The sequence below is a fragment of the Acrocarpospora pleiomorpha genome (genome assembly GCF_009687885.1).
Taxonomy (GTDB): domain Bacteria; phylum Actinomycetota; class Actinomycetes; order Streptosporangiales; family Streptosporangiaceae; genus Acrocarpospora; species Acrocarpospora pleiomorpha.
Map to the genome: position 1 here is coordinate 1 of NZ_BLAF01000082.1, position 44,301 is coordinate 44,301.

Here is a 44,301-nt window from a genome sequence, read left to right on the forward strand (position 1 = left end):
GGGCAGCCCCGCCACCAGACCTGGCAGCCCCGCCAACCCCCACAACCCGCACAATCCGGACAACCCGGACGCCCCTGGCAACCCCAGCAGTCCGGGCAGCCCGGGCAGTCCGGGCCGCAAACACCCACAGCCAGGACTCCAACCCCGGCCCCGCCCGGGGCATCGCATCCAACCCCGGCATGGCCCCCACCGCCATCGCACCCGACCCCGGCCCGCCCGGGGAGCCGCACCCAACCGGTCCCGCCCGGGGGGTCGCATCCGACTTCGGCATGGCCTCCACCAGCGCCGCATCCAACCCCGGCCCTGCCCGCAATGCCGCACCCGACTCCGGCTTCGCCCGGGGCGTCGCATCCGGCTCCGGCCGCGCACCCGACTCCACACCCGGCCCCGCCCCAGACCGACGAGGCACGTCTACAGGCAGCCGCCGGGCAACCCCGCCCCCACGAGCGCGGAAGCAGTGAGCCATAGAAGATCACAAGGATCCACAGAAGATCACGAGCCGATCGCCATCGAATCACCGCGAATTCGAGCACGGCTGCGAGTATGGCGTCCACGGTCCTGCGGACGCGTTCGCCGCGCAGGGGCTGGTAGCTCTCGCCGACCCCGGCGATGAGGACGCTCCCAGGGGGTGGGAGAACATCCGTGCCATGGCTTTCGTGCGGGTGTCACGGCGTTGGCGGGGGTGGGCGGAGCCCAAGGAGAAACAGAGGGATGGGTGGGTGGGAGAACCACCCAATTCTGTGCCGAGCGGAACTCGGAGAGCGGGCGAAGTCTGGCGTTGCCAAGGCTGGGGTCTGGGCGAGGTATGCCGGTGTGGCTAGGAACGATCGCGCTCGCGATTCCGAAGCTGCGGCAGGGCTCCTACTTTTGTGGCCGCGTGGATGGTGAAGGGGGGCGCACGATCTAAGCTTGGGTGGCGTGACTGAGATCGTGCTGGCTTCCGCGTCTCCGGCTCGGCTGGGTGTGCTTCGTGATGCGGGACTCGACCCCAAGGTGATCGTCAGTGGTGTGGATGAGGACGCGATCGTCGCGGCCACTCCTGGTGATCTCTGCCTGGCTCTCGCTCAGGCGAAAGCCCGTGTCGTAGCGGACGGTCTTACCGGCGACATTCTTGTCATCGGATGTGATTCGGTCCTGGAATTCGATGGTGTGGCATATGGAAAGCCTGATTCCGCAGAAGAAGCTGTGGCACGGTGGACCGCCGTGCGGGGTCGATCCGGCCACCTGCTGACCGGCCACTGCGTAATCCACACGACCTCCGGCCGTACCGCGTCGGCCGTCGGCTCAACCGAGATCCGCTTCGGCACGCCCACCGATGCCGAAATCGTCGCCTACGTCGCCAGCGGCGAACCCATGAAGGTCGCCGGCGCATTCACACTCGACGGCCTCGGCGGCTGGTTCATCGACGGGATCGTCGGCGACCACGGCAACGTGCTCGGCATATCTCTGCCTCTCCTGCGTCGCCTATTCACCGATCTGGGTTTCCCCATCACACCTTTCTGGCAACGCTCAGCCACCTGATCCTCTACACGCGCACAACGTGACCTCAGCGGAAGTCAGGGCACCCGCCTGGAACGCTTAACGGTTCCTTCCGGCGACGCCACAGGCGTGAAAATTGGGGCGGGCACCCGCTGGCGCCGGAGCTTCTGCCGCGCGCCTACCTGAGTCGTCATTTCCGGCCAGAATGCCGCCAACCATTGACCGCGCGTCGTTGGCTGAGCCGTTGGAACGAGCCGTCGCGGTGGGGGAGCGGACACGCTAGCCTGCCGGGCATGAGTGGCATAGGGCAACCGGTTCGGCGCAACGTAGGCGGGTTCGCAGACGGGGTGGGATTCTTTCTGAAAGGGCTGGGCTGGTGCGCCCGGCGTCCGGGCTGGTGGTTGTTCGGCCTGATTCCGGCTCTGATCGCGTTCGTGCTGTACGTGGTGGCGCTGATCTGGCTAGCCACGAATGCCGGCGACATCGCCGCGTGGGTTACCCCGTTCGCCGATGACTGGGGCTGGAAGGGCCTCTTCCGTACCCTGATCGGAATTCTCATCTTCGTGGTCGGCCTCGGACTGTCCATCATCACGTTCACCGCCGTCACGCTCGCCATCGGCGAACCCTTCTACGAGAAACTCTCGGAGAAGGTCGAAGAGGACTTCGGCGCGGTACCCGGCGACGACCTGCCATTCTGGCGCTCGCTGTTCCGCTCCATCCGCGACAGCCTCATGACGCTCGTCTACGTTCTGATGTTCACGATCCCCTTGTTCGTTCTCGGATTCGTCCCCGTGATCGGCCAGACGATCGTCCCCGTCCTCGGCGCCCTCGTCTCAGGCTTCTTCCTGACCGTCGAACTCACCGCCCTCGCCATGGAACGCCGCGGCCTCCACCGCAAGGACCGCTTCGCCATCCTCCGCAACAACAAGGGCTCCGCTCTCGGCTTCGGCGTCGCCATCTTCCTCACCTTCCTGATCCCCTTCGCCGCCGTCATCGCCATGCCCGGCGCCGTAGCGGGCGCCACCCTCATGGTCCGCGTACGCCTAACGCCGTCAACCCTGGTGCCCTAACACTCGAAGCATCCGACACCCTTGCTCCAACTTTCCCGCCCGCTGTCACCTCCGGCGCCGGGCGGGCTGAGTCCCGCTGCACGGGTTCGTTTGGGCTTCGTACCCACGGCTGTCATCCCACGTTGTGGCGTGCCAACGGCTGGACGGCCTGGTACAACCGCCGACCGAGGTGCTTAGCGTGCGAACGCTTGCCTCGGTGCGATAAGAACGCCGCAGCTCGGCATCCTGCCCTCTGCCTCCATGATCGTCTGACGGGTGTGAGCTGAGGGTCATGTCGCCGCCGCCCCAACACCGCCTCGACTGCTCGCCTCCCGCTCCCACACGGCACATCGCGTCCCTACACGGGCATCTCCCGCCTCCAAGCGGGCACACCTCCCGTCCCCGTGCGGGCGCGCTGCGCTGGTTCCCGGCCGCGACTCACTTCCGGTAGCGATGCCGGGGAGCCGCGGGCCTGGTGGCGGATGGGTTCACTCCGGCGACAAGGGCCACGAGCTCCATGCCGGTCAGGACGTCGGGCGGCCAGGGCCAGTGACGTTCTCTAGCAGGTCGGCGCGCTGCCAGCCGCCCAGCACGGATGTGATCCCCGCGTTTCTGCGACGGTGAGCGCGATCAGGTCTCACCCGTCAACGGTCATGAATTATGGCTGCCGTACTCGCAGGGCAATGCCGCGGCAGATTTCCAACGCCGCGCTCTCATGCGCGCGGCACGAAGAGATAGGCCGCCGCGCGCGGTGTGATGTCCTCGTCGTAGCCGCCGGTGATCAGCACTCGGCCATCTCGCAAAATGGTCGCCGTACCGACCAGGCGGGCCGCGTCCAGCGACCCAGCGACCGGGTGAAACCGCCCGTTGTAGATCTCCGGGATCCGCGCTCCGCCCGCGATCAGAATCCGGCCATCGGTCAGCGGCACAAGCGAGCCATCGATCTTGTAGCGTGGCTCGATCATCGGTGGCAGCTCACGGAACCTTCCGGTGGCTGGGCTGTACAACTCGGCCACGTTGAGCAGGTTGTCGCGATCGCCGTCGCCGGGAACCGAGCCACCCGCCACCAATACGGCCCCATCCTCCGTCACCGCCGCACCCAATTTCCGGCGGGCGGTCTCCATCCTCCCCGTGACGCGCCACCTGAACGCGTCAGGATCGAAGATCTCAGCCATCGTGCTAACGGGATCCCCACCGACCACGAAGATCCGACCGTCCCGCAGCGTCACCGCCGTGCCTCCGGTTCGCGGCGTCGCGGCTGGCGCGGGGGCGAACCGCCCGGTCCGCGGATCGTAAACCTCCGCGCTGCCGAGGATTCGCCCGCCGGGCCCCGTACCACCCGTGATCATCACACGCCCATCCGGCAGCGACGCTGCCACGTGCCCGCCCCGACCCTCTGCCATGGAGCCCGTCGGTCGGAATGCCCCCGATCCAGGATCGAAGATTTCGGCGCTGCTCAACGGATCCCTGCCCTCGCCGGGCCACCCGCCGATGATGAGCACATCGCCATCCGGCAGGCGGGTGGCGGTATGCCCGGTCCTCGGTGATCCCATCTCCGGCCCTGCCACGAAGATGCCACGCTCGGGCTCGAAGAACTCCGACCGCCGACCTCGCTCGCTGTCCTCGCAGCCGTGGGCGGTGCACCCTCCCGCCAGCAGCACCCGCCCATCTCGCAGCAGGGTTGCCGTATGCGCGGCCCGCGGGATCTCCGCGTCCCCCACTGATCTCAGCATCGTGCCTGCTGGGTTCGCGCTCGGCCGGGTTCCTTCTGTCTCCGGTGAGCTGGCCGTGGAACACCCGGCGAATACGAGCACAGCGCCGATCACGTACATCCATCTCATGCTCGGATATACACCGCTACATGCTCCCGGGTTTCCGCCGCTTGGTACGACGCTCCTAGCTTGTGATCCGGCCTCTTCCTCCACGATCGTCTGACGTGTGTGGCCGGCCGGTTCTGGTGGTGATACCAACGGCTCGGGCCTGGTGACGACTGGTCGTCCTCGAATCAGCGATCAGCGTGCGGACCGGCGCTGCGTGTTCATGCGTCTCGTTGGTCGTTGGTTTTGAGGAAGGTCTCTACCTGGCGCTGTAGTTCTTGCAGGTCATTGACGGCTCTGGCAAGTTGTTGAGACCAGGCTTCGGCTTGTTCTGGTGAGGCTTCTTTTTCGAAGCCTTCGGTGCTGGCGATTAGGGCGGGGAAATCGCCGAGTGTTGCCACGAGATTGTCCAGGTGCCGGGTGGGTCCGGGTGAGTCTTCGTAATCCTGGAGTCGGGGTGAGTGCGCCTCCGGTGCGAATGGTGGATGCGCCGCTGATGTGGTGATCGGTGGGTGGGGGACTGCGGGCGGATGGGATGGCGAGGCGGGATGGAAGGAAGGAAGGGGAGGTGGTGAAGGGCGGGATTCCGGGATGCGGAGGGTTTCTGAGTGGGGTGAGGTTGTGGGGGCGCGGAGGCCGCTGAGTTGGCCCAGGCGGTTGGATTCTTGAGGGCTTGTGGGGGTGGGGATGGTTGGTGGCGGGACGGTGGGGCGGTGATCGTGCTGGCGGGGGATGTGGGTGACGGCCAGGGTGCCCATGACATGGGCCGCGTCGATCTGGCGATTGACGTGGTTCTTGGTGAAGCCCCAGCGTTCGCGGCAGTAGTCCTCGAAGCGGGGGTGGGTGGCGCGGTGGAGACGCCCGGCGCGGATGCGGGAGAGAGCGTGGCCGACGTCGACGAATGTGGTGAGGCCGTGTTCGATCGCGTTCTCGGCTTCGGCGAGGGCGAGCTGTTCTTCGAGGCTCAGATCGTCCGGCTCCGGCTGTACGGGCGGCGGGGCCGGACCGTCCGCGAGAAGTCTGAGGATCTGGCCGTGGCAAGGGCCGTGAGTGCACCAGCAGGCCAGCGCCTTGCCGCGGAGTTCGCCGAGCCGCGCGAGCAAATCGGGGCGCGCATTGAGGTGGACCTCGAAACGGCGTAGCTGCTCGCCGCGCAGAGCGTCGTCTTTCTCGTGCGGGTTGCCCCACACGCTCCGGGAGTCGATCCGGACATACAGGGATTGGGACTTGGCCCAGGCGATCAGGCGCGGGTGGCCTCGCCGCTGGTTCATGCTGACGAGGACGGTCTCGCCGCCGAGCAGGGCGGTCAGCCTGGATCGCTCATGATCGGACCAATCCTCGACGGATGGGGGAGCCACGGATCGACTGTCGCGCATGCCCATAAACAGTGCTCTGCCCAGTAACCGGCCTCGCTTCAACGCGCGGGCCTCTTTACCGCATTATGATCTTCGCTCTCCGCGAACACATGGCTGCCGGCGAGACGAAATGACACAAATACCACCTGTATCACTGTGAAGTTGGTTCGTTATGTACCGAGCACATCCTTCCGGGCGGACCTGCATTTCATGCCCCGGTGCACCCAAATCGCAGTCGAGTGATATCAGACGGCCGAGTTTCCCGCTTGGTCCACGCGGTAAACGTGAAGATCATGCACAGGCGTTTTTTCCTGGGCATGCTGCGACCTGCGGGAATGTGAATCACAAGGGCACAATTGCAACAGGTTCAGGTTGGCTGTCCACAGAATTGAGTTCGGCTTCTGGGCATGAGCGCCGAGGCGGAATAGTTCGAGCATGAGTTCAGCGAACCCGAGACTCCGGTTGTCGTCGCCGACCGACATCCTGGCCGCCGTGCCGTTCCTGATCGGCTTCTATCCCGAGCGCAGCCTGGTCGTGATCGGATTGATCGGGTCGGCTGTGCGGGTGACCACGCGCTGGGATCTCCCCGCGGAACCCGGCGCACTCGACGGACTCGTGCCGCTGCTCAAGCGCGAGCAGGTCACCACGGTCATTCTCATCGGGTATGGTCCGGGATCTCTTGTGACCGCCGGGGTAGACGAGGCCACCCGCCTGTTGCGTACGGCAGGCATCAAGATCACCGAGTCCTTGCGTGCCGCCGACGGCCGCTATTGGTCGTATGTGTGCCAGCGCGTGGCCTGCTGCCCGCCCGAGGGGGTGGCGTATGACCCCAAGGCGAGTCCGATCGCGGCCGAGGCGGTAGTCCAGGGCCTGGTCGCCCTTCCGAACCGCCGCAGTCTGGAACGCTCGGTCGCGCCATACAGCGGCATGGCCCGCGTCTCGATGAACCGCGCGACCGACCATGCGATCACATCCATCCGGATCACCCTGGCCAGAGGAAAGCCCGCGGACATCGTGGCCGATGGAATAGCCCGGGTCCGAACCGCGATCGACGTATACGCGCGCGGCGACCGCCTCAACGACGACGAGGCCGCTCGCTTGGGCCTCGATCTGGCGGTAATCCGCGTGCGAGACGAAGCCTGGACATTGATCGACGACCGCGCCGCACACCTCACCCTCTGGCGTGACCTGACCCGCCGCCTGAACCCCCGTCACGCCGCCCCCGCGGCCTCCCTCCTGGCCGCCACCGCGTGGCGCAACGGTGACTGCGCCCTCGCCACTCTGGCCCTCGACCGAGCTCTCACCGCAGACCCCCGCTACACAATGGCAGTCCTTCTCTCCCGTGCCATCCGCAACCTGCTCCCCCCAAACGTCCTCCGAGAACGTATGCCCACCCCCGAAGACCTGGATCGAGAAATGGGCACCCCCACCATGAAGTGGCTCTCCCCCCTCCTAGCCCTCCTCGAAGAACCATCCGCCGTCGCGAGCTAACCGAACGGTGTTGGCCTGGGGAGCTGCTCGTTCTGTGGGGTTGCTAGGGCGGGGGATCGGAAGCGTCATCGGTTGCTGTGTTGGGTTGGGTGGTCGGGGGTGGGGATGTTGTCGCGGCTAGGCGGGCGGCGCGGGCGGTGAGGTAGTCGCGTTCGGGGATGTTTGTGGTGTGGTTTGCGGCTGTGCGGTAGTCCTCGATGGCGCCGGGGAGGTCGTCGGCCATTTCGCGGAGGTGGGCGCGGGCGGTGTGGAAGCGGTGGTGGTCGGTGAGGCGGCCGTCGGCGTCGAGTGTTTTGAGGATGTCGAGGCCGGTTGAGGGGCCGTGGACCATGGCGGCGGCGACGGCGCGGTTGAGTGTGACCATGGGGTTGTCGGACATGCGTTCCAGCAGGCCGTAGAGGGCCATGATCTGTGGCCAGTCGGTTTGGTCGGCGGTGGTGGCTTCGTCGTGGAGTGCGGCGATCGCGGCTTGGAGTTGGTAGGGGCCGACCGCGCCCTTGGCCAGGGTGGCGGTGATGAGCGTGACTCCTTCGGTGATCGCGTCGGAGTCCCATGTGCTGCGGTCTTGTTCGGTCAGGGGGATGGGGGTGCCATGAGGGCCGGTGCGGGCGGCGCGGCGGGCGTCGGTGAGGAGCATGAGGGCGAGCAGGCCGGCGATCTCGCATTCGTCGGGGAGCAGGGCGTGGATCATCCGGGTCAGCCGGATCGCCTCGCGGGCGAGTTCGACGCGGTGGAGGTCGGGGCCGGTGGTGCTGGCGTAGCCCTCGTTGAAAGTCAGGTAGAGGACATGGAGCACCGAGCTGAGTCTGCGTGCGCGTTCATGCGGGGCGGGCATTCCGAACGGGACGCCGGATGTCTTGATGCGCTGCTTGGCCCGGCTGATCCGCTGCGCCATCGTCGCCTCGGGCACCATGAACGCTTTGGCGATCTGGGCTGTGGTCAGTCCGCCTACCGAGCGCAGGGTGAGGGCGATCGCGGAGGCGGGTGTGAGCGCGGGATGACAGCAGAGGAACAGCATGCTCAGCGTGTCGTCCTGGTCCGAGGCGTACGCGTCGTCGGCGGCGGGCGCGGACCGCAGTTCCGGCGGGGTTCGCGCGGCGACCAGTTCCTCCCGGCGACGGCGGGCCTGCTCGTTGCGGACCTGCTCGGTCATCCGGCGGAACGCGACCTGAATGAGCCAGCCACGCGGATTGCCGGGCAGTCCTTCCTTCGGCCATTGGGCGGCGGCGTCGAGCAGGGCTTCCTGGACGGCGTCCTCGGCCGTGTCGAAGTCTCCCGTGCGCCGGGTGAGCACGCCGACGACCCGCGGCGCGAGTTCGCGCAACAGGTCATCGATGGCCCGATCATCCAGCGTTGACGACTCCTCGGACGGACACCACCAGGAGTGCCTCAAGGCGTTGACCGCTCGGAAGTACATCACTCGGCCTGCCACAAAGCGTTGACGGCCCTCGGACGGACATCACTTGGCGTATCTCAAAGTGTTGACGGCTTTCTCGGGCGGACATCACTTGGCGTGCCTCAGGGGGTTGACAGTTCCTCGGGTGGGGCTGACATCACCTGGCGAACCTCGATCGGCATGTTGAGCGGCTTGCCGCCCGGTCCAGGTGCGGCCGAGACGAACGCGGCGAGCTCGAACGCTCGCTCCTGGCTTTCGCAGTCCAAGATCCAGTAGCCGACCAGAAACTCCTTCGTCTCTGGATAGGGACCGTCGGTGACCACGGGGATCCCACCGTCGCCGGCTCGCACTGTCCTGGCCTGGTCGGGCATCGCCAGCCCCTGCGCGTCCACGAGTTCCCCCGAGGCAGTGAACTTCTCGGTCACGCCGTGCATGAACTCGATGTGCGCCATGACATCTTCCGGCGGCCACGTGCTGATCGGCGGAAACTCGGCCTGCTGCCCGAACTGCATGAGCATCATGTATTTCATCTCTCGGCTCCTTCGACGCCCGCGCCCTACTCGGCGCTCTCACGTGTAGGTAGAAGCAGGCCACCACGTTCTCTACATCCTCCCGAGCATCCAGGACAAATCTCAACAAGAGGCCGGAGAGCGGCCGGCCGAGGGAGCGAGGAGGTCCAGGCGATGGCGGTCGTGGGCGGTGGAGAGGCTGAGGTGACGGCTATGCGCGGTGGTGATGCTCGGGCGCGAGGAGGGTTCAGCCGGGAGGGCCACGCGAGGCTCACGTGACTCACGCAGCGGTGGTCACGGTGGCGTGGAGGGCGCCAGGAGGAGGGCCAGATGGAGGTCCGGGCGATGGCGGTTGCGGGCCGAGAGGCTCAGGTGATGGCCATGCGCGGACGGGATGCTCGGGCGCGGGGAGGGTTCAGCCGGAGGGCCACGCGATGGTGGTCACGGTGGTGAGAGGGCCAGCCAGGAAGAGGAGGGACAGGCTGCGGCGGTTGCGGGTGGCAAGCCGGGTTAGGCGATGGCGCTCACGGTCAGGCGCTTACGGTCAGGCGATGGCGGTCACGGCCGGGCGAGAGGGCCCTGATGAGAGGGCCCGGGCGGAGGCCAGAAAGTGACGGCGGGCAAGACGGCGGGCAAGGCGCTGGACAAAGTGGAAGGTCAGGTGAGGAGCCCAGGTGGTGGCGTGTGGTCTGGTGTTGGGAGGTGGAAGCCTGGGGCTGGGAGAAATTGGTGTTCGTTAATGCGGGGGGAATGTGGGCGTATTTGGTGTTGGGCGTCCGGAAAGTGTGGTGAAGGACGGTGGGTGGGTTGTTGGGAAAGTGCGTGTTGGTGTGAGGTGGGTTGGTTGGTGGGGGGTTAGTCGGCTTCGGCTTGGCGGCGGCGTTCGTTGTAGGCGCGCATGCGGGCGGGGTAGCCCGTGAGTTGCACGTCGTACACGGGGAGTGCGAGGTCGCGGGCGACCTTCTTGATGACTGCGGGGGAGCCGACTCGGCGGCGGGTCCATTCGCCGTCGTGCGCGATCGCGACGGCGGTGGTGTCGGTCGCGAAGGTTTCCGGCTCGACGTAGAACTCGACGCCCCTTCGTGACTTGGCGAACTCGATCAGGGCCTCGATGTCCTGATCGGTTGCCTCACGGTCGAATTTGGCGACCTTGGGGCCGCGATTGCGCCTAAGGCCGTAGCGGTCACGCCATCTCATACCCCTTATATACCGGTCCTGAGCGCAAGTCGGTGACAATGAGGGCGCTCCCGGGGTTCCGTGGGGGACATCCCGGATGGACCGCGGCCCTGTCTCGATCGAATATGAGTAGGCGAGAGGCCACGTCATCGCGGTGGCGAGGCAGACTCGAAGGGGAAGTGGTCGCGCGTACCCGCACGGCTGCTCGGATCGACGGAAGGTAAGGCTTTTGATGCCGGCGGCAGCGACACCACCGTGGCCGGGCGGCGCGCCCGCGCCGCACCCTCAGCTCCGGGTGACCAACGATGATCGAGACCAGGTGGTCGAGCACGTCAAGGCCGCGTACGCGGAGGGGCGTCTCGATAAGGACGAGATGGACGAACGCCTCCACCTCGCCATGACGGCCAGGACCCACGCCGACCTCATGCCGATCATGACCGACCTGTACGGCTCCCGCCCCCCGTACATCCCACCACCGCCTTCCCTGACCCCGGTGCACGCGACCCAGCTCCCGCGCCCCATGGCCCGGGACGCGGCCGACCGTGTGGTGGCCTCGGCCGCCCACCTGATCAGTCTGACCGGCCTGTTCGTCGTCGGCCCGCTGATCATGCTTCTCACGGCCGGCAAGTCGTCCCCCTACGTCCGCAGACACGCCGTCGAGGCCCTGAACTTCCATCTGACCGTTCTGGGGGCGACCTTCCTGCTTCCGATCACGGTCATCGGAATCGTCCTGATCCCGGTGATCTGGGTCCTCGGGTTCGCCCTGTCCGTTGTCGGCGGCGTCTCCGCCCTGGCCGAGGGCGACTTCCGCTACCCCTTCACGCTCCGGCTGATCAAGTAGCCACCACCGCGCACCCCCCAAGCGGTGGTGGCCACCACTCGATAAGGTCAGAACCCGATTTCGCTGCGGATCAGGATGACCGTCCCGCGATCAGGCAGCTCGCGCTCGAATATCAGGATCTTTCCCAGGAACGACGGCTGGCCGTACACCTTCTGGCACCGCGCCCACTCCCGGGGCAGCGAGCATGTCCGGATGCGGCGTAGCGCGGTGTCCAGGTCCGCGACCACCTTCTGCGCGCCGACCACCCAGATGGCCTGCCGCGCTCGCTCAAACGCCTGTCCGAGCCCGCGGACCGTGGGGGCAGTCCCCGGGATCAGCCGTCGAGGACCTCGTAGCGCACGCGCATGATGCCCGTGTGCAGGTCGCCGATGGCGTCGTAGGCGGCGCGCGAAAGGTCCAGGCACAGGCCGCCGTTGCCCCACGGCCCACGGTCGTTGATCCGGACCACGACGGACTTGCCGCTGGTGGGGTTGATCACCCTGACCTTGCTGTGCATCGGGATGGATCGATGGGCGGCGGTCAGCGCGTTGGGATTGAAGCGCTCGCCGCTGGCCGTGGTCTGCTCCTCCTGGTAGTAGGCCGCCTTGCAGCTGCCGGACGAGACCACCCGCGCGTTCGACTCCGAAGCTGTCGGGCTCGCCGACGGTTCCGCGCGAACCGGAGCCTCCTCGCTCGGCTCAGCGCTGGCACCTGCGGAAGCGCCGGTATCCGAGGGGTTCGGCTCCGTGCTCGGGCTGGGCGCGGTTGGTTTCGTGCTCGCCGCGGGGGAACTCGGTTCAGCGCCCGCGGACGTCGGTTCACCGGCCTTCGACTGAGCCGACCCGGCCCTCGACCCCGCGCCCGGCTTCTCCGGCGTACGCACCGGCGGATGACCCTTCGCCGTAGACGTCGCGGCAGGCGCGGACCGGGCCATCCTGGCAACGTCAAGCTCGGGCTCCCTGGTCACCGACCACGCCGTCACGGCAGCGGCGGTCACACTGCCGGTGACGACCACCGCCACCACAATCCGACGCGCGGGAGAACCCTTACTGGGGGAGGAATGCCGGCCCAACGAAACCACAGTCCTTGATCGGGAGGGAAACAGGACAACAACGACTACCCAATCCCATAACAGGTCATTGGACATCTTTACGGAACATATGCGACAAATCGCCCATATGCGTATTGATGTGACCCATCTCACAGCGCCCCAAAGCGGGAGCCTAGAGCGCCGACCCAGAACCGAACCGCCAAATATAACGAATTCGCATAGATCGCCAAGCCGCTGATCAGGGCAAAAGCGCCTGAACCATCCCGATCGTGTCGGCTTCCTCCGCACGCTTATCCGGCCGATACCGGAGCACCCGCGCGAACCTCAACGCCATCCCGCCGGGATACCGCGTCGACCGCTGCACGCCATCAAAGGCGATTTCCACCACCATCACCGGCTTGACGGTGACCGTCCACCCATCGGTGGGCCCATCCGCCAGCCGCAGGAACTGCTCGGTCTGCCACGCGAGCAGCTCATCGGTCAACCCCTTGAACGTCTTCCCGAGCATGACATATCCGCCGGTCTCCGGATCCAGCGCACCAAGATGGAGATTGGACAGCTTCCCCTCCCGCCGGCCATGCCCCCACTCGACCGCCAGCACCACCAGATCCAGCGTGTGCCGAGGCTTGACCTTGATCCACCCGGCCCCCCGCCGCCCCGCCGCATAGGCCGTCTGAGGCGCTTTCACGACCACACCCTCATGCCCCCGCCGCACCGCGTCCGCGAAGAACGCCTCCCCCTCATCCGCGTCCCCGGTCACCAGCCGCGGCGCGATCAACTCCGCCGGTACGGCTCCCGCCAGCGCCGCATGCCGCTCCGCGTCCGGCAGATCCAGCAGATCCACCCCATCCACCCGCAACGCGTCAAAGAAGAACACACTCAACGGCACCTCCCGCGGCCCGACCTTCGTCGCCACCCGCGCGGCCGTCACCTGGAACGGCTCCGGCCACCCGTCCGCCCGCAGCGCGATGACCTCCCCGTCCAGCACCAGATCCGTACGCTCCAGCCCCAGCATCGCCTCTACCAGCTCGGGCACCTGCGCCGTGATGTCATCCAGCGTCCGCGTGAACACCCCGACGTGATCGCCCGACCGGTGCGCCTGCACCCGCACCCCGTCCAGCTTCCACTCCACGGCCGCCGGCCCGCCGATCTTCTCCAGCGCGGCCGTGACGGTCGGCGCGCTCTGCGCCAGCATGGGCGCGACCGGACGCCCGACCTCCAGATGGAAGTCGCGCAGCGCGTCCACCCCACCGGCCAGCGCCGCCGCCCCCACGGCGGGCAGCCACCCGCGCAACATGAGCGCCCGCCGCACTTCAGCCGACGGCACGGCAGCCGCCTTGGCGATGGCCTCGATCATCACCCCGTCGAGCGCGCCCTGCCGCAGCTCCCCGGTCAGCAGCCGCCCCAGAAAGGTCTGCTCCGGCCGCGTGGCCGCCCCGAACAGCTCGGCGACCAGCTGCTTGCGCGCCGCCTGCGACCCCTGCCCCGACTGGGCCTTGATGCGTTCGAGCAGCGCGTCGATCTGGGTCAGCGTGGCCGTGGCGGCCAGCCGGGGCTCGGGCAGCTCCTGCAGGCTCCGCCAGCCCACGCCGATCTGCCGCTGCGGCAACTCCCCGGACAGGTACGCGATGGCGATCTCGGCCTCGTCAGGCCCGACTCTGCCCAGCAACTCGGCCAGATGCCTGATCTTGGCCAGGCGGGCCGACTCTGCGGCCACCGCGGCGGAGGTCCTGGCAAGATCGATCAGCAACACAGGGTAATCCTGCCCTAGTCCGCTGTAATGCCGCCAGTTCCCGGCATGACACAGCCCCCGGCGGCGGGCCGGGGGCTGGAATCGCCAGGGTCAGCCGACGTCGAGCAGGTCCACAACGAAGATCAAAGTCTCACCGGGCTTGATCGCGCGACCGGCGCCCCGGTTGCCGTAACCCAGGTGGGGCGGGATGGTGAGGCGGCGGCGCCCGCCGACCTTCATGCCGGCGACGCCCTGGTCCCAGCCCGCGATGACCTGGCCACCGCCGAGCGGGAACTGGAAGGCCTGGCCGCGGTTCCACGACGCGTCGAACTCTTCGCCGCTCGAGAACGCGACACCGACATAATGCACACTCACGGTATGCCCGGGCTTGGCCTCCGCGCCGTTGCCCTCGACCAGGTCGACGATCTCCAGGTCGGAGGGCGGGTTGCCCTCGGGGAAGTCGATCTCGGGCCTTTCGAGTGCCACGTGGGTCTCCTTGTTCCAGCGCGCCTCTCGGTTGCCAGGCGGCGAAGCCGCCCGCGTCCGGCAGAGGTGGCGCGCCCCCAGGCCGGCGGCCGATCGTGGTTCCGACCGACCAGCCGACTCTACCGGGCGCCACTGGATCACCGGCGGCTTCCCCATCACCAGCTCTGGTGCAGCGGCATGCCCTCGGTGTAACCAGAGGAGCTCTGTACGCCCACGACCGCCCGCTCATGGAATTCCGCCAGGCTGGCCGCCCCCGCGTACGTGCACGCGGACCGCAACCCGGCCACGATCTCGTCGATCTGATCTTCCACCGAGGGCCGAACCGGATCCAGATACATCCGCGAGGTCGAGATGCCCTCCTCGAACAGCGCCTTGCGCGCCCGTTCGAACGGCGTGTCCTCCGCCGTACGCAACCGAACGGCACGAGCCGACGCCATTCCATAATTTTCCTTGTATTTCCGCCCGTCGGCGGAGGTACGGGTATCCCCGGGCGACTCGTACGTCCCGGCGAACCACGAGCCGATCATGACATTGGACGCCCCGGCCGCCAGCGCGAGGGCGACGTCACGCGGATGCCGTACCCCGCCATCGGCCCAGATGTGGCGATTCAAGCGGCGGGCCTCGGCGGCGCACTCCAGCACGGCCGAGAACTGCGGACGCCCGACGCCCGTCATCATCCGGGTCGTGCACATCGCGCCGGGCCCGACCCCGACCTTGACGATGTCGGCCCCGGCCTCGACCAGATCCCGGACCCCGGCCGCGGTGACCACGTTGCCCGCCACGATCGGCACCCCGGGCGCCAGCGCCCGCACCGCGACGAGCGCGGCCAGCATCTTCTCCTGATGCCCGTGCGCCGTGTCGACGACGAGCGTGTCGGCTCCCGCGTCGAGCAGTTCCTTCGCCTTCGCGGCGACATCGCCGTTGATCCCGACGGCCGCCGCGACCCGCAGGCGCCCTGAGGGGTCCACCGCGGGCTGGTAGAGGGTGGCCCGCAGTGCCCCCGTACGGGTGAGAATGCCGACCAGCCGCCCCTCCCCGTCGACCACGGGAGCGAGCCGGTGCCGGCCCTCGTGCAGCGCGCCGAAGGCGGTCTGAGGGTCGACGCCCTGCGGCAGCGTCTGCGGGGATTCGGTCATGACCTGGGAGAGCTGGGTGAACATGTCCACGCCCTGGCAGTCCGCCTCGGTCACGACCCCGATCGGCCGGTTGTCCCAGTCGACCACGATGACCGCGCCGTGTGACCGTTTGGGCAGCAGGTTGAGCGCGTCTCCCACGGTGTCGTGCGGGGTGAGCGTGATCGGCGTGTCATGAATGAGATCGCGTCCTTTAACCCATTCGATGACGTTCGCCACCACATCTATGGGAATGTCCTGCGGAATCACGGTAAGTCCGCCGCGTCTGGCCACGGTCTCCGCCATCCGGCGGCCGGCGACCGCGGTCATGTTGGCGACGACCACGGGGATGGTGGTGCCCGTCCCGTCATGGGCGGATAGATCCACGGTAAGTCTCGACCCGATGTCCGACCTGGACGGGACCATGAACACGTCGCTGTAGGTCAGGTCATACGGCGGGGTTATGTCGTTGAGAAATCGCACGTTATGAACATTCCCTGCGTTCCAGCACGGTATGTAAAGATGACGCCGATCAGTTCAGTCGAATGGGGGACCGTCTGTGATCATTGTTGACCGGCCAGAGCTGCTCGTCGTCGGCCACGTCGTGCGGACCACGAACGCGGCCGAGGCCGACCCGGCGCGCGCGCAGCTGCCGGCGCTCTGGGCCCGCGCGGGCGCGCCGGGCGCGTTCGCGCACGTGCCGGGCAGGGCTGACGAGAACGTGTACGCGGTGCTCACCGATTACGAGAGCGATCACAACGGCGCGTACACCCAGATCGTCGGCGTCGCGGTGCACACCGCCGCCCGGCTGCCCGAGGGCATGGTCGCGGTCCGGGTGCCGGGCGTGCCCAGCATGCACCTGGAGGTACGCGGCCCGCTCCCGCAGACCCTGATCGAGGCCTGGCAGTACCTCTGGAAGCACACCGAGTCCGGCACGGCCCCCGCCCGGGCCTTCACCACCGACGTCGAGGTCCACCATCCGGCGGGCGCGGACCTCTACGTCGCCGTGCGGCCCTCCTACGCGGAGCCTCAGTCGTCGTAACTCCACAGCGGTTCGGGGATCTCGAAACCCACCGGCTCGCCCCACCTGTTGCGATAGCTCACCTCATGGACCGGTCGCCTGGGCGCGACACCCCAACGACCGGTCGGGTAGCCAAAGGTGACGGTGCACGCCAGCTGCCAGCCCTTACCCTCCGGCACACCGAGGATCCGCATCGCCTCTTCGCCGTGGAACAGCCCGAGCACGGTCGTCAGCGCGCTCCCGACGCCGAACGCCCGCGCCGCCAGCTGAGCACTCCACACAGATGGATAGATCGACCCCCCGGACGGGTCGTTGCGGGTGAACGCGAACAACATCAGCGGGTACGCCTCGAAATGGTCCGCGAGATGCTGCGCCGACTTGAGCACACTGAGCGCCTGCGGATCGCCCTTCTCGCGCATCGGCTTGTAGTGCGTCTCGAACAGCACCCCGAGCGCCTGCCGGTACAGCGGCCCGAGTTCGGCCTTCACCGCCGGATCGTCCAGCAGCAGGAACCGCCAGCCCTGCGTGTTGCCGCCGCTCGGGCCGCGCACGGCCGCGTCCAGGATGCGTTCCTGCACCTCGGCCGGGATCGCGTCCGGTTTGACCCGGCGCATCGCCCGGGTGGTGTAGAGGGCTTCGAAGACGTCCATCAGGCGAGGACTCCCAGGTCGCGGAGATTGTTGGCGGTTTCGTCGTCCAGGCCCCAGGAGGTGAGGTCCCGCAACCTCGTCGCGGGGGCCAGGTCGCTGTGGGGTGCGCCGAGCAGGCGGGGGGCGGGCGCGGGCTGAGTGACACCCGAGACCTCCACGAACGTTTCCCGGGCGCGGTTGTGCGGGTGCTCCGGAGCCTCGGCCAGCTCCAGTACGGGCGAGACGCACGCGTCCGACCCCGCGAACACCGCTTCCCAGTCCGCCCGGGTCCGGGTCGCGAACACGGCGGCCAGGTGGTCGCGGATCACCGGCCAGTTCGCCTGGTCATCCCGATCCGGCAGGTCGGTGAGGCCCAGTTTGCCGAGCAACTCGGCCCAGAACTGCGGCTCCAGGGATCCGACCGCGAGGTACTTTCCGTCCGCCGTCTCGTACGTGTCGTACATGGGCGCCCCGGTGTCCAGCAGGTTCGTGCCGCGCGCACCCCAGAAACCCGTCTGGGACGCCTGGTAGAACATCGCCAGCAGCAGTGCCGCGCCGTCCACCATGGCGGCGTCGATCACCCGGCCCCGGCCGGTGCGCCCGCGCTCGATGAGGGCGAGCAGCACGCCGTACGCGAGCATGAGGCCGCCGCCCGCGAAGTCGCCGAGGATGTTGATCGGCGGGGTGGGCCTGTCCCCGGCGCGGCCCAGCGCGGACAGCGCGCCGGAGATCGCGATGTAGTCGATGTCGTGGCCCGCCGTGGCGGCGAGCGGCCCGTCCTGGCCCCAGCCGGTCATCCGGCCGTAGATCAGGCGCTCGTTCACCGCGTGCAGGTCGGCGGGGCCGATGCCGAGGCGCTCGGCGACGCCGGGGCGGAACACCTCGATGACCACGTCCGCGCTCGCGGCCAGGCGTTTGAACGCGGCGACGCCGTCGGCGGACTTCAGATCCAGGCCGATGGATCGTTTGCCCCGATCCATCACGTTCGCATGCGGCGCGTCGGTGACCGCTTTGACCCGATCCACCCGGAGCACTTCCGCGCCGTGGTCGGCCAGCATCATGCCCGCGAACGGCCCGGGAGCCAGCCCGGCCAGTTCCAGCACGCGTACCCCGGCCAACGGTCCGCTCATCTCGGCTCCCTCGCTCGAATACCTAGAACAATATTCGGAACGGACCTTCGCGGCACCGCTTGGGGGTGACCAGTATGGGAGAATTACCGCCTCTTATTAACGAGAAACCCGTCCCATAGACAGCCGCAGGGCCGCCGACCAGACGACTCACCGCGGCGGCTGTCCAGATCACGACTTTCTCATTAATACTGTGCGGGCAAGGGGGCACGATGGAGGGGGAACGGCTGGTCGCGGGGCGCTACCAGCTCAAGCGGAAGCTCGGGCAAGGCGCGATGGGCGTGGTGTGGGAGGGGCACGACACGCTGCTGGATCGGCCGGTCGCGGTCAAGGAGGTCATGCTGCCGCTCGGCCTGCCGCCAGGCGAACTGGAACGCCAGCTTCTGCGGACCGGGCGCGAGGCCAGGACCGCCGCCCGGCTCAGCCACCGCAGCATCGTCGCGATCTACGACGTGGCGGAGGAGGACGGCCGCCCGTGGATCGTGATGGAACTCGTCCGCGCGCCCTCCCTGGAGCAGCTCGTCCGGGAGCAGGGCTCGCTGCCGGTGAAAGAGGTGGCCGCGATCGGGCGGCAGATCCTGTCCGCGCTGGCCACCGCGCACGCCGCCGGGGTGCTGCATCGGGACGTCAAACCGGCCAACATCCTGGTCACGCCGGAGGGGCGGGCGGTCCTCACCGACTTCGGCATCGCCACCACCGAGCACGAGGCGAACCTGCCGGTGGTCGGGATGATCACCGGGTCGCCCGCGTTCCTCGCGCCGGAACGCGCGGAGTCGCGCGAGTTCGGGCCACCCTCCGACCTGTGGTCGCTCGGCGCCACCCTGTACGCGGCCGTGCTCGGCAGGTCGCCGTTCGACCGGGGCACCATGATCGCCACCGTGGCGGCGGTGCTGACCGAGGAACCCGACTTCGGGCGGCTCCACCCAGCCCTGCATCCGGCGCTGTCGGCGCTGCTCAAGCGGGATCCCGCCGAGCGGGCCGACGCCGCCGAGGCCGAGCGCCTGCTGTCCCTGGTCGACGGCGGGCCTGCGCGCGAGCCGGGGAGCCGGCGGCGGAGCCGTACCTGGCTGATCGCGGTCGCGGCCGTCGCGGTGGTCGCGGTCAGCGGGACCGCCGCCTGGTCGATGATGTCCCTCGACCAACCAGTGGCTCCGGTCATCGTGTCTCCGTCTCCGTCTCCCTCTCCCTCTCCGTCACCGGAGCCGAGCGTCACTCCCACCCGCGTGTCCGCCTTCAAGCGGTACGTCTCCCCGGCCGGCTGGACGATCGGCTACCCGCGCACCTGGACCGGCTCCCGCGCGGAGGCGTTCACCGAATGGCTGAGCCGCGACGGCGGCAGCCACCTCGGCGTGGAGGAGATCGTCCCGCACGCCGCGCAGCGCGAGATGATCGCCGAGATCGAGGCCATCCGCTCCCGCGACGCCCGCGACTACCGCCGCCTGCGCCTCGATCGTGTCTCCTGGTCCTACGGCGGCGCCGTCGAATGGGAGTCCACCTTCACCCCGGTGGACACCGCGAGCAGCCCCTGGCTCACCGTCGGCGTCGGCTACCGCGAACTCACCCGCCTGCTGACCGTCGGCGACCGCGCGTTCCTGATCACCTGGACGTCGGAGGAGGCGCGCTGGGCGGCCCAGACGGAAGCGATGACCAAGGTTCTGGACAGCTTCCGGCCAAGGTGATCCAGAGCGGGAATAGGCCGGGAGAGTCGAGGGTTCTCCCATGTCGGAGTGGGAACAACTGTCAACGCACGCCCAACGAACCGACAGTTTTCTCGGGTTTAACGTGTCGAGTCTGGTCTGGGTTGTTTTAGGGGGATAGCGTTCCTCTAGAGACGATCTCTACTATCCTGGGGGTGGTGTCATGCCCGAGCGCACGACCAGTATGACCACCCATCGGAGAGCGGTCGAGCAGATCCGCGACTCCTACGCCGCGATCCCCGACGACGCGGCCCCGCGCCTGGCCAAGGCCACCACGAACCTGTTCCGGTTCCGCGAGCCCGCCAAGGTCGCCAAGCTCTCCGCCCGCGACCTCGACCAGGTCATTCACGTCGACCCGGATGCCCGCACCGCGGAAGTCCAGGGCATGACGACTTACGAGAATCTGGTCGACGCCACGCTGCCGCACGGGCTGATGCCGTTCGTGGTGCCGCAGCTGAAGACGATCACGCTGGGGGGCGCGGTCACCGGGCTCGGCATCGAGTCCAGTTCCTTCAGGGACGGTCTGCCGCACGAGTCGGTGGAGGAGCTGGAAATCCTCACCGGCGACGGCCGGATCGTGGTCGCCCGCGCCGACAACGAGTTCAGCGACCTGTTCCACGCCTTCCCCAACTCGTACGGCACGCTCGGCTACGCGCTCCGCATCAAGATCAAGCTGGCCCCCGTGCAGCCGTTCGTGCGGCTCACCCACGTGCGGTTCACCGACGCCGACAAGTGCATGCTGGCCATGCAGGAGATCTGCGAGACCCGGGAGCACGACGGCGACCCGATCGACTTCATCGACGGCACCTTCTTCGGCCCCGACGAGATGTACATCACGCTTGGGCGGTTCGCCGAGCGCGCACCGTACGCGTCGGATTACACGGGAATGCGGATCTACTACCAGTCGATGCGTAACCGTACCCGCGACTGGCTCACCATCCGCGACTACCTGTGGCGCTGGGACACCGACTGGTTCTGGTGCTCGCGCGCCTTCGGCGTGCAGCAGCCCCTGGTGCGGTCCATCACCCCGCGCCGCTGGCTGCGCTCCGACGTCTACCGCAAGCTGGTCGGCCTCGACCAGCGCTACGGCATCACCGCCAGGATCGACCGCTGGCGCGACAACCCGATGCACGAGTCGGTCATCCAGGACGTGGAGGTCCCGGTCGAGCGGGGCGCCGAGTTCCTGGAGTTCTTCCACAGCCAGGTGGGCATGACGCCGCTCTGGATGTGCCCCCTGAAAGCCACCAGAGACTGGAGCCTCTACCCGCTGGACTCCGGGCGGCTCTACGTGAACTTCGGTTTCTGGGGGATGGTGGCCCTGCCGAGAGGACGGCAGGACGGCTACTACAACCGTCTGATCGAACGCGCCGTGCACGAACTGGAGGGCCACAAGTCCCTCTATTCGACCTCCTTCTATGCTCGAGAGGAGTTCTGGCGCTTCTACAACGGAGACGCTTACTGGCCGGTCAAACGTGCGTACGACCCCGGTGGACGTTTGCTCGACCTGTATGAGAAATGTGTACGGGGAAGGTGATGACACATGAATCTCGCCGAGATCTTTGAAAGGGTTGTCGGATCTGGGGCCGGCATCGAGTTCTGCGCGTACGACGGCAGCAAGGCGGGCCCATCCGGCGCGGACATCCGCCTCGAGGTGAAGTCGCCGCTCGCGGTCGCCTACCTGGCCCAGGCCCCGGGTGAGCTCGGCATGGCCCGGGCCTACATCTCCGGCCATCTGGACGTGCAGGGCGACATGTACGAGCTGCTCGACCGGATGTGGTCGTTAACGATCAACGACATCTCGACGTCCGAGAAGATCGCCGCCGTCCGGGCGCTCGGCGTCAAGCCGTTGCTGACCCGGGTCCCGCTGCCCGCCCAGGAGGTCCGCCGCTCGGCGATGGCCCGCCTCGGCAGTCGGCACGCCAAGCAGCGCGACGCCGAGGCGATCCACCACCACTACGACGTCTCCAACCGCTTCTACGAGTGGGTGCTCGGCCCTTCGATGGCCTACACCTGCGCGACCTATCCCACCCCTGACGCCACGCTCGAACAGGCCCAGCACACCAAGTTCGACCTGGTCGCCAGGAAGCTCGACCTCAAGCCCGGCATGCGCCTGCTGGATGTGGGCTGCGGCTGGGGCAGCATGGTCCGCCACGCCGCCCGCGAGTACGGCGTGAAGGCGCTCGGCGTCACCCTCAGCCGCCAGCAGGCCGAATGGGCGCAGAAGGCCATCGCCGAGGAAGGCCTCGGCGAGCTCGCCGAAGTGCGCTTCCTGGACTACCGCGACGTCGCCGAGTCCAGCTTCGACGTGATCAGCTCCATCGGCCTCACCGAGCACATCGGCCGCGACCAGCTCGGCGCCTACTTCCGTTTCCTCCACGGCAAGCTCAAGCCCGGCGGCCGCCTGCTCAACCACTGCATCACCCGCCCGACCGGCAAGGAGCGGACGATCAACAAGGGCGGTTTCATCAACCGCTACGTCTTCCCCGACGGCGAGCTGGAGTCGGTCGGCACGCTCGTCCGGGAAATGGAAGACAACGGCTTCGAGATCCGCCACGAGGAGAACCTGCGCGAACACTACGCGCTGACCCTCCGCGACTGGTGCCGCAACCTGGACGACCACTGGGACGAGGCCGTCCGCGAGGTCGGCCAGGGCACCGCCCGCGTCTGGCGCCTCTACATGGCCGGCTGCATCGTCGGCTTCGAACGCAACAAAATCCAACTCCACCAGGTCCTAGGCGTCAACCTCGACGACGAGGGCGCCTCCCACGTCCCCCTCCGCCCGTCCCTCGACTGGCCCTGATATTTCTGAGTACGGCTCCCGCGCGATGTTCCACGCGGGGGCCGCCATCTCTGGTTGACGAACTCGGGCTCGAACCCCGCCGGGCGCTCGGTTCGCCAAGCCCTCCATCATGGCGCCACCGTCGGGTTATCGCGGCACAGTCCGACCAGATCGCACCTCGCACAGGTGTCACACCACTGCGACTTTCTCGGGAGCCGGTTCTCCCGGAGCGCGTCCCCGGCATCCAGGATCTTGTCGCGGATATCGAGCAGCAGCCTTTCGTTGATGACCTCGCGCTGGCTGGCGGCGCTGTCGTCCAGGCGTTTGATCAAGTCAATCCGGCCGTCCACTGTCACGCCGGGGGTGACATGGACCCGGATTGGCTGCTCTGAGTAGAGCGTGTTGAGCAGTCCGGCTCCGTTCTCCCGCAGGTAGCGGCGGATCGCGGCACGTGCGGAGTTCCGGAGCTGACGGGTCAACTCCTCCCTATACCCCAAGGGGGTATTACCGAGTCCGAAGTGTTCAATCCGTGGGGTGAAACGGAAGTCCGATGTTCTCCCCCTGCATCAGCCTGTCGATTGACTGCTGCATCACCTTGCTGTCGTTCAGGCGCGGGAACGGCTCCCCGGCAGGGACGTCCACGCCCAGGAAACGGCAGAGCGGCTCCCACCCTTCCCGCACGTCGAACACCAGCAGCCGCTCAGGCGGCAGGCTCTCCTTCACCGTGGCCGTGTGCCGCTCGAACGCCGCGATGGTGTCCTTCTCGTCGGGGACCTCGCCGAAGGGCCGGTCGCTGCCCAACCCCTCCCGTTTCATGCGCTCGAGCAGCGGGCGGGTGATCTTCATGCTCTCCACCAGACCGGCCATCTCCGGTGCCAGCTTCTCCGCCTGTAACCGCGCCGGGCCGTTGGCGATGAGCGTCTGCATGCTCGCAAACCAGGCGTACGGGTCGCGTACCGTAAGGACCACCTTGGCCTCTGGGTACCTGGCCGCCAGCTCGCGCCAGAAGAACGAGGCCGGCCAGTCGACAGCGGAACGGAACCCCTCGAACACGTGATCCCACTCCGGCACCGCGTCACCGTATGCCAGGGGCGCCCACCGCCGGGCGCGGTCGGGGTTGGACCCGACGTCGAACATATGGTGGCAGGGCCCGAACCCCAGCCGTTCCAGCGCCGCCTTCATCGAACTCGTACCGGTGCGCGGGAATCCCGCGCCGATCACGGTCAGCATGTTGCCCCTCCATGAGGTGTCGGCTTGCCCCGATCATGGTGGTGCGATCATGGACCTGGCAATCCCTTCTATGACCGTCAGCCCCGAAATGTGACAACACCTGAGGTACCGAAGGGGGGATGGCGGGGGCTCCGACGAAGGCGGGGGAGAAGCCGTTGGTTGAGCGCGGGGAGGTAGCCGTGCCCTCGCCGACGGTCAGCTCAGGACCGGTGACACGACCTTCGCCACGCGGACGGATTTCGAGATCCGCCACGAGGAGAACCTGCGCGAACACTACGCGCTGACCCTCCGCGACTGGTGCCGCAACCTGGACGACCACTGGGACGAGGCCGTCCGCGAGGTCGGCCAGGGCACCGCCCGCGTCTGGCGCCTCTACATGGCCGGCTGCATCGTCGGCTTCGAACGCAACAAAATCCAACTCCACCAGGTCCTGGGCGTCAACCTCGACGACGAGGGCGCCTCCCACGTCCCCCTCCGCCCGTCCCTCGACTGGCCCTGATACTTCCGGGGTACGGCTCCCGCGCGGGGTTCCACGCGGGGGCCGTCTCGTGTCCTGGTACCAGGGGCCCTTAGGCGGGTCCAGCGCGGGATTCGTTTGTACCCCGGCACCCGAGCTTCAGGCGATTCCGGGATGACTCCCGCGCAGGTCCGGCGCGGGAGCCATTCGCGTGCCTATCCGAGGGGGACGCGCAGGAGTTTGTCCCCTTCGCCGTTGGTGGTGCTGACCCAGAGCGCGTCGGCGACCTTCTCTACGGCGCGCAGCCTGCCGTGCACGCCCTGGAAGTAGGCCGATGCCTCCCCGGCCTCGGTGCCGTTCAGGGGGATGCGCCACAGGCGTTGGCCGCGCATCGCGGCCAGGTAGACCGTGTCATCGATGATGGCCATGCCGCTGGGGGAAGCCGTGTCGGGGGTCCAGGTCTTCTTCGGGTTGGTCATGCCTGCGGTGGTGCATTCGCCCTCGCAGGTGGGCCAGCCGTAGTTTTTTCCTGCTTCGATGAGGTTGAGTTCGTCCCAGTTGATGTTGCCGAGTTCGCTCGCCCAGAGGTGTCCGGCTGAGTCCCAGGCCAGGCCTTGGGGGTTGCGGTGGCCGAGGGAGTAGACGGGGGTGCCGGAGGGGTTGCCTGGTGCGGCGGCGCCCTCTCGGGTGATGCGGAGGATCTTGCCGTTGAGGGAGGCAGGGTCCTGGGCCAGGTTGGGTTGCTGGGCGTCGCCGGTGGTGACGTAGAGGAAGCCGTCGGGGCCGAATCTGATGCGGCCGCCGTTGTGGAAACGGTTCTTGCGGATGCCGGTCAGGACCGTGCGGTAGTCGGTGAGGGTGGTGCCGTCGAAGCTCATCCGGGCCACGCGGTTGCCCTCGGCTGCTGTGTGCATGACGTATATGTCACGATCGGTGGTGCCGTTCCAGGTGGAGGGGATGGCGATGCCCATCAGGCCGCCTTCGCCGTCCGTGCTGACGGTCTCCGGAACCGTGCCCACCTCGGTGCGCTGCCCTTCGGCGGTGACCTTGTAGATCTTGAAATCGTCGCGCTGGGTGACCAGGGCGTAATCGCCGGAGGGTGCCCAGGCTATGTCCCACGGGATGGTCCAGCCCTCCGGCAGCGTGACCGCCTGCTGCGGCACGGTCTCGGCGCAGGCTCCCGTGGTGAACGTCTGGGTGCCGCTCGGCTCGGAGGTGTTCCCGGCCACGTCCTCGGCCACCACATGCACGGTGTACGGCGTCGCGCAGGTCAGGCCGGTGACGGTGACGCTGGTGGCGCCGGTTGTGGCCAGGACGTTCTCGGCCTCGTCGCGGACCAGGTAGGTGGCCGGTTCGCCGGTGGACGCCTGCCAGGCCAGGTCGACGGTGGTATCCGTGACGTTGGACTGGGTCAGTTCGGCCGGGGCGCTCGGGGGTTCGGTGTCCCCGGCTTCGGTGGTGGCGCATTCGACCAGCGGGCTGCTGTCGGAGACGTTTCCGGCCGCGTCCTTGGCGACGACGGTGAGCTGGTAGGTGGTGGCCGGGGTGAGGCCGACGATGAGGACCGGCGGAGCGGTCGCCTCGGCGATCGTCGTGCCGCCGTCGAAGATGTCGTAGCCGGTGACTTCGACGTTGTCGGTGGAGACCGGCCAGTCGAGGGCCAGCTGGTCGGGGCCGATGTCCTGGCAGACGGGCTGACCTGGCGCGGTCGGAATCTCCGTGTCACCACCGGGCGGCGGACACTCACCGGGCGGAGCAGGCGATTCAACCGGAGGCGTTTCTACCGGGGGCGTTTCCCCAGGGGGTGTTTCTCCTGGAGGTGTCTCAACCGGGGGCGTCTCAACGGGAGGTGTCTCAGCCGGAGGAGTTTCGGCGGGAGGCGTTTCTGCCGGGGGTGTCTCGGCTGGTGGCGTCTCGGCTGGGGGAGTCGATTCGGCCGGAGGTGAGCCGAGGAGTGAGGGAGTTTGTGATTCTCCCGGCGGGGTTTCTCCCGGCGGGGTCTCGGCCGGAGGTGTTTCCGCCGGGGGAGTTTCGGCCGGCGGGGTTATCGTCGGGCATTCCGTCGGAGGTGGTGTTTCGGATGGTGGGGGTGTTTCGGTGGGAGGTGGGGTTTCGGTCGGGGGTGCCGTCAGAGTGCGGACTTCCAGGTGATCCAGGTGCGGGTTCCCCCGCCGGGACGCTGAGGTGACCCGGATGGTGTTCTCGCCCTGGACGAGCGTCGTCCGGAACGACACCGTCCGCCAGAACCGCCACCAGCGCGTCCCCGGGAACCGCTGGTCCTCGGCGACGGTCTCTCCGTTCACCGAGATATCCGAACTCCCGTTGCGCCGGTTCGTGTTCGCGTACCGGATCAGGATCTTCGCCGGTCCGGCCGTCTCGGCCGTGACCGACCATTCGACGTAACTCCCGGCCCGGTTGGACCCGTTGACGTATCCCTCGCCGGTATATCCCCGCCGGGCCCTCTCGACCCGGCCCTGGACGATCGTGGCGGATTCCGCTTCGTACCTGGTGCCTCGCTGGAACGGTGTCGCTGCGCCGGCGTTCGCAGCCGGTGCTGCGGTGACCAGAAGCCCCGCGACGAGCACTAACGCACCGGTGATCGCATGGCCTCGCATGGCGTGTCTCCCCGGAAACATCGAATGGCGGCTGACCGTACCCGCGCCCCCTACCCGCGTTGTTTCCGGGGAACCACATCAAGAAATTACGGCTACCGCAGTTCGCGTTTGAGGATCTTGCCGGTGGCGGTCATCGGGAGGCTGTCGCGGAACTCCACCATCCGGGGGTATTTGTAGGCCGCCATCATCTCCTTGGACCAGGCCACTAATTCCTCTTCCTGGACGGTGGCGCCGGGCTTGCGAATGACGTACGCCTTGACTTCCTCGCCGTGGGACTCGTGCGGGACGCCCACGACGGCGGCCAGCGAGACGGCCTCGTGGGTCATCAGGACCTCCTCGACCTCCCGCGGGTAGACGTTGAAACCACCCCGGATGATCATGTCCTTGGCCCGGTCGATGATGAAGTAGTAGCCGTCCTCGTCCCGCCGGGCCACGTCGCCGGTGCGGAACCAGCCGTCGCGCATGACCTCCTGGGTGGCCTCCGGACGGTTGTAGTAGCCCTTCATGACGTTGTGGCCGCGAATGGCGATCTCGCCCACGTCCTCGACGGTGTTCCAGTCGCTGTCGATCAGTCGCATCTCCACGCCCCAGGCGGGCGTGCCGATCGATCCGGCTTTGGGGACCTTGGCGAGCTGGTTGAAGGAAGCGACGGGCGAGGTCTCCGACAGGCCGTACCCTTCCAGGATGGCCACGCCGAAGGTCTTCTCGAAGTCCTTGAGCACTTCGAGTGGGAGGGCCGAGCCACCGGAGACGGCCGTGACCAGGGACGTCGGGGCTTCGGTCACCGAGGTGAGCAGGGCCCAGTACATGGTGGGCACGCCCGCGAACAGGGTGACCTGCTCCTGGGTCATCAGGCGCAGCGCCTCGCCGGGTTCGAAGCGTGGCATCAGCACGAGCGTGGCGCGGCGGCGGAAACCCGCGTTCATGATTACGGTCTGGCCGAAGGAGTGGAACAGCGGCAGCGTGGCCAGATACACGTCCTGCGGCTGGCGCGGGAACATCTCATCGCTGATCATGGCGTTGATCAGCATGTTCTGGTGGCTCAGCTCGGCGCCCTTGGGCTGCCCGGTGGTGCCGCTGGTGTAGAGGATCACCGCGGTGTCCTCGGCGGAGGTCTGCACGGTCTCGAACACGTTGGAGACGCCGTCGAGCGCGGCCCAGATCGTCTCGCCGTACGGCGATTCGGTGGCCAGCGGGGTCGCGGGCAGCACGATGAAGTGCTCGGCGGCGGAGTCGTCGAACCCGGCCCGGCCGCGCTCGCCGAGCGGCAGGTCGGGGGTGCCCTCGAAGCAGAACAGCGCCTTCGCCTCGGAGTCGGCCAGATGGTAGGCGATCTCCCGGCCCTGCAGCAGCACGTTGAGCGGCACCACCGTCGCCCCGGTCTTCAGGATCCCGAAGTACACGGACGGGAAGTACGGCAGGTTGGGACAGGCGAGCGCCACCTTGTCGCCCTTGCCGATGCCCCGCGACACCAGCAGATTGGCCACCTGGTTGGCCACGGAGTCGATGAACGAGTACGGCAGCCGGAGGTCGCCGAAGACCACGGCGGTACGGTCCGGGGTCTCCCGGGCGGTGTCCTCCAGCACGATGGACAGATTGAGCATGCCCACATAGTTCCACCACGCCATACCGACCGGTAGGTAACACGAGGTTGCGAACTGGACGCATTCCACGAACCGGAGTAAGTACGGAGTTATGGATTTCGACTACGTGATCGTCGGGGCGGGTTCGGCCGGATGTGTCCTGGCCGCCCGGTTGAGCGAGGACCCGAACGTCAAGGTCGCGCTGATCGAGGCCGGCGGCAGCGACCGCAAGCTGGAGGTCCGCATGCCGGCCGGCTTCTCCAAGCTGTTCAAGACGCCCTGCGACTGGGACTACAGCACGACGAAGCAGGCCGAGCTCGCCGGCCGGGAGCTGTACTGGCCGCGCGGGCGCATGCTCGGCGGGACCTCCTCGATGAACGCGCAGATGTGGGTGCGCGGCACCGCTCTCGACTACGACCAGTGGGACCTGCCCGGCTGGAGCTACGACGAAGTCCTGCCCTACTTCCGGCGCGCGGAAGGCCGCGCCGGTTCCAACCACGGCGACGTGTACGGCACCGACGGCCCGATCACGATCTCCGAGCTCCGCAGCCCCAACGTCATCACCTCCGCCTTCCTGGCGGCGTGCGAGGAGATCGGCCTGACCCGGCTGGCCGAGGTGAACGGCAGCAGCAATGAGGGCTACGGCACGACCCCGGTCACCCAGCTCCGCGGTCACCGGTGGAGCGCCGCCGACGCCTACCTGCGCCCAGCCATGAACCGCGCCAACCTCACCGTGCTGACCGCCGCGCACGTGCACAAGGTGCTGATCGAGGACGGCCGCGCGGTGGGCGTCCTGTACGGCGACGACCTGCGGGTGCGGGCCGCCCGCGAGGTCATCCTGGCGGCGGGCGCGATCGGCTCGCCGCAGCTGCTGATGCTCTCCGGCGTCGGCGACCCGGACGTGCTGGCCGACGACCTGATCGACCTGGTGCACGCCTCGCCGCAGGTCGGCGCGAACCTGATGGACCACCTGGTCACCGGCGCCTTCTACCGGTGCCCGCAGCCGATCACGCTGAGCGGCGCGGAGTCGCTGCCGAACCTGCTGAACTTCCTGTTCCGGCGGCGCGGCATGCTCACCACCAGCGTGGCCGAGGCGATCGCGTTCATCAGGACCAGCCCCGAGGAGCCCGCCCCCGACATCGAGCTGGTCTTCGTGCCGGGGCCGTTCGTGGACCACGGCCTGACCAAGCCGTCCGGGCACGGGATCACCGTGGGCGCCGTACTGCTCCAGCCCGAGAGCAGGGGCCGGATCACGGTGCGGGACGGACGGGCGGTCATCGATCCGGCGTACCTGACCGCCGAGGCCGACCTGCGGCGGCTGGTCGCCGGGTTGAAGGTGGCCAAGCGGGTGGCCGCGACCTCGGCACTCCTGCCCTACGCGGGGGCGCCGATGGAGCCGTACTGGGGGCCGGAGAGCGACGAGGAGCTGGCCCGCTGGATCCGCGAGCGCGCTGAGACCATCTACCACCCGGTCGGCACCTGCCGGATGGGAGCAGACGAGGACTCCGTCGTCGATCCGGAGCTGAGGTGCGGGGCGTGGCCGGGCTGCGCGTCGTGGACGCGTCGATCATGCCGACGCTTAACCGCGGGCACACCCACGCGCCTACCATCATGATCGCCGAAAAGGCGGCAGACCTCCTGAAGGCGGCGTCATGAGCGTGACCACCGACATCGACCTCTCCTACATCCCGTTCTGGGGACGCCCCCAGCACGAGCGCGTGGACGCGTTCCGCCGCCTCCGCCAGCTGGAGCGCCCGGTCTTCTGCTACGAGAACAGGGTGCCCTTCATCAAGCAGGGCAAGGGCTACTACGCGCTGGTACGGCACGCCGACGTCACCGAGGCCAGCCGCAACGCCGGGATCTTCAGCAGCGAACCCACCTCCAACAGCATCCCCGACATGCCCAACTGGCTGGCCGTCTACTTCGGCTCGATGATCAACATGGACGACCCCAAGCACGCCCGGCTGCGCCGGATCGTCTCGCGCGCCTTCACCCCGCGCATCCTCGCCAAGATGGAGGAGGACCTGCAGCGCGCCGCCGGGGAGATCGTCGCGAGCGCGCCGGACTCCGGCGACTTCGTCCGCGAGATCGCCGCCCGGCTGCCGGTCCAGGTGATCTGCGACATGATGGGCATCCCGCCCGACCGGCACGACGAGATCCTCCGCCACACCAACGTCATCCTGGCCAACGCCGACGCCGAATACTCCGGCATCACCGTCGACTTCACCCACCCGGACGCCCCCTTCCGCCGCTGGCCGGTGGCGCGCGGCCTGCTCAAGCTGATCTCGGCCGGGCGCGCGCTCAGCCTGCTGGCTCAGCGGCTCGGCCGGGAGCGGCGCAAACACCCGACCGGCGACCTGACCTCGCTGCTGGTCAACGGCGAGGAGCACCTGACCTCCCAGGAGCTCGGCTCGTTCTTCATCCTGCTCGTGGTGGCGGGGAGCGAGACCACCAGGAACGCGATCGCCCACGGGCTGAAGCTGCTCACCGACAATCCGCAGCAGCGGGAGCTGCTCCTGAGCGACTTCGAGAAGCACGTGCCCGGCACGGTCGAGGAGGTCATCCGGTACGCGACACCCGTGATCCAGTTCCGCCGTACGCTGACCAGGGACCACACCATGAACGGCCAGGACTATCGCGCGGGCGACAAGGTGCTGCTGTTCTACAACTCGGCAAACCGGGACGAGGCCGTGTTCACCGACCCGGACGTGTTCGACGTCACCCGCAGCCCGAATCCGCACGTCGGGTTCGGCGGGCCCGGGCCGCACTACTGCCTGGGCGCGCACCTGGCCCGGCGCGAGATCACCGTCATGTTCCGCGAGCTGTTCACCCGGCATCCGCAGATCCGTACCGTGGGGGAGCCCGACTACCTGCTGTCCAACTTCGTCAACGGGGTCAAACACGTGGACTACGCCTGGTGATCGACCGCCGTGCCGCGGCCACCTGTGGCAGGATGTAACAGAACGTCATTCTGGAGGGGTGGCCGTATGACGACTTCGCCGGTTGAGCGCGCGCCGATAACATCGGTAACTGACATCAACCTGTCCGACTGGGACTTCTGGGGTCGTCCCATGGCTGAGCGGGAGCACGCGTTCCGGCTGCTCCGCGACCTGGACACGCCCGCGTTCTTCGCCGAGCCCGAGGTCTCCTTCGCCCCGCCGGGGGTGGGCTACCACGCGCTGGTGCGGCACGCCGACATCCTGGAGGCCAGCCGGAACCCGGACGTCTTCTGCTCGGGGGCCGGCGGCGCGACCAACATCGTGGACATGCCGGCCGAGTTCATCGAGTACTTCGGCTCCATGATCAGCATGGACGATCCCCGGCACGCCCGGCTCCGGCGTATCGTCTCCCGCGCCTTCACGCCCAAGATGATCAAGCAGTTCGAGGCGGACGTGGAGACGGCCGCCGGTCAGATCGTGGACGATCTCATCGCCACCGGCTCCGGCTGCGACTTCGTCACCGAAGTGGCCGCCCGGCTGCCCTTGAAGATCATCTGCGACATGATGGGCATCCCGGAGAGCGACTACCGCTTCGTCTTCGACCGCTCGAACGTCATCCTCGGCGCCTCCGACCCCGAATACGTCAGCGACCCTGCGGCCATCGCCACATCGTTGCTCACCGCCGGGATGGAACTCCAGCAGCTGGTCCAGGACCTGGCCGCGCACCGTCTCGGCACGCCCACCGACGACCTCATCTCCGCCCTGGTCAACGCCAACATCGACGGCGAGCAGCTGACCGCGCAGGAGCTCGGCTCGTTCTTCATCCTGCTCGTGGTGGCGGGTAACGAGACCACCCGGAACGCCATCTCGCACGGCTTACGCCTGCTCACGGCCAACCCCGACCAGAAGGCGCTCTGGCTCGAAGACGTGGACGGCCGGGCCGCCGGCGCGGTCGAGGAGATCGTCCGGCTGGCGGCGCCCGTCAACTACATGCGGCGCAAGGTGACGCGCGACCACGTCATGAACGGCAACCTCTACCGGACGGGCGAGAAGGTCGTCATGTACTACTGGTCGGCCAACCGGGACGATCGGGTGTTCGCCGAGCCGGACCGGTTCGACATCGGCCGCAGCCCCAACCCGCACGTCGGGTTCGGCGGGCCCGGGCCGCACTTCTGCCTCGGGGCTCACCTGGCCCGGCGCGAGATCACGGTCATGTTCCGCGAGCTGCTGCGCCGGGTCCCGCAGATCGAGGCCGGGCCGCCGGAGCGGCTCTTCTCCAGCTTCATCAACGGGATCAAGCACATGGACTGCACGTTCTATTAATTAGAAAGTCGTGATCTGGACAGCCGCAGCGGTGAATAGCTTGGTCGGCGGCTATGCGGCTGTCTATGGGACGGGTTTCTGGTTAATTAGAGTTCGCGACCTTGATGGACTTGAACACGGTGCCCACGTCGGGGAGCAGGTCGTCCTTGATGTCGGGCACCTGCATGTAGACGATCGACGGCAGCGGCGCGCCGGTGTTCACCGCGGCGACCACCACCAGCGTCTTCCCGCCGTCGTCGCTCACCTCGTAGGCGGCGAGCTGGCCGATCCCGCCGCGCAGCTTCTGCTGCCCGACCTTGGACACCTTGTTGCCCTTGGGGAACAGGTTCTGCCTGGCCTTGAAGACCACCGCGCTCAGCACCGGGCGCAGATCGTCGGTGGTCGTATACTTGGAGGCCAGGTCCTGCCCCAGCGGGCCGGACATGACCTGGGCGAACTGCGGCTTGCCCTTCGTGGTCAGGCCCGCGCTGACGAACTGCCGGGTGACGTAGCCGTAGGTGGCCAGGTTCTTCTGCTGGTCCACGTCCGTCTTCCACTGGCCGCCGAGCTTCGGGATCGAGACACGCGATTCGCTGTCGGCGATCCTGCCCTGTACGGGGGACGGGGTGCCCTCATACTCCAGCAGGCCCGCGGCCTGGGGCTGGGTGGCGTTGGACGCGGACGCCTTCGACGGCGACGGGGAGGGCTCGCTGGGGGAGGCGTCGCCGCTGCTGGCCAGCGGGCCCGCGAGGAACGCCCACAGCAGGGCCCCGATCAGCGCGATCAGGACGGAACCGGCGAGGGCGAACAGCCAGATGGGGCGGCCGCGCTCCTCATCCTCGTACTCCTCGATGGCCTGGTAGTTCTCGCCGAAGACGTTGTTCCAGAGTTCCTGCTGGCGGTGGGCGGGAGGGGTCTTCGGGCCGCTGATCTGGCCGGCGGTGACGAACGGCTTGTACTGGTCGTCGCCCTGCGGGTGCTGGTGTTGCTGGGGTGGCTGTGGGGGGCGCTGGCCGGTCATCGGGAACTGGGGGACGCCGTGTTCGCCGGTTTGCGGGCCCGTGAAGGAGGGTGCCTGCTGGGGTGGGGCGGCTTGCGGTGGGGCGGAGGCGTCCGCTCGGTAGAGGGGGGTTTCGCCGGTTCCGAACGCCTGTGGGGTGACCATGCCGAACGTCTGGGGGTCGCGGGGGCCGGGTTGCTGCTGGGGCTCGGGCGGGCGGTTGCCGTGGCGGGGCGGAGCCTGCTCGTACTGGCCGGGCTGCTCGAACTGGCCCGGCTGTCCGTGTTGTCCGGGCTGGCCAGGCAGACCGGGGGCACCGGGCTGTAGGTGTTGCCCGGGCTGACCGGGTAGCCCGCCAGGCTGGCCGAGCGTGGGCGCGCCGAAGGGGCCTGTGGAGAAGGGCTCGGGGGCCGGGTGCTCAGGCTCTCGCTGCCATGCCTCACGGGGGTGGCGGTCCTGTTGCTGCGGGTCGCGGAACTGGGGGTCGCGCGGCTGCGGCTCCGGGAACTGGGTGACGTGCGGCGGCTGATCGCGGAACTGCTCGCGGGGGTCACGCGGTTCGCGGAACTGATGTTCGCGGGGGTCATACGGCTGGGGTTCCCGGAATTGCTGTTCGCGGGGATCATACGGCTGGGGTTCGCGGAACTGCTGTTCGCGAGGGTCACGCGGCTGGGGCTCGCGGAACTGGAAGTCGCGGGGTGGCTGCGGGTCCATCGGCGGCTGGCCGGGCTGCGGGTCGCGGTAGAGCGGTCTGCCGAAGGGGTCGGTGCCGCCGCGGCCCACCCGGGGCTGCTGGTCGTAGTCGTTGAGCGGGGGCGGGAGGACCGGGTGCTCGCCCGTCCGGTACGTTCGCTGGCCGTACGGGTCGGCGGGCGGGGGCTCGAATGAGCGGCCCGGCGGGGTGGGCCCGGAGGCCGGGGGGACCTCGGGCCAAGCCGGGGGAACCTCCGGCCAGCCGCCACGAGCAGCGGCTCGCTGCGACTCGTCGTGCTCCGAGGGCATGGGACCTCCCGAGTTCATGCCCGAATTGGGGGCGCCTGGCATGATCTCATGCGACCCGGGGGGTACCGCAGCGAAACTCGAGAATGCCCCGCGGAACTGCTCGCCCGTGGGGTCGGTCGGTGGATCCTGCATCGGAAGATCCGTTTGCCGGAATTCCGGGCCCGATCCCGGCTCGACTGAGTTCGCCACGAGATGAGGGTAAAGGAAAGGGACACCAGCGGTCACAACGGATCTATCACCATCGGGTATCGGCAGTTGACTCCGCGTGTAAGATCCGCTCTCTCGTCCGATAACGTCGGTCATCCAGTTGCGGACTGCGCTAGGCTTGGGTTATGCGTGCGGAGACCCTGCTTCTTACCGGGCCGCATCGAGTGAGCTGATCTCAAGCCTCGATGCGGCTGCCCCTCGTGCTGTAGGCCGGGGGGTTTTCTTATGGGCAGGTGGCGATAAATCAGGAGTGAACCGTGGATGAGCAGGTGTACGACCCGCAGGCGCTGCAGGCCAAGTGGCAGCCGCGCTGGGAGGAACTGAAGCCCTACGCCGCGAGCGAGGACCCGGCCGACCCCCGGCCGCGTAAGTACATGCTCGACATGTTCCCGTACCCCTCCGGCGACCTGCACATGGGCCACGGCGAGGTGTTCGCGATCGCGGACGTGGTCGCCCGCTACTGGTTCCAGAAGGGTTACAACGTCCTGCACCCGATCGGGTGGGACTCCTTCGGCCTGCCCGCCGAGAACGCGGCGATCAAGCGCAACGCGCACCCGGCCGAGTGGACCTACGCCAACATCGAGACCCAGGCCAACTCCTTCAAGCGGTATGGCATCTCCTTCGACTGGACCCGCCGCCTGCACACCAGCGACCCCGAGTACTTCCGCTGGAACCAGTGGCTGTTCAACCGGTTCTTCGAGCGCGGCCTGGCCTACCGCAAGGGCGGCCTGGTCAACTGGTGCCCGAACGACCAGACGGTGCTGGCCAACGAGCAGGTCGTCCAGGGCAAGTGCGAGCGCTGCGGCGCGACGGTGGTGCGGCGCGAGCTGACCCAGTGGTACTTCAAGATCACTGACTACGCGGACCGGCTGCTGGACGACATGGCGCAGCTGGAGGGCGGCTGGCCCGAGCGGGTGCTGACCATGCAGCGGAACTGGATCGGCCGCTCCACCGGCGCGGACGTGCGATTCCAGGTCGAGGGCCGGGACGAGCCCGTCACCGTCTACACCACCCGCCCGGACACGCTGTTCGGCGCCACCTTCTTCGTGGTCGCCGCGGACGCGCCGCTGGCCGCCGAGATCTGCGCTCCGGAGGAACTGGGCGCGCTGGAGGCGTACCGCGCGGAGGTGGCCAAGCTGACCGATATCGAGCGGCTGGCCACCGACAAGGAGAAGACCGGCGTCTTCCTGGGCGTGCACGCGATCAACCCGGTCAACGGGGAGCGCATCCCGGTCTGGGCGGCCGACTACGTGCTGGCCGACTACGGGCATGGCGCGATCATGGCGGTGCCCGCGCACGACCAGCGCGACCTGGACTTCGCCCGCAAGTTCGAGCTGCCGGTCCGGGTCGTCGTGCACACCGGCATGGCCGACCCGGGCGAGACCGGGATCGCCACCCCAGGCGAGGGCACGCTGGTCAACTCCGGGCCGCTGGACGGCCTGGCCAAGGCGGAGGCGATCGCCCGAATCATCGAGATCCTGGAGGGGCACGGCACCGGCCGGGCCACCGTCAACTACCGGCTGCGCGACTGGCTGCTGTCCCGGCAGCGGTTCTGGGGGACGCCGATCCCGATCATCCACTGCCCCGACTGCGGCGAGGTGCCCGTACCGGACGAGCAGTTGCCGGTGACGCTGCCGGATCTGCGCGGCGAAGCCCTGGCTCCGCGCGGGGTGTCGCCGCTGGCCTCGGCCACCGACTGGGTGAACGTGCCCTGCCCCAAGTGCGCGGGTCCCGCCAAGCGTGACACCGACACGATGGACACCTTCGTCGACTCGTCGTGGTATTTCCTGCGGTACGTGGATCCGACGTACGAGGACGGGCCCTTCGATGTGGAGCGGGTCCGCAAGTGGGGGCCGATCGACCAGTACGTGGGCGGGGTCGAGCATGCCGTGCTGCACCTGCTGTACAGCCGGTTCTTCACCAAGGTGCTGCACGACATGGGCATGGTCGACTTCGTCGAGCCGTTCCTGCGGCTGCTGAACCAGGGCCAGGTCATCAACGAGGGCAAGGCCATGTCCAAGAACCTGGGCAACGGCGTGGACCTGGGGCAGCAGATCGACGCGTACGGGGTGGACGCCGTCCGGCTGACCATGGTGTTCGCCGGGCCGCCCGAGGACGACATCGACTGGGCGGATGTGTCCCCGTTCGCGTCGCAGAAGTTCCTGGCGCGCGCGTTCCGGGTGATGACCGAGGTGTCCAGCGCGCCCGGCGTCGACCCGGCCACCGGCGACCTGGCGCTGCGCAAGGTCACCCATCGCACCCTGGACGAGGTCACCCGGCTGGTCGAGAGCAACCGGTTCAACGTCGCCGTGGCGCGGATGATGGAGCTGACCTCGGCCACGCGCAAGGCCATCGACTCCGGGCCCGGCGCCGCCGACCCGGCCGTCCGGGAGGCCGCCGAGACGCTGGCGATCATGCTGTCGCTGGTCGCGCCGTACGTGGCGGAGGAAGGCTGGGAGCGGCTGGGGCACCAGCCGTCGGTGGCGCTGGCCGGCTGGCCGGCCGCCGACCCGGCGCTGCTGGTGCTGGACTCGGTGACGTGCGTGGTGCAGGTGGCGGGCAAGGTCCGGGACCGGCTGGAAGTTTCACCGGACATTTCGGACGCTGACCTGGAGGTGCTGGCCCTGGAGTCCGACAAGGTCCGGCCGTACCTGTCCGGGGCTCCGCGCAAGGTCATCGTGCGTGCGCCGAAGCTGGTGAACATCGTCCCGTGAGGTCGCGTCCCGGCGTGGAGGGTCCGCCCGCCGCGCCGGGACATTGACCGCCGTCCTGGGACATTGACCGTGGTGTCGCCCGGCGCTCAAAATTGCGGCGAGCCACACATGTTGAATATTGGCGTGCGGTCAGGGCATGCCGCGACCACCGCCGCTCGGTCGAGCGGCGGTTCTTGGGGTGCGCGCTGACCATAGGCTCATGGCGGCCGCCCCCAGGGTGGAGGGCGGTCTACCTTGTCCAGATATTTCACCACTTCAAGACTCGGCAGAGTCCTGGGGTCCATCGCCGTCAGCGCGGGGATGGTGGCGGCGATGCTCGTCGCGACCAGCTCCCCGGCCAACGCGGCCGGGACCGGAACCGGATACCTGCACACCTCCGGCAACAAGATCGTCGACGCTACAGGTGCGACGGTCCGAATTACCGGAATCAACTGGTTTGGGATGGAAACCGACAATAAGACGTTTCACGGCCTTTGGGCCAGTGTGACCTGGAAGTCCCAGATCGACCACATGGCGCAGCTCGGGTACAACACCATCCGGGTGCCGTACTCCGATGACGCGCTCAAGGCGGGCGCGGTCGCGACCGGCATCAACGACTTCACCAACCCCGACCTCATCGGCCTCTCACCCCTCCAGATCCTGGACAGGGTGATCGAGTACGCCGGGACCAAGGGCATGCGGATCATCCTGGACCGGCACCGGCCCGCCGCCGCCGGGCAGTCGGCGCTCTGGTACACCGCCGCCGTGCCGGAGAGCACCTGGATCGCCAACTGGCGGATGCTGGCCCAGCGGTACGCGGGTAACACCACCGTCATCGGCGCCGACCTGCACAATGAGCCGCACGCCGAGGGCACCAACCCGAACGCGACCGGCTCCTGCTGGGGCTGCGGCGTGGAGGCTCGGGACTGGCGGCTGGCGGCGGAACGCGCCGGCAACGCCATCCTCGCGGTCCAGCCGAACTGGCTGATCTTCGTCGAGGGTGTCAGCTGCCCCAGCGGCGGTCTGTCCAACGTGTGGGACAACGACCCCAGCAATGACGAGGACTGCGGCTGGTGGGGCGGCAACCTGACCAAGGCAGGGGAGTTCCCGGTCCGGCTGAACGTGGCCAACCGGCTGGTTTACTCGCCGCACGAGTACGCGACCTCGGTGTTCAACCAGTCGTGGTTCAGCGACCCGACGTACCCGGCCAATATGCCGGCCATCTGGGACAAGTACTTCGGATACATCCACAAGCAGAACATCGCGCCGATCATGATGGGCGAGTTCGGCAGCACGCTGGCCAGCAACGTGGACCGGATCTGGCTGACCGAGCTGATGAAATACACCGGGACCGGAGTGAACGGGATGTCGTTCACGTACTGGTCGTGGAACCCGAACTCGGGGGACACCGGAGGAATCGTGATGGACGACTGGGTGACGGTGCAGACCGCCAAGCAGAACATCCTCCAGCCGTACCTGATTGCCCCGGTTCCGCCGGGATCCTCCCCTAACCCGACGGACACGACCCCGCCGAGCACACCTGCTGGTCTGGCAGCTTCGGGGACGACGTCCACAGGAACCCAACTGGCGTGGACCGCGTCCACTGACACCGGCGGTAGCGGTCTGGCTGGGTACGACATCCTTCGGGCGCCTGGCACTACTGGCGGCACGTTCGCCGTGGTCGGCGATTCGACGACGGCGTCCTTCGCGGCGACTGGCCTTACGGCTGGTACGACGTACCGGTTCCAGGTTCGGGCCCGTGATGGTGCGGGCAACCAGTCCGCGGTCTCCAACACGGTGACCGTGACGACCACAGCAGCCACCGACACCACTCCGCCGAGCACTCCCGCCGGTCTGGCGGCTTCTGCGACGACCTCGACCGGGACTCAGCTGGCGTGGACCGCGTCCACTGACACCGGTGGCAGCGGTTTGGCCGGATACGACATCCTTCGGGCGCCTGGCGCTTCCGGTGGCACCTTCGCCGTCGTCGGCACCTCGACGACCGCCTCCTTCGCGGCCACCGGTCTTACGGCTGGTACGACGTACCGGTTCCAGGTCCGGGCCCGTGATGGTGCGGGCAACCAGTCCGCGGTCTCCAACACGGTGACCGTGACGACTACAGCAGCCACCGACACCACCCCGCCGAGCACACCTGCCGGTCTGGCGGCTTCCGGAACGACCTCGACCGGGACTCAGCTGGCGTGGACCGCCTCCACCGACACCGGTGGCAGCGGTTTGGCCGGGTACGACATCCTTCGAGCCCCTGGCGCTTCTGGTGGCACCTTCGCCGTCGTCGGCACTTCCACGACGCCGTCGTTCGCGGCCACCGGGCTGTCCGCTTCCACCACCTACCGGTTCCAGGTCCGGGCCCGTGACGGTGCGGGCAACCAGTCCGCGGTCTCCAACACGGTGACCGTGACCACCACCGGCACCGGCACCGGCGGGTGCTCGGTCGCGGCCACCACCCAGAGCGCCTGGCAGAACGGCTACGTCATCCAGCCGATCAACGTCACCAACACCGGCACCTCGGGAATCACCGGCTGGACGGTGACCTTCACCCTCCCGGCCGGACACACGATCACCGGCTTCTGGAACGCGGTCATCACCGTCAGCGGCCAGACCGTCACCGCCAAGAACACCTCCTCCAACGGCACCCTGGCAGCCAACGGCAGCACCAACTTCGGCTTCCAGGCCAGCCGCCCCAACAACGACTCCGCCCTCCCGTCGGGCTACACCTGCACCTCTCCCTGATCTCTAGGGAAACGCGAGGGCCGGGCTGAGTCCCGGCCCTCGCCATGTGACGGGGGTGTCTCTATGGGATTCGCCAAGCCGCCTGCGCCCCCCGGGCGACGCCAGCCGCACGTCATCGCAAAGGGCACCATCTCGGGCGGCGACAACCTCGGCACACCAGCCAAGCGCCTCGGGCCAGCCCCGGCAGTGCTCCAGCGTGATCTGGTACGCCCCGATCACGGACACCCTGGGAACCTTCAACGCCATGATCCTCACCTTCCCGTAACGCAGCGGCACCGTCCGAGGCGGTCCAGCCGCACGGCTTGATCAACTGGAGCAGCACGCCGAAGCTGACGAATTGATGACCTCGCAGTGGGATCCGGGCCGGGATGGACTCCCGGCCCGGATACCGTTGCCGGTCTTGGCGCCGGTGCGGCGAGAACTACCACCTGCGTGAACGGCGCCGGATAGCGGTGAGTAAGCCGACCCGCTCGTTCTGCTGGGCGCTCTTACGGGGAGGGAACCGCAGCCGAGATCTTGGTGAGCATTTCCTCCAGGATCGGGCCCGAGGTGCCGAAGTTCAGGCGGGCGAAACCATCTGGAGCGCCGAATATCGGGCCGGGGTTCAAACGGACCCCGGCTCGGCTTTCCAGGTGTTCGGCGGCGTTGGGGATGCCGAAGTCGAGCCAGCCCAGGTAGGTGGCGGCCGGGATCTGGTAGCGGACGTGCGGGGGGATGCGTTTGGCGATCAGCTTACGGTTGCGGTCGAGGATCGCCATGACCTCGGCCAGCCACGCGTCTCCATGCCGCCAGGCGGCGACCGTGGCTTCGACGGCGAGCACGCTGGCGGCGCCGTACAGGTGGGGTGGCTGTGCTTGGAGGGCTGCCCTGACTCCTGGGTGTCCGAGATGGGCCACGGCGCAGTGCACGCCGCCCATGTTGAACGCCTTGCTGGCCGAGGTGATCGTGATCGTCCGATGCGGCAGCAGGGTCCCGAAGGAGATGTGTGCATCCGGCGCGAATGCCAGATCGGCGTGGACCTCATCGGCGATGACGATCATGTCGTGCCGTTCGGCGAGTTCGGCCAGGTCCTGCAGGTCGGCTCGGGTGAAACAATGCCCCGTTGGATTGTGCGGATTGACCAGCAGCAGCACCTTGGCCCCGCCAGCGTCCGCCGGTCGCTCGAAGTGCCAGGTCTCGCCGTCGGCGATCAGCTCCAGCGGAACCGGCCGCCGGTCCATGGCCCGCAGGGTGTCCAGGAACGCGTTGTAGGTCGGGGTGTGCACCAGCACGCTGTCCCCTGGCTCGGTCATGAGATGCAGGACGATCTGCAGAATCTGGTTCAGATTCGTGAACGACCGCACCAGGCCCGGATCCGGACGGAAGTCGTACCGGCTCTCCATCCGCTCGGCGAACGCCTCCGCCAGCGGTCCTACGGTCGAGTCGTCCAGCCAGCCGGGATAGCCCAGATCGGTGTCCACCCTCCGCAACACGGCTTCCCGCACAGCCTCAGGCGGCGGAAAATCCATGTCCGCGACCCAGGCCGGAATCACCCCCGCCGCGACCTGCGCCCATTTGAGCCCATCCCGACCAGCAACATCAGCCAAGCTCAACTCATCAAGTCTCCGCCTCACAATTCAGGATATTTCCCCATAAACGGGCACACTATTATGAATACCGGGTAACGATCACGTCGGCCGCCCCCACCAACAGACCGCGCTCCCAAAGCCGCACGGCTACATCACCCCAAACGCGATCACCCCTTCGCTGGCTTGGGCACGCCGTTTCAGTTGATCAATTGGTGAGGCTGGATTGCGCTGGGCGACGCTGCTGTCTCGCTGGCATCGGTGCACCGCCTTGGTTGATCAACTCGCGCGGACGCACCGGCCCCAAACGAGGTCACTGCCCCGAACGAGGTCGCCGGTTCGCTGGCTTGGGCGCGCCGCTTTGGTTGATCAATTGGTGAGGCTGGATTGCGCTGGGCGACGCTGCTGTCTCGCTGGCATTGGCACACCGCCTTGGCTGGTCAACTCGCGCGGACGCACCGCCCGAAAGGGGTCACCACCCCCGAACGGGGTCGCCAATTCATCGGCTTCGGCGTGCCGTTCCAATTGATCAAGCCGTGTGACAGGGCCACTCGAGCGATGCCATTGCTGACACCGGCTCGCCGTTTACGTGATCAAGCCGCGCGGCCACAGCACCCCAAACAAGCCACAGCCCCGGCTGCTAAGACAGCCAGGGCTGAGTGGTTCGCCGTTATGGGCACGTGGGCCTGTCTCAACGGCCCTGCCTCAATGGCCAACGGGACGAGTCCCTGGCCGAGCGGCGCCGCTTGGTGTTACAGCTTGCGCAGGACGGCCGTGACCTTGCCGAGGACGGTGGCCTCGTCGCCGGGGATGGGCTCGTAGTTGGCGTTGTGGGGGACCAGCCAGACGTGGTTGTCCTTGCGCTTGAACGTCTTCACCGTGGCCTCGCCGTCGATCATGGCGGCCACGATGTCGCCGTTGTCGGCGACCGGCTGCTGGCGGACCACGACCCAGTCACCGTCGGCGATGGCGACATCGATCATCGAATCGCCGCTGACCTGGAGCAGGAACAGGGTGCCTTCGCCGACGAGCTGCTTCGGCAGCGCGAAGACATCCTCAATGCTCTGCTCGGCGAGAATCGGGCCACCGGCCGCGATCCGGCCGACCAGCGGCACGTAGGCGGCGGTCGGGCGATTGAAGCCCGAATCCTCCTCAGCCGCGTCCGGGTCGACCCACAGCACAGGCTCACCCGGGAGGCGCACTTCCAGCGCCCGCGGGCGATGCGGGTCCCGGCGCAGGTAGCCCTTGCGCTGAAGGGCGGTGAGCTGATGCGACACGCTGGATGTGCTGGTCAGCTGAACGGCCTCGCCGATCTCGCGCATCGACGGTGGATAGCCCCGCTGCTGAACGGAATCGCGGATCACCTCAAGGATCTTGCGCTGCCGAGGGGTGAGGCCGAGCGAGTCCCGCCGGCGCACCGCCAGGTCGCTCACGCTCTCGTCGTGCTGGCTCACCAGACCGTCGCTGTTCACCCGGGCACCTCCCAATCCGTATTCCCAATGTCGCTCAGAGCGACGGTACCGCGATTCAAGATCATTATCAAACAATTGTTCGATAGTCCTCGAAAACGTCGGTCCCGTGGTGTACAACATCGTACGGGAGTTCGATCGACACCGTGTTCGATTCCGCGATCTTTCTTCCAAGTTTTGATCTTCCTCGGTGGCTGGAGGTAACGATGCAAGCCACAAAACCGTCCATGCGTCCCGATCCGGTCCCCAAAGTCCGATACCCCAGTCCCCCCGTGCGCCTCACCCGCCGGGGACGCATCGTCCTCATCACCTTCGTCGCCGCCCTCACCCTCCTCGTCCTCTGGTACGGCACGCGCGCCGCCGTCACCGCCTCGACCGGCCGCCCCGACCACTCCGGACTCCCCTGGGTCACCGTCCAGGAGGGCGACACCCTCTGGGAGATCGCCACCGCCGTGAGCGAAGGCAACGACCCCGGCCCAATGGTCCGCCAGATCATGAACCTCAACGGCCTCCCCGACCCACTGATCCGCCCAGGCTCCAAGCTCTACTTACCCAGCGGCCAAGCCGGCTGACCCGAACTCGCCTCCAGGACGTGGGCCGGACGCGTACGTCTGCGACGACAGCGAGGCGAGAACTCCACCAACTTCCACGAACACGAAGCCTCAGACCGAGCGCGAGCGCGTCCGTGAACGGCTGCATGGGGAACCCCTGCCGATCCCGCGAATGCGGGAGGTTCGGGCCGAGCGCGAGCGTCCCAAAGGG

The 44,301-nt window shown here is 67.8% G+C and carries 36 protein-coding genes and 3 pseudogenes; 19 read left to right on the plus strand and 20 right to left on the minus strand.

Annotated elements, in window-relative coordinates:
• Nucleotides 1–918 precede the first annotated feature (918 nt).
• Nucleotides 919–1,521: a Maf family protein gene (locus tag Aple_RS45285; protein ID WP_155350983.1), complete on the plus strand. Its 603-nt coding sequence runs from the start codon at nucleotides 919–921 to the stop codon at nucleotides 1,519–1,521.
• A 251-nt stretch (nucleotides 1,522–1,772) separates the two neighbouring features.
• Nucleotides 1,773–2,549: an EI24 domain-containing protein gene (locus Aple_RS45290; protein ID WP_155350984.1), complete on the plus strand. Its 777-nt coding sequence runs from the start codon at nucleotides 1,773–1,775 to the stop codon at nucleotides 2,547–2,549.
• 692 nt (nucleotides 2,550–3,241) lie between these two features.
• Here the strand turns inward: Aple_RS45290 and Aple_RS45295 are convergent.
• Together Aple_RS45295 and Aple_RS55215 are read right to left on the minus strand one after the other, a co-directional pair.
• Entirely contained in the window at nucleotides 3,242–4,261 is a 1,020-nt protein-coding gene (locus tag Aple_RS45295) for a Kelch repeat-containing protein (protein ID WP_170321985.1), read from the minus strand.
• A gap of 305 nt (nucleotides 4,262–4,566) precedes the next feature.
• Nucleotides 4,567–4,746 carry a hypothetical protein gene (locus Aple_RS55215; RefSeq protein ID WP_246265318.1) on the minus strand — a complete coding sequence of 60 codons (180 nt, stop codon included), beginning with the start codon at nucleotides 4,744–4,746 and terminating at the stop codon, nucleotides 4,567–4,569.
• A gap of 312 nt (nucleotides 4,747–5,058) precedes the next feature.
• On the opposite strand from Aple_RS55215, the gene Aple_RS55220 reads away from it, so the two are divergent.
• Entirely contained in the window at nucleotides 5,059–5,487 is a 429-nt protein-coding gene (locus tag Aple_RS55220; RefSeq protein WP_246265321.1) for a hypothetical protein, read from the plus strand.
• On the opposite strand, the pseudogene Aple_RS56560 reads toward Aple_RS55220, so the two are convergent.
• Nucleotides 5,416–5,727, minus strand: a pseudogene (locus Aple_RS56560) (DUF4326 domain-containing protein); the annotation flags it as partial. The gene Aple_RS55220 and the pseudogene Aple_RS56560 sit on opposite strands and share 72 nt — an antisense overlap.
• 408 nt (nucleotides 5,728–6,135) lie before the next feature.
• Between Aple_RS56560 and Aple_RS45305 the strand changes: the two are divergent.
• Nucleotides 6,136–7,191 (plus strand): DUF4192 domain-containing protein, encoded by a 1,056-nt coding sequence (locus Aple_RS45305; protein WP_155350987.1) that lies wholly within the window; start codon nucleotides 6,136–6,138, stop codon nucleotides 7,189–7,191.
• A 43-nt stretch (nucleotides 7,192–7,234) separates the two neighbouring features.
• Here the strand turns inward: Aple_RS45305 and Aple_RS45310 are convergent, their stop codons facing one another.
• The 3 genes from Aple_RS45310 to Aple_RS45320 all read right to left on the minus strand — a co-directional run bounded on the left by Aple_RS45310 (nucleotide 7,235) and on the right by Aple_RS45320 (nucleotide 10,293).
• Nucleotides 7,235–8,608, minus strand: coding sequence for an RNA polymerase sigma factor (locus Aple_RS45310; RefSeq protein WP_155350988.1), 1,374 nt, complete (start codon nucleotides 8,606–8,608; stop codon nucleotides 7,235–7,237).
• Nucleotides 8,609–8,709: 101 nt separating this feature from the next.
• A complete protein-coding gene (locus Aple_RS45315) occupies nucleotides 8,710–9,117 on the minus strand; it encodes a YciI family protein (RefSeq protein ID WP_155350989.1) in 408 nt (135 codons plus the stop codon).
• A gap of 834 nt (nucleotides 9,118–9,951) precedes the next feature.
• Nucleotides 9,952–10,293: a hypothetical protein gene (locus Aple_RS45320; RefSeq protein ID WP_155350990.1), complete on the minus strand. Its 342-nt coding sequence runs from the start codon at nucleotides 10,291–10,293 to the stop codon at nucleotides 9,952–9,954.
• A 211-nt stretch (nucleotides 10,294–10,504) separates the two neighbouring features.
• Here Aple_RS45320 and Aple_RS45325 point away from each other — a divergent pair, with 211 nt between their 5' ends.
• Nucleotides 10,505–11,113 carry a DUF1707 and DUF4870 domain-containing protein gene (locus tag Aple_RS45325; RefSeq protein WP_155350991.1) on the plus strand — a complete coding sequence of 203 codons (609 nt, stop codon included), beginning with the start codon at nucleotides 10,505–10,507 and terminating at the stop codon, nucleotides 11,111–11,113.
• Nucleotides 11,114–11,160: 47 nt separating this feature from the next.
• Here the strand turns inward: Aple_RS45325 and Aple_RS45330 are convergent, their stop codons facing one another.
• Together Aple_RS45330 and Aple_RS55225 are read right to left on the minus strand one after the other, a co-directional pair.
• Nucleotides 11,161–11,358, minus strand: a complete 198-nt coding sequence (locus Aple_RS45330; protein ID WP_218038844.1) for a hypothetical protein — start codon at nucleotides 11,356–11,358, stop codon at nucleotides 11,161–11,163.
• A gap of 68 nt (nucleotides 11,359–11,426) precedes the next feature.
• The gene (locus Aple_RS55225; protein WP_170321987.1) at nucleotides 11,427–11,720 is read right to left on the minus strand and encodes a septal ring lytic transglycosylase RlpA family protein; all 294 of its coding nucleotides are present in this window, start codon (nucleotides 11,718–11,720) and stop codon (nucleotides 11,427–11,429) included.
• On the opposite strand from Aple_RS55225, the gene Aple_RS55230 reads away from it, so the two are divergent.
• Entirely contained in the window at nucleotides 11,698–11,928 is a 231-nt protein-coding gene (locus Aple_RS55230; RefSeq protein ID WP_170321988.1) for a hypothetical protein, read from the plus strand. The two genes, Aple_RS55225 and Aple_RS55230, sit on opposite strands and share 23 nt — an antisense overlap.
• 453 nt (nucleotides 11,929–12,381) lie before the next feature.
• Here Aple_RS55230 and Aple_RS45340 read toward each other — a convergent pair whose 3' ends face one another.
• The 3 genes from Aple_RS45340 to Aple_RS45350 form a co-directional block, all read right to left on the minus strand.
• On the minus strand, nucleotides 12,382–13,896 hold the full coding sequence (locus Aple_RS45340; protein ID WP_155350993.1) for an ATP-dependent DNA ligase: 1,515 nt from the start codon (nucleotides 13,894–13,896) through the stop codon (nucleotides 12,382–12,384).
• 90 nt (nucleotides 13,897–13,986) lie between these two features.
• Entirely contained in the window at nucleotides 13,987–14,361 is a 375-nt protein-coding gene (locus Aple_RS45345) for an FKBP-type peptidyl-prolyl cis-trans isomerase (protein ID WP_155350994.1), read from the minus strand.
• Nucleotides 14,362–14,516: 155 nt separating this feature from the next.
• A complete protein-coding gene (locus Aple_RS45350) occupies nucleotides 14,517–15,956 on the minus strand; it encodes a GuaB1 family IMP dehydrogenase-related protein (protein WP_155350995.1) in 1,440 nt (479 codons plus the stop codon).
• Between the two features lie 76 nt (nucleotides 15,957–16,032).
• Here Aple_RS45350 and Aple_RS45355 point away from each other — a divergent pair, with 76 nt between their 5' ends.
• Nucleotides 16,033–16,515: a GyrI-like domain-containing protein gene (locus Aple_RS45355; RefSeq protein WP_155350996.1), complete on the plus strand. Its 483-nt coding sequence runs from the start codon at nucleotides 16,033–16,035 to the stop codon at nucleotides 16,513–16,515.
• On the opposite strand, the gene Aple_RS45360 is transcribed toward Aple_RS45355, so the two are convergent.
• Nucleotides 16,503–17,144 carry a nitroreductase family protein gene (locus tag Aple_RS45360; RefSeq protein WP_155350997.1) on the minus strand — a complete coding sequence of 214 codons (642 nt, stop codon included), beginning with the start codon at nucleotides 17,142–17,144 and terminating at the stop codon, nucleotides 16,503–16,505. The two genes, Aple_RS45355 and Aple_RS45360, sit on opposite strands and share 13 nt — an antisense overlap.
• Nucleotides 17,144–18,253: a CaiB/BaiF CoA transferase family protein gene (locus Aple_RS45365; RefSeq protein ID WP_155350998.1), complete on the minus strand. Its 1,110-nt coding sequence runs from the start codon at nucleotides 18,251–18,253 to the stop codon at nucleotides 17,144–17,146. The genes Aple_RS45360 and Aple_RS45365 overlap by 1 nt, the downstream gene beginning before the upstream one ends.
• Before the next feature lie 209 nt (nucleotides 18,254–18,462).
• On the opposite strand from Aple_RS45365, the gene Aple_RS45370 reads away from it, so the two are divergent.
• The 3 genes from Aple_RS45370 (at nucleotide 18,463) to Aple_RS45380 (ending at nucleotide 22,747) form a co-directional block, all read left to right on the plus strand.
• Nucleotides 18,463–19,929 carry a serine/threonine-protein kinase gene (locus Aple_RS45370; RefSeq protein ID WP_155350999.1) on the plus strand — a complete coding sequence of 489 codons (1,467 nt, stop codon included), beginning with the start codon at nucleotides 18,463–18,465 and terminating at the stop codon, nucleotides 19,927–19,929.
• Nucleotides 19,930–20,110: 181 nt separating this feature from the next.
• Nucleotides 20,111–21,481 (plus strand): FAD-binding oxidoreductase, encoded by a 1,371-nt coding sequence (locus tag Aple_RS45375; RefSeq protein WP_155351000.1) that lies wholly within the window; start codon nucleotides 20,111–20,113, stop codon nucleotides 21,479–21,481.
• Between the two features lie 6 nt (nucleotides 21,482–21,487).
• Nucleotides 21,488–22,747, plus strand: a complete 1,260-nt coding sequence (locus Aple_RS45380) for a class I SAM-dependent methyltransferase (RefSeq protein ID WP_155351001.1) — start codon at nucleotides 21,488–21,490, stop codon at nucleotides 22,745–22,747.
• A gap of 107 nt (nucleotides 22,748–22,854) precedes the next feature.
• Here the strand turns inward: Aple_RS45380 and Aple_RS45385 are convergent, their stop codons facing one another.
• Both Aple_RS45385 and Aple_RS45390 read right to left on the minus strand, forming a co-directional pair.
• Complete coding sequence (locus Aple_RS45385; RefSeq protein ID WP_155351002.1) at nucleotides 22,855–23,205, minus strand: hypothetical protein; 351 nt, start codon at nucleotides 23,203–23,205, stop codon at nucleotides 22,855–22,857.
• A 43-nt stretch (nucleotides 23,206–23,248) separates the two neighbouring features.
• Nucleotides 23,249–23,956 carry a sulfotransferase family protein gene (locus tag Aple_RS45390; protein WP_155351003.1) on the minus strand — a complete coding sequence of 236 codons (708 nt, stop codon included), beginning with the start codon at nucleotides 23,954–23,956 and terminating at the stop codon, nucleotides 23,249–23,251.
• Nucleotides 23,957–24,191: 235 nt separating this feature from the next.
• On the opposite strand from Aple_RS45390, the pseudogene Aple_RS45395 reads away from it, so the two are divergent.
• Nucleotides 24,192–24,455: pseudogene (locus Aple_RS45395) on the plus strand (class I SAM-dependent methyltransferase); the annotation flags it as partial.
• 173 nt (nucleotides 24,456–24,628) lie between these two features.
• On the opposite strand, the gene Aple_RS45400 reads toward Aple_RS45395, so the two are convergent.
• Both Aple_RS45400 and Aple_RS45405 read right to left on the minus strand, forming a co-directional pair.
• A complete protein-coding gene (locus Aple_RS45400) occupies nucleotides 24,629–27,028 on the minus strand; it encodes a PQQ-dependent sugar dehydrogenase (protein ID WP_170321989.1) in 2,400 nt (799 codons plus the stop codon).
• 92 nt (nucleotides 27,029–27,120) lie between these two features.
• Nucleotides 27,121–28,632 carry a long-chain-fatty-acid--CoA ligase gene (locus Aple_RS45405; RefSeq protein ID WP_155351005.1) on the minus strand — a complete coding sequence of 504 codons (1,512 nt, stop codon included), beginning with the start codon at nucleotides 28,630–28,632 and terminating at the stop codon, nucleotides 27,121–27,123.
• A gap of 91 nt (nucleotides 28,633–28,723) precedes the next feature.
• Between Aple_RS45405 and Aple_RS45410 the strand changes: the two are divergent.
• The 3 genes and pseudogenes from Aple_RS45410 to Aple_RS45420 all read left to right on the plus strand — a co-directional run bounded on the left by Aple_RS45410 (nucleotide 28,724) and on the right by Aple_RS45420 (nucleotide 32,873).
• A pseudogene (locus tag Aple_RS45410) lies at nucleotides 28,724–30,267 on the plus strand (GMC family oxidoreductase).
• Complete coding sequence (locus Aple_RS45415) at nucleotides 30,264–31,532, plus strand: cytochrome P450 (RefSeq protein ID WP_155351006.1); 1,269 nt, start codon at nucleotides 30,264–30,266, stop codon at nucleotides 31,530–31,532. Before Aple_RS45410 ends, Aple_RS45415 begins: the two are co-directional and overlap by 4 nt.
• Nucleotides 31,533–31,598: 66 nt before the next feature.
• The gene (locus Aple_RS45420; protein ID WP_155351007.1) at nucleotides 31,599–32,873 is read left to right on the plus strand and encodes a cytochrome P450; all 1,275 of its coding nucleotides are present in this window, start codon (nucleotides 31,599–31,601) and stop codon (nucleotides 32,871–32,873) included.
• Nucleotides 32,874–32,955: 82 nt separating this feature from the next.
• Here Aple_RS45420 and Aple_RS45425 read toward each other — a convergent pair whose 3' ends face one another.
• Entirely contained in the window at nucleotides 32,956–33,873 is a 918-nt protein-coding gene (locus tag Aple_RS45425; RefSeq protein ID WP_155351008.1) for a hypothetical protein, read from the minus strand.
• Here Aple_RS45425 and Aple_RS45430 point away from each other — a divergent pair.
• From Aple_RS45430 to Aple_RS53925, 4 genes are all read left to right on the plus strand, one after another.
• Complete coding sequence (locus tag Aple_RS45430; RefSeq protein WP_155351009.1) at nucleotides 33,838–34,179, plus strand: hypothetical protein; 342 nt, start codon at nucleotides 33,838–33,840, stop codon at nucleotides 34,177–34,179. The genes Aple_RS45425 and Aple_RS45430 overlap by 36 nt on opposite strands.
• A gap of 120 nt (nucleotides 34,180–34,299) precedes the next feature.
• Complete coding sequence (locus Aple_RS45435) at nucleotides 34,300–34,740, plus strand: hypothetical protein (RefSeq protein WP_155351010.1); 441 nt, start codon at nucleotides 34,300–34,302, stop codon at nucleotides 34,738–34,740.
• Nucleotides 34,741–35,318: 578 nt separating this feature from the next.
• Nucleotides 35,319–37,775 (plus strand): leucine--tRNA ligase, encoded by a 2,457-nt coding sequence (gene leuS, locus Aple_RS45440; protein WP_155351011.1) that lies wholly within the window; start codon nucleotides 35,319–35,321, stop codon nucleotides 37,773–37,775.
• Nucleotides 37,776–38,009: 234 nt separating this feature from the next.
• Nucleotides 38,010–40,505, plus strand: a complete 2,496-nt coding sequence (locus Aple_RS53925) for a cellulase family glycosylhydrolase (protein WP_218038846.1) — start codon at nucleotides 38,010–38,012, stop codon at nucleotides 40,503–40,505.
• Between the two features lie 488 nt (nucleotides 40,506–40,993).
• On the opposite strand, the gene Aple_RS45455 is transcribed toward Aple_RS53925, so the two are convergent.
• Nucleotides 40,994–42,091 (minus strand): MalY/PatB family protein, encoded by a 1,098-nt coding sequence (locus tag Aple_RS45455; protein WP_246265325.1) that lies wholly within the window; start codon nucleotides 42,089–42,091, stop codon nucleotides 40,994–40,996.
• 731 nt (nucleotides 42,092–42,822) lie between these two features.
• The gene (gene lexA / locus Aple_RS45460) at nucleotides 42,823–43,524 is read right to left on the minus strand and encodes a transcriptional repressor LexA (protein ID WP_155351015.1); all 702 of its coding nucleotides are present in this window, start codon (nucleotides 43,522–43,524) and stop codon (nucleotides 42,823–42,825) included.
• Between the two features lie 287 nt (nucleotides 43,525–43,811).
• On the opposite strand from lexA, the gene Aple_RS45465 reads away from it, so the two are divergent.
• On the plus strand, nucleotides 43,812–44,111 hold the full coding sequence (locus Aple_RS45465) for a LysM peptidoglycan-binding domain-containing protein (protein ID WP_218038848.1): 300 nt from the start codon (nucleotides 43,812–43,814) through the stop codon (nucleotides 44,109–44,111).
• The last annotated feature ends 190 nt before the right edge of the window (nucleotides 44,112–44,301 follow it).

Excerpts from the sequence above, each read along its gene's own strand:
- Aple_RS45290 (WP_155350984.1), top strand. The coding sequence starts at position 1,773 with ATGAGTGGCATAGGGCAACCGGTTCGGCGCAACGTAGGCGGGTTCGCA.
- Aple_RS45295 (WP_170321985.1), bottom strand. The coding sequence starts at position 4,261 with ATGCTGAGATCAGTGGGGGACGCGGAGATCCCGCGGGCCGCGCATACG.
- Aple_RS45305 (WP_155350987.1), top strand. The coding sequence starts at position 6,136 with ATGAGTTCAGCGAACCCGAGACTCCGGTTGTCGTCGCCGACCGACATC.
- Aple_RS45310 (WP_155350988.1), bottom strand. The coding sequence starts at position 8,608 with ATGTACTTCCGAGCGGTCAACGCCTTGAGGCACTCCTGGTGGTGTCCG.
- Aple_RS45315 (WP_155350989.1), bottom strand. The coding sequence starts at position 9,117 with ATGAAATACATGATGCTCATGCAGTTCGGGCAGCAGGCCGAGTTTCCG.
- Aple_RS45320 (WP_155350990.1), bottom strand. The coding sequence starts at position 10,293 with ATGAGATGGCGTGACCGCTACGGCCTTAGGCGCAATCGCGGCCCCAAG.
- Aple_RS45325 (WP_155350991.1), top strand. The coding sequence starts at position 10,505 with ATGCCGGCGGCAGCGACACCACCGTGGCCGGGCGGCGCGCCCGCGCCG.
- Aple_RS45360 (WP_155350997.1), bottom strand. The coding sequence starts at position 17,144 with ATGGACGTCTTCGAAGCCCTCTACACCACCCGGGCGATGCGCCGGGTC.
- Aple_RS45365 (WP_155350998.1), bottom strand. The coding sequence starts at position 18,253 with ATGAGCGGACCGTTGGCCGGGGTACGCGTGCTGGAACTGGCCGGGCTG.
- Aple_RS45370 (WP_155350999.1), top strand. The coding sequence starts at position 18,463 with ATGGAGGGGGAACGGCTGGTCGCGGGGCGCTACCAGCTCAAGCGGAAG.
- Aple_RS45375 (WP_155351000.1), top strand. The coding sequence starts at position 20,111 with ATGCCCGAGCGCACGACCAGTATGACCACCCATCGGAGAGCGGTCGAG.
- Aple_RS45380 (WP_155351001.1), top strand. The coding sequence starts at position 21,488 with ATGAATCTCGCCGAGATCTTTGAAAGGGTTGTCGGATCTGGGGCCGGC.
- Aple_RS45390 (WP_155351003.1), bottom strand. The coding sequence starts at position 23,956 with ATGCTGACCGTGATCGGCGCGGGATTCCCGCGCACCGGTACGAGTTCG.
- Aple_RS45400 (WP_170321989.1), bottom strand. The coding sequence starts at position 27,028 with ATGCGAGGCCATGCGATCACCGGTGCGTTAGTGCTCGTCGCGGGGCTT.
- Aple_RS45405 (WP_155351005.1), bottom strand. The coding sequence starts at position 28,632 with ATGCTCAATCTGTCCATCGTGCTGGAGGACACCGCCCGGGAGACCCCG.
- Aple_RS45415 (WP_155351006.1), top strand. The coding sequence starts at position 30,264 with ATGAGCGTGACCACCGACATCGACCTCTCCTACATCCCGTTCTGGGGA.
- Aple_RS45420 (WP_155351007.1), top strand. The coding sequence starts at position 31,599 with ATGACGACTTCGCCGGTTGAGCGCGCGCCGATAACATCGGTAACTGAC.
- Aple_RS45425 (WP_155351008.1), bottom strand. The coding sequence starts at position 33,873 with ATGACCGGCCAGCGCCCCCCACAGCCACCCCAGCAACACCAGCACCCG.